Raw genomic sequence first — 57,671 nt, 5'->3', positions numbered from 1 at the left:
GATGGCGCCGTCTTCAATCCAGCGTTCCCGTGTATTTACATCAACAAGATAAAGTGTTTTTTTCTGTTTCGTCATCAGCAAAGTTTTCGTAATGGGTAACGCAATTTTTTGTCCTTCGAGTTCATCTGCTCTCAAAGAGATAATGTTGTGCTGCGTTCTTACGATATCCCCGGAAAAAACGTTAGATGAAGTTTGACCGGTTTTTTTATCATCAAACATCTCAACATAAGTTGCCGAATTGCCTTTGATGACGATAAAACTTCTTTCGGTGTGATCCTCAAAATCTTTGATCAAAACAAACTTGGTGTCATTAATATTAACATTTTTCATGTCTTTATTAATTCCTCTTCTTGCTTCTAACTGATCCAAAATATCATTGATGGATGCATATTGCGCCTTGATCGCGACGACAGAAATTAAAATTAAAGTGGCGCAAAATATTTTCTTCATTTGGTAATTTTTTTTGAATGTTCCACTCCGTTTATTAGTACCGGAACTTCAATTTTCATTAAATTTTATTATAGATTTCCTCTTCTTTCCTGTTCTTTTTCTAAAGCTTCGAATAAGGCTTTGAAATTTCCAGCACCGAAACTTTGAGCACCGTGTCTTTCGATGATCTCGTAGAAAAGAGTAGGGCGGTCTTCTACAGGTTTTGTAAAGATTTGTAAAAGGTAACCTTCTTCATCACAATCGATCAAAATTCCCAGATCAGATAATTTTTTAATATCTTCATCAATAGAACCTACGCGTTCCGGAACCATCTCGTAATAGGAGTTTGGCGGCGCTGGTAAGAATTCAATTCCTCTCGCCTTTAATTCGGTAACCGTTTTAATAATATCTCTTGTTGCCACTGCAATGTGCTGAACGCCTTCGCCTTCGTAGAAATCTAAATATTCCTCTATCTGTGATTTTTTTTTGCCTTCTGCAGGTTCATTGATCGGGAATTTAGCAAAACCATTTCCGTTGCTCATTACTTTAGACATTAAGGCGGAATACTCGGTATTGATCTGCTTGTCATCAAAACTAAGAATATTTACAAATCCCATCACTTCTTCATACCATTTTACCACAGGGATCATTCGGTTCCAGTCTACGTTTCCAACGCAGTGATCAACGTATAAAAGTCCAACGTCCGATGGATTGTAAGTGCTCTCCCATTTCTGGAAACCAGGCATAAAATCGCCTTTATAATTTTTTCTTTCGATGAACATATGAACCGTTTCGCCGTAGGTGTAAATTCCAGACATGCGAACTTCTCCTTGTTCATCGGTTAAAGTTGTGGGTTCTAAATAAGGTTTTGCACCACGTTTGGTGGTTTCTTCAAAAGCCGAATAAGCATCATCAACCCAAAGTGCTAAAACCTTTACGCCGTCGCCATGTTTTTTTTGATGTTCACAAATAGGAGAATCCGAAGACAAACCCGAAGTTAATACCAAACGAATTTTTCCCTGTTGTACAACATAGGAAGACCGATCCCGAACCCCAGTTTCCGGTCCCGCATAAGCAATGGACTGAAAGCCAAAAGCTGTTTTATAAAAATGGGCTGCCTGCTTGGCATTTCCCACGTAAAATTCGATATAATCTGTACCGTTGATCGGTAAAAAGTTCTCTGCCTGTGCAATTTTTTGAGCGAAAGTAAGTGTTGACATTTGGTAATTTTTTACTTAAAATTTATGTATGCAAATTACGAAAAATTAAATAATTAGTTGGTGATCAGAAATTGAACTTCAGTCCAACTGCTCCGTAATTATTATTTTGAACTGCAGTATTTGCAGGTATAATTCCCACCGCTGGGGAAAGTTTTACTAATTTCTTTTTATTTTGATGGGCGGAAATATAAAAAGGAATTGAAATAACAGAAGTTAGGGCGCCTAAGGTAAAAACTCCTAATCCCGCTAACCCATTATCACTGATATAACTACTCTGACCACCTGAATTTCCTACAATAAGTCCGGCCACCATTAATCCAGCACCAGTTATGAGCAGAATATTTGCGGTCTTTTTTTGATTGGTAGATTTTCTCAGATAGCGATTTAAATCATCCGTGTTGGATTTCTGTGCTTTGAATGTGAGGGGTAAAAGGAACAGCAGTGCTAGAAGTAAATGTTTCATAACTTTTTATTTAAATCAAATCTAAATCATTTAAATCAGATAAATCTTGATCAGAATCAAGATGTTATTTTTTTCTTGCAGCGGGAATAGGTTTCGGGTGTGATCTGCAGATAAGAGGCAATTACTTTGCTGGAAATTCTTTTTTCCAAAGCTGAATTTTCTGCTAAAAACTGTTCCACTTTTTCCTGAGGATTTAGGGTTGTTAAAAACTCCAATCGGGTAATTTGAAAATTTTGATATTCTTCTAAAATGTGAGTGTAGATATTTTTCGCGGTGGGAGATTCTGCGATCACTTTTTTGAAATTAGTGTGAGAAATGGAATAAATCGTGCTGTTTTCTAAAGCCTGAACTGTAGCCGGACTGGAAATTTTTTCCTGGAAACTCAAAAGGATCGTGCAAAATTTACCTTCGGGCACGAATAATCTGGTGAACTCACTGCCGTTTTTATTGATGTGAAAAGTGCGGAGCAATCCATCGGAAACAAAATATAAATGGGTACAGATCTCACCGCTGTTTAAGAGGATGTCTCCTTTTTTAATTTCTTTTTTTTCGAAATAATGGTTCGCAAAGTGTTCATCTTCTTTTGATAAGTCAAAAATTTCTTTTAGGTAATTTGTTAAGGAAGATTCGGACTTCATTCAGGAGTGGTTAGGTTAATAAGAAATTTTGAAAAGAAAAACATGATTTCATTCTAGCCCAGATGAAAGCGGCATCCTTTTTTATTTTTGGCAAAAGCCAAAGAGAAAGAAGATAAAGCGGACAGCGGGACCAGTTTTCAAAAGATACGAAAAACTTCTTGCTACAAATATTAAAGCACCATTTTGAAACGGTCGAAAGTTGCTTTCTCCAGCATTTCGCGATCATCTGGATGAGAAATTTCTATAAGGGCTCTGGCTCTTTGTTTCAAACTTTTACCATAAAGATACGCGGTCCCGAATTCGGTAACTACGTAATGAATATGACCTCTCGTCGTTACAACTCCGGCGCCCTGTTTTAAAAAGGGAACAATTCTCGGTACTCCTTTTTTAGTTCGGGAAGAAATAGCGATAATAGGTTTTCCACCTTCCGAAAGTGCAGCACCACGCATAAAATCCATTTGTCCACCAATTCCACTAAACTGAAAAGTTCCTATTGAATCTGCACAAACCTGTCCTGTTAGATCAATTTCAATGGCGGAATTAATCGCAACCATTTTTTTATTTTTCATAATGTTGATGGGATAATTCACGTGCTCAACATCCATAAAAGAAAAAGAAGGATTATTATCGATATAATCATATAATTTTCGGGTTCCGAACGCAAAACTTGTAATGGTTTTGTTCGTGTGCGTTCCCTTAAATTTATTGTTAACGATATCTTTCGCAACCAGATCTACAATGCCATCGCTGATCATTTCGGTATGAACACCTAGATCTTTGTGATTGTTAAGGCATTTTAAAACAGCATCAGGAATAGTTCCGATTCCCATTTGCAAAGTTGAGCGGTCATCAATTAATTCTGCGACATTTTTACCGATCAAAAGTTCACATTCCGTCACTTTTGCGCCATAATCAACGGTTAAAAGTTCCTCTTCATGCCAAACCATTTTATGAATTTTGGACTGATGGATCATACCATCGCCATGCGTTCTGGGCATTCTCGGATTCACCTGTGCGATAATCGTTTTTGCAGTATCTACGGCGCTTCTGGCGACATCAACAGAAGTTCCTAACGTACAGTAACCGTGCTCGTCGGGAGGTGTAACAGTAACCATCGCAACATCGATCGGCATAATTCCTTTTTTGAAAAGCAAAGGGATTTCACTTAAAAAAACAGGAACAAAATCGCCATGCTCGGAATTTACCGCTTCCCTAACCGGTGTAGAAACGAATAATGAGTTAATGTAAAAACTGTCTTTGTACTGCGGTTTTGCGATCTCGACATTTCCCTGTTGCGTGATGGAAACAAATTCTACATCTCGAAGTCTGGAAGATTGTCTCGCCAATTCATCGATCAAAAAGTTTGGTGTACATGCGCTTCCGTGTGAAAAAATCCGGTCGCCGCTTTTGATTAATGATACAGCTTCTTCGGCGCTTACATATTGACTCATGCTTTAGTATTTTAATTTAACTTGATCTCTATTTCTTTTCAAATTTACTTAATTCAAATCGAAATAAGAATGAGTAAAATCAGTTTTAGGCAAATGCTTTTAAATTTAAATTGCAGAATATGAAAAGATAATATATTGTCGTTTTCTACAAAAATAAAACTGACTCGAAAAGGAGTCAGCTTATTGGTTTTTATAAATTTATTCCTGCGAACGGTCTTTCAAAGTGTGATCTTCGCTTTCTAACCAGGATGTTTTGTAAGTGGGATCTTCAACTTTCATGGCTTCTTCGGTTAATTTTAAGGGCCGGAAAGGATCAACCATTACCGCATATTCTTCGGTGAATTTTTTGCCGATCGATCTTTCCATGGCACCGGGATGTGGTCCGTGAACAATTCCACCCGGATGAAGCGTGAAATCCATCAAGTCGATATGATTTCGACTCATAAAATCTCCTTCTGTATAAAACAGAACTTCGTCGGAATCGATGTTAGAGTGATTATAAGGCGCCGGAATTGCCTGCGGATGATAATCGTACATTCTCGCACAGAACGAGCAAACCACGAAATTATGGGCTTCAAAAGTTTGGTGAATTGGCGGCGGTTGATGAATTCTGCCCGTGATCGGCTCAAAATTTTTGATATTGAATTTGAAAGGATAAAAATAACCGTCCCACCCAACAACATCAAAAGGATGTGTTGCGTAAATAAAATCCCAGATCTGATTTTCTTTTTTTACTTTGATGAGAAAATCTCCTTTTTCATCGATCGGTTCAACATAAGTTGGAGTAATAACATCTCTTTCACAGAAAGGAGAATGCTCTAATAGTTGTCCAAATTCGTTCCTGTATCTTTTCGGCGTGTAAATCGGGGAATGACTTTCTACAATCAGAAATACGTTGTTTTCTGTATTAAACTGCATTTGATAAATCGTTCCACGCGGAACAATTAAATAATCACCTACTGAAAATTCCAGATTTCCCACAAATGTTTTCATAATTCCGCTTCCTTCATGAACGAAAAGAAGTTCGTCGCACTCCGCATTTTTGTAGAAATATTCGGTTGATTTCCGAGGTTTCGCCAAACCCATTTTCAGGTCGTTGTTGACCATCAGGATCTTTCGACTGTCCAGAAAATCGTCTTCCGCAGTAACATTCATGCCTTTGAACATTCTTGGAGTTACATTTTTTTCAACAGCGATTTTTGGCGTAACGTCTTTCGGTTCGCTGATCGATTTTATTTGCGTCGGGCGGTGAATATGATAAAGTAAGGAGGAAATTCCGTGGAAACCTTCAGTTCCGAAAAGTTGCTCGTAATAAAACCTATCGTCTTCCGATTTGAAAATCGTATGTCTTTTTGGTGGAATTTTTCCGGAGTGATGGTATCTCATTTTGTTACTTTTAGGGGTTAGGTAAAATTAATGAAATTTTCAGACTTTAAGAAAAATGATTTTTCGCAGGGAAAGTTTGCGCTAAAATTTTTAAAATAAATTAGGCGAAACTCATTACGGGTTCATAAAATTCTTCCTCCATCACGCCAAACTGCTGACAAAGTAATTTAATTCCCTCTAAGTTTTTGATCAGATTTTCATCAGTAGAAGAAAGAGGGATAGAACCCATTTCTGTCGATAAAATAATTTGATCATTGTCTTTCTTAAATTCAGAAATAGAAAAAGGGAGTTTTCGAAAGAAGTTGTTGGAGCTTTCGATGGTGTCTTCAAACTGAGACGAGTAGATCAGAACGCCGCCCGGAATTATATTCTTTAAAAGAGGAATTGATTTCTGCAGATCCATTTCAGAAGAAATAAATACGATATTTGGTTGAAATTGAGAAGCATTCTCCAGGTCAGAAGTTTCGAAAATCGCGAAATCATTATCTTCTATTTTAGATAAGCCGCTTTGAGGAAAAAAATCATATTCTTTGCCGTAAAAATTTAAAACCCCGCAAACCATTTTCGACACAGAAGGTTGTGAAGTGTAGAGTAGAACGCGTGTTTTATTTTTGGAATAGTCTAAAATTTCGGGAAGAGAAGTCGTCATGAAATACAATTATTTTTCGGAAGTTGCCATTTTAGCATTGGCATTAATGATTTTTTGAAAAGTGCTAACAACAGCATCCCAACGGGGCTTGTCTTTTTCCATAATAAAAGAAGCGTCGCTCTTACTGCTGGAATTATCGCCGTTTTTCACATTGATGGTAGTCGCCACATTGTCGTACATTTTTTTATAATCTTCCTGAATGGTGCGGAAATTATTTTGCGCAATTGCCGATTTTATATTCTGAAGATCTTCTGTTGAGATCCTGAAATCTTTTTTAATATTTTTTCCCTGACCTTCAAAGGAATAATGAGCCTTGTTCCCCTTGATCAAAAGATTTTCGTAGATCGGTGCGAAACCGCCGCTCCTGGAATAGCTATAGTCGAAATCGGAATATTTCTCCTGAGTACTGCAATTGGCTAAAATGAATAGTAAGAATACGAAAATTAGCTTTTTCATGAATAGATATTTTATCTCGTTAGTTCTGCGTTTCTGTTTTTTGAGCTTTCAACTCTTTATCGTAATCGTGTAAAATGTTAAATTCTTCCGACTGTTCAATTCCGACCATGATTTTATTTAGAATGGTTTGTGCATCATCTTTATCATAATCAATGTCCAGCGGTTTTTTAAATTCCATTGTTGGTTTAACACCCGTTACTTTTACGCGAAGCCCTTTCTTATCAAACGCTCTTCTAAAGCCGTTTATTTTGATGGGGATCACAATGGGTCTTTGATTTTTTACCAGTCTGGCAGTTCCTTTTCTTCCCTGTGCAAATGCGGAAGTGGTTCCCTGTGGAAAAGTGATCAGCCAGCCGTTGTCTAAAGCTTTCATTATATTGTCGACCTCTGTTAGATCCACCATTCTGTTCACATCTTTTCCTTCGGCACGCCAAGTTCTTTTAACGGTAACTGCACCTGCCAAAGCGAAAATTTTGGTCATAAAACCAGCTTTCATTGTTTCTTCCGCCGCAACATAATAGAAATCTACTTTTGGATTTAATAAATAAATAGGATTTTTAATCGAATTCAAATAGCCATTATTTACCGCGCAAAAAGCATGATACATTGCTGCAACATCGGCAAAATAGGTTTGATGATTTGACACGAATAACACGTTTGAATCTGGTAGATCTACCAAATTTTCGGTGCCCGTAATTTTGAGCTTGTTAAAACCGTTGAACCTTCTGTAGGAAATCATTCCTAAAACAAAAATAATCAGTCTTTTCAGGAAATAGAGATTACCGAAAGCGTCGGTAAATATATTTTTCTTCGCCATTATCTAATTTACAATTTCGCGAATTTACACATTTTTCAGCAAGTGGCTGAATTCGCTTAAAATCATTGAAGTCGCGCCCCAAATAATATAATTATTAAAGTTGATGACCGGAACTTCGGCACCGCGGGAACTTGGTAAAACCATCATCTCCGGCTCTACAGAGAGATTTAACAGTTCGGTAACCGGAAATTCTATCAGTTCTACTGCTTCCGTTTTCTGCAATATAAATTCGGGATTTTTTTTGGTGTAAGAAACGAAAGCCCGCACATAAAAGTTACTGGGAGGAATATACATAGGCGACATTTCCCGAATGATGCGATTATAGTGAATGTCGATTCCCATTTCTTCGGAAGTCTCTCTTTTTGCGGTTTGCTCGAAATTCTCGTCAGAGGCTTCTTTTTTTCCACCAGGTAAAGAAATCTGTCCGCTGTGGCGGTCACGCTCATTTGTCGTTCTCACCATCAACGGAAAATACCATTCGTTATTTTTAAGATAGAGCAGAATATTTACCGCGGCAAACTTTGGATTTTTAGTTAAAATTTCTTCGTAAGTAAAAATTGGTCTGTAAGGTGGTGAATAAATTCCGTGTGCATTTTCGCCCTCGAGTTTGGCGTTCTGTATTTTTTTGAGTAAGTCTCTTCCGAAAAGTTCCATATTTCAAAATTACGGAAACCAAAGATATATTTGTTTTAAGAAAAGGTTAAAATTTGAAAATAAGATTTTCATACTATTTTGAATTATGGAATTATATTTTGAAAAGTGGAATAATATTATTAACTTTACCATATAAAATTAAAAATGAGGATCGTAACTTTTGCACGAATAAAAGAATTTTCGACTAAAATTCCGGGTGCAGATGTTGCTTTGCGAGACTGGTATATAAAAACAAGCAATTCTTCCTGGAATAATTTTGCTGAAGTGAAACAAACTTTCAACAGTGCTGATTATGTAGGAAATAATCGATTTGTTTTCAACATAAAAGGAAATAATTACCGATTAGTGGCGATCATCATTTTTGCCTCGCAGAAAGTTTATATCCGGTTTATTGGAACACTTGTTCAATATGATAAAATTGACTGTTCAAAAATTTAAAACTAAAAAAAATGACAGAGAAACAATATAAAGTTACTTGCGAAAGAGTAGAGGAATTGCTAAAAATTGTAGGAAATGAAACCTCGGAAAATGACAGAAATTTTATCGAATTAGATTTTATTTCTGGCTTAGTAGCAGATTATGAAGAGAAACATTTCCCTGTAGAATCACCATCGCTAGAAGAGGTGATAAAGTTAAGAATGTATGAAATGGGAATTACACAAGCTAAACTTGCAGAGATTCTCGAAGTTAGCCCCTCAAGAATCAGCGAATATCTGAACGGAAAAAGTGAGCCAACCTTAAAAATTGCAAGAACGATCAGTAAAAAACTCAATATTGATGCTTCTGTAGTATTAGGAATCTAACTTTAATTTTAAACTATGGATTTTGCCTTAATGCAAAAAAACTCCCGAAAATACGGGAGTCATAAATTTTAGAAAAAGTGCCTTTATTTTTAATGGCTCTTTTTGCTTTTACCTTAAGTCTTAATTAGAATAACTCATCAACTCTACTTTTTTAGAATTAATCAGTTTATATTCCAAATATTTAAAGGAATCTCTTGGGATAATGGTTACCCATTTTTTGTATTTTAGAAACCATTTAACCTGAATACTCATCAAGCCTTTCGTTAGATAAGCTTCCACAAACGGATGAACGTGTAAAAATATCTTCCCCTTTTCGGTTTGAATGATGTTTCTGATCACTTCCTCCATGCGTTCAACCACAACAATTGGTGCGAGAATTTCGCCCGCAATATTGGGATTTTCTTCTTTGGTTTCAATTTGATTTTCAGGACGCGTTCTTTGTCGCGTCATTTGGATGAGCCCAAATTTGCTCGGTGGTAAAATTTTGTGGCGTGCTTTATCACGTTCCATTTCTACTTTCAGATGCTCGAATAGATCCCGGCGATGTTCTGCGTTTGTCATGTCGATAAAATCAACAACAATAATTCCGCCCATGTCCCGAAGTCTCAACTGACGTGCAATTTCTGTCGCGGCCATTTTATTAACATTCAATGCATGTTCGTTTTTCGCAGCAGTTCCGGAAGAAATATTATTTCCGGAGTTGACGTCGATCACGTGAAGTGCTTCTGTATGCTCAATAACAAGATAAGCACCTTTGGAACTTGGAATATTTACGTGTTTTCCGAAGCTTTGTTTCAGTTGCTTTTCTACATTATAGTATTCCATTAGCGGAATTGGTTTATCGTAGAACTGAACAATGTTCTTTCTTTCGGGCGCAATGACTTCAATATAATTTCTCATATCATCTACCATTTGCTCATCGTCACAGATAATCGAAACAAAATCTGCATTAAAATTATCACGTAAAATAGAAGAAGCTTTATCCTGTTCGCTCAGAACTTTACTCGGAACTTTATTTTTCTGAAGATTTTTGAACGTATTCTCCCATTTCTGAATCAGTTGATTCATGTCGTTATGCAGCTCGGCAACTTTTTTACCTTCAGCCACAGTTCGAATGATCACCCCAAAACCTTCCGGTTTAATACTTTCGATAAGCGTTCTTAAACGCTCTCTTTCTTCGGCATTGGCGATTTTTTTAGAGATCGAAACACTTTTGTCGAATGGAATAAGTACGAGGAATCTTCCGGTTAAAGAAATCTGGGTAGATATTCTTGGGCCTTTAGTCGAAATAGGTTCTTTCGTAATCTGTAGAATAACGCTATCCTCTTTGGCGAGAACTTTTTCGATGTTTCCATTTTTGTCGATCTCTTTTTGAACTTCAAAATTTTTCAGTGAAGAATTTTGTTGTTTTTTAGAGATCGTATCCTGTAGAAATTTTTTGTACGTGAGAAATTGAGGTCCCAGATCCTGATAATGCAAGAATGCATCTTTTTCATAACCAATGCTTACAAAAGCAGCATTAAGATTGGGAGCCAGTTTTTTTACCTTACCGATAAATAGATCACCTACTACAAAGTCGCTTTTGTCCTCCTGTTCATGGAGTTCAAAAAGTCGTCCGTCTTCGAGTAGTGCAATTTTGGATTGCGCATCTTCATGTGATATTATCAGTTCTTTCTTCATTGTAATAGTACGGAATTAAAAGATTTAGGATCAAGGAATTTAGAATTCGATTCCAAAACTCAATTTTAAAATTTTAATTATTTCTTTATTTATAGTGTTTTACTGATGAATAATTTCTGCGCAAGAATAGTTTAAATATTCACCTGGCTGAAAGTTATTTTATCGTTTTTGAATCTGGCGTAAAACAAAAATATAGTCGGTGAAATTTATACATATAAAAACACCAACTATATTGTTATATTGTAAATCGCGAAAAGATTATTTTTTCTTGTGTCTGTTCGCTCTTCTTCTTTTCTTTCTTTTGTGGGTCGCTACCTTGTGTCTCTTTCTTTTCTTTCCGCTTGGCATAATTTAAATTTTTTTGTTTGTAACTTATATTTTTCTTTTGTTAATTATTTAACTAAAACTTTGGTTTTTACTTTCTCTACAAATGTTTTCGATGGTTTGAAAGCTGGGATATTGTGAGCTGGAATTTCAATTGCTGTGTTCTTAGAAATGTTTCTTCCCGTTTTTGCTGCTCTAGTCTTGATTATAAATGAACCGAAGCCTCTTAAATAAACATTCTCACCGCTATACATTGAAGTTCTGATTTCCTGCATGAACGCTTCCACAACTTTCTGAGTTTCATTCTTTTCAGTTCCCAATTTGTTTGAGATTGTATTTACCAATTCTGCCTTTGTCATTTCCTTTTTTTATTTATATTTTTGGTGTGCAAATATAATAACTATTTTTGAAAACAAAAAAACAAAATGCTGATTTTCTTCACGTTGGTAGGAAATTGCTCAATTGGTACGAAATCCATGGCCGGGATTTACCCTTCCGGAAAACCAACGATCCGTATAAGATTTGGATTTGCGAAATTATTTTTCAGCAGACGCGCATCGAGCAAGGTCTTAATCATTACCGAAATTTTATCGAAAGATTTCCTGATGTCCAAACTTTAGCCAACGCCGAAACTGATGAAGTTTTATTGTACTGGAAAGGTTTAGGCTATTATTCCCGTGCTTTGAATCTTCATAAAGCCGCCTTACAGATCGCTAATGATTTTGAGGGAACTTTTCCTACAGAATATGATGATATTTTAAGTTTGAAAGGCGTCGGAAAATATACTGCTGCAGCCATTTCGAGCATTTGTTTTGGAAAAAGCATTGCAGCCGTTGATGGGAATTTCTACCGCGTTTTGTCCCGCGTTTTTGCCGATGATTTCGATATTTCCAATTCAAAAGCCTTTGATTACTTTTCTGAATTAGCTTTAAAGATGATGCCCGAAAATGAAGCCGGGCCTTTCAACGAAGCCATGATGGATCTGGGTTCCGAGATCTGTAAACCGCGAAATCCTGTCTGTTTATTTTGTCCTTTAAACGAAGATTGTTTGGCTTTTAATCTGGGTAGAATTCCTTTATTTCCAATGAAAACGAAAAAAGTGAAACCCACAGATCTGGAACTGACTTATTATTTTGTAGATTATAAAGATGAATTCTTGATCAAACAGCGGAAAGAAGATTTTATCTGGAAGAAATTATATGAATTCCCCATCTCAATTCCCGAAGATCTTCGGAAATATATGTCAGGACAAAAAACTGTATTGCATAAACTCACGCATAAAAATCTAACAATTCATATAAATAAGGTGACTTTAACTTCCAGAAAAATGTTTGTGGCTTTTGCACAGAAAGAAGATTTTATGATCACTAATTTTGAAGATTCTCACCAAAAATCATTTCCGAAACCACTGGAAAATTATCTCAATTCGAATTTTAATTGAAAGGATGAGGTAGAAAATGTTTAGCGTGAATTTTCACCATTAAGATATTTAGAGATTCCTGCATTCTAATTTCTTCGATAAAAAAGCTAAATGTCTTAATTGACATCGAATTTTTTTTCCTTTTAATTGCTTAAATCGTTGTAAATTATATACTAAAATATAATCGTGATAGAGAATTTCTAAATTTTAGCCAATCAATTTCTAATCTAAAACTAATTCGTATTTTTGCGCAATGTTTAAAAAACTCATTTTCATCTTTTTAGGTTTGGCCCTGTTTTCCTGTTCAGAAGAAACACAGCCAAAACCTTCCGGAGAGTTGCGGTTAGAGTATCCCGCGGCGAAATATCAGCAATTTTCTTCGCCCTGTAATTTCGATTTCGAATATTCTGACTTTGCGAAAATTGAGAATGCAAAAAACGCATGTTGGTATTATATCGATTACCCAAAAATGAAGGCCAAAGTTTTTATCACTTATTTTCCGGTGAAAAATGATCTCGGTCTTCATGTAAAAGAATCCGAAAAAATGGTTTACGAACACACCATCAAAGCGAGTTCTATCGACACTAAATCTTTCAGTTATCCGGATCGTAAAGTTTACGGCAATTTTTATGAACTGAAAGGGCCAACAGCTTCGAATCTTCAGTTTTTTGTCACCGATTCTACCAGACATTACGTAACGGCGAATCTCTATTTCAACTCCAGACCAAAACCAGATTCTTTAGCGCCGGCTGTTGATTATATTAAAAAAGATTTGCTCCATTTAATCGATACTTTTGAGTGGAAATAAAACAGTTTCTTCAGAAAATCAGATAGAGAATTCAATACAAAATATTAAATAAAAAATTATAAATGAAATTATTAGTCGTAGGTTCAGTTGCATTTGACGCCATTGAAACTCCTTTCGGAAAAACAGATAAAATTTTAGGTGGAGCGGCAACTTATATCACTTTAGCTTCCTCCGTTCTTAATGTAGAATCCGGCATTGTATCGATCGTGGGCGGAGATTTTCCGCAGTCGGATCTGGATATGCTTTCAAACAGAGGCATCAACATCGAAGGAATCGAGATCGTGAAAGAGGGTAAAACTTTTTTCTGGAGTGGCAAATACCACAATGATTTAAATTCCAGAGACACATTGGTAACCGAAGTTAATGTTTTGGAACATTTTGATCCTAAAATTCCAGAATCAATGCAAGACGCAGAGATTCTGTTGTTAGGAAATCTTCATCCCGGTGTTCAACTTTCTGTTTTAGAAAAAATGAGAAACCGTCCGAAATTGGTTATTCTTGACACCATGAATTTCTGGATGGATTCTGCAATGGATATTCTAGTTCAGATGATCGCGAAAACCGACGTTATTAGTATTAACGACGAAGAAGCGCGACAACTTTCCGGAGAATATTCTCTGGTTAAAGCAGCTAAGAAAATTCATGAAATGGGTCCGGAATTCGTCATCATTAAAAAAGGAGAACACGGCGCATTGCTTTTTCACGAAGGAAAAATATTTGCAATTCCTGCACTTCCGTTAGAAGAAGTTTACGATCCAACCGGAGCCGGAGATACTTTCGCCGGAGGTTTCGCATCTTATCTCGCGAAAAAAGAAGATTTCAGTTTTGAAAATATGAAATCTGCCTTGATCGTAGGTTCTGCAATGGCATCTTTTACTGTAGAAAAATTTGGAACCGAGAGATTACAGGAAATCACGGAGGCAGAAATGATTGCCCGAATCCAGAGCTTTAAGGAATTAACAAGTTTCGAGGTTCAGGTTTAACTTCCGGGTCTTACATTCATCTCACTATTCTTAATCAAAGAAATTAAACTTCATCTTATAAAGAAGACTGAATTATGAAAAAATTATTCGCTATTGTTATGGTAGCCACTTTGGGCAGTACATTGTCTGCTCAGTACATGATCATCGGCAAAGACAGTATTTCTCTGGCCGATTTTAAAAAAGAATACGTATACGGTTTAGAGAATAACGGTATTAATAAAGCGATCAGCGCGACTCAGGATTTTATTTTACTTCAGCAATTTGCGGCGCAGAAAAAAGTTGATACTACTTCTGCTTTCCGGGAAAAATTGGGGGAGAAAGAAGGTGAACTTCGCGCCAAGTTTTTTTATCCGAAACAGGTCATTGATCCTGTTTTAAATGGTTACATGAAAGATAATCAGACGGAAAAAGAAGTTCAGGTCTTTATGATTGAAAAATCTGCAGACGATAAAAATAATTATCTGCAAATTTATAATGACGTGAAATCGGGGAAGATCACGATGGATGAGGCTATTACAAAATATACAAAGGGAAACGCAAAACCAATATACATTAAGCCCGGAAGTATTGATAATGATCTGTATTCGGAAGTAAAAGTATTGCCTAACAATACCTACACAAAATTTCTTGATAATTCGGGATATGTTGCTTTTGCGAAAGTTTTAAACTCGAGACCAAGTTTGGGATATATGATCTTCGGAACCATTTCTTATCCAAAAGATGCCAACTCCGAAACGACTAAAGCCAAGATCTACGCGGATCTAAAAGCCGGAAAAACTTTTCAGGAAGTTGCCAAATTATACGGAGCCAACGATCACGAAAAACAGAATGGTGGAGTGGTGATGGGTTCGCCAACGCTTCCAGACGATGTTTATGCGTTGTTTCGAGGTAAAAAATCGAGCTATTATACGCCGGAACCTGTTATGTATGGGGAAAATTATTTTGTATTCAACATCTATAATGTAGAACCTTATGCTTTGACGGACTCAAACAGAGAATTTTTCCTCAGAGATATGAACAATACTTTGTATGCTGAAATTCTTCGGGATAAAATGATCGCTTACATCAAGTCGGATCCAACATATAAAGAATTCCCGGAATATTTAACGGTGAAGAAATCGTATCAGAATTTTGCTCAGGCAAATGATAATGCTGTGCTTTATCAATATAAAAAACACAAAACAACGGTTGGAGATCTCAAAAAGATCGTCGGTGATAAAAAAGCCGAAGCCGAAAAATTAACGCCAGCTTTTTGGAGTGATGCGATTTCTGGAGTGAATACTCAGGATCTATTGAATTTTTACAGTCAGGATTTTACGAGTCTGAAAGACATCAATAAAGAAATGACGGAGTTTAAAAAAGGATTGTATTCCGACTTCGTGTTTTCGAAATTTCTTACGGAGGAAATAACAAAACATCCAGAGTGGGCAACCGAATATTACAACAAAAATAAAGCAAAATATTTCTGGGGTAACAGAGCCGACGGAAGAGTTGCCATTATTGCCGACGACAGTCTAAACAAAGAAATCGAAAAAGGCATAAAAGATCCTAAAAACTGGGACGCTTTAAAAGCAAAATATTACGGTAAACTGAACGAGAAAAAACAAGTAATTGTTAATTTCGAAAAAGGCGAAATGTCGGAAGATGCAGATGTATTCACGAAATATAAAGTTCCTTTTAAACCAGGTGTTCATCAAACAAAAATGGAATCAAGATCTTTGATCATCGCCATTGATAAAATTCTGCCACCAATGCAGATGACGCAGGAAGAAGCTTCTGATCTTCTAAAAGATGCCGTAACGGAGGAAAAACTTCAGGAAATTATTGCGCAGCAGAAAGCCATCACCAAAATCACAGTTCAGCCCCAGTTCATCAAAGATCTGGAGAAGAATTTTAAGAAATAATTATAATAAAAAATGCATGTTATTTCACTGAGAATGATAATTTTGCAGATCGTTAAAAAATCAATATGAATAAGAATATAAAATTCGCGCTACTCTTTACATTTATTTTTGCCTTTTTTGGTGTTAAAATGAATGCACAGCTGAAAACGGGAGACTTGATAGACGGAATTGCTGTTGTAGTAGGAGACGAAATTATCTTGGAATCAGACATTGAGGATCAGGCGAATTTTTCTAAACAACAGGGTGCAGATGTTACGAATAGATGTGAGTTTATTGAAGGCATAATTAGCAACAAACTTTTAATTTACGAAGCCAAGAGAGATACGCTCATCGAAAACCGTTCTGCGGCGATCAAAGACAATGCGAATCAAAAATATGCGCAGATCCTTGGGCAGTTTCCCGACGAAAAAACGATGCTTACCACTTATAAGTTCCGTACCTCTTTCGAAATGAAAAATGCCATCGAGAAAATTGATAACGACAACTATTACGGGCAGAGTAAATTTGGAAGAATTACAGAGAAAGCAGATGTAACGCCAAACGAGGTGACAGATTTTTTCAACACCTTTAAAACGCAGCTTCCAGAAGTAAAAGATGAGGTAAGTCTATCGCAGATCTCTATGTTTCCGAAGTTGACCGATGCGCACAAGGACGAAATTATCGCAAGACTTAATAAAATTAAACAGGATATTATTGGCGGAGAAACTTTTGAAAGTCAGGCCAGAATTTATTCCGAAGATCCGGGTTCCGCTTCAAACGGTGGTTTATATGCCAATATTTCTAAAGGGAAAATGGTAAAACCTTTCGAAGCTGCAGCGCTTAATCTTCAGGAAGGCGAAATGTCTGATCCTGTAGAATCAGATTTTGGTTACCACTTAATTCAGCTGGTAAAGAAGAGCGGTAAAAATTATGATGCGCGGCACATTCTTTTAAAAGCCGAACCTAACGATGCCGAAATTGCGACTGCAAAAAAAGAGCTCGACAGTATCAGAACTTTAATTATCGACGCAAAAATGACGTTTAAAGAAGCGGCTTTCCGTTTCTCCGATGACAAAAAAACGAAATTTAATGCCGGGATTTTAACTTCCGATGATGGCAGCGATAAACTCGAAAAACTGAACCTTCAGCCGACCGTAGCTTATCAAATTGCAGGTCTCAACAAAGGCGATATTACCGAAGTTTTTCAGGATAAAGTTCAGGACAGAAAAGTAGTGACGCTGATCAAGATCGATGACGTTATTGCAGCACACCAATTGGATATTACTACGGATTACGACCGCATTAAGCAAATGGCATTGAACAAGAAGAAAAACGAAATGGTAGAGAAATGGGTAAAAGAAAAATTACCAAATATCTTCATTTCGATCAATGACCGTTACAAAGACTGTACTTTTAAAACCGACTGGCGAAAAAATACCGAAACGAAATAAACTTAATCTCTGCAATTTGCAGAGATTTTTTTTTGTCTATTTCACTATGTGGAATTATCGTTGCGCGAAACTGTGGAATCCTTTAATCAGGACATTTTTTTCAGAAGTAAGCGTTTTTCGCTTCGGCGTCATCTCCAACCTGCTTAGAGTTGATCCTGCGCTTGTCGAAGGACTTATATTTCCTCGTGGTTCCTCCTAAAAAAGGAATGCCGCTTCAATCAGGAATAGAATCTAATTCTTTTTCCACCGCGAATATTTTCCTTTTTCTAATGAACTGCTTCTTCCTAAAGTTCTTTTAAAATCGAATGCGAATGCAAATTTATAGTTGGGTAATCTTCCATATATTTACGTGTTCACTCTTTTTAAAATGAACCAAAACGTATAATGAGAATATCGCTTTTACTTTTAATTGTTCTTCTGCTTTCCTGTGATAAAAAGTCAGAAAATATGGGGTCAATTCCCCCGGTCACAGATTCTAAAACTTTAATTGTAAGAGATGAAACTAAGAAAGAGATTCTTCAAAAAGACACTTTAACCTTTGTAAGCTACAATGATGATGGCGATTATCTTTTGCTGAACGCTAAAAATGATCGATCAAACTTTTCCTTCATTAATGATAAAAATAAAGACCGAACTTTATTGAAAGGTGACCTTGTAGAAATCACCTGGAAAAACGACACTATTTATGTTTCCGGAGATGGAGAAACTCCCGAACTTGCAGAATGGCTGATCTCTGTAAAAAAGCTGAAAAACGGCAATGTTTCTGTTTTTAGAAAAAATTATAAGAAGCAACTCAAATATCATTGGTCGACTGAAGAAACTTACAGTAAAGATTATTTAGATAAACTCTACTTACTTGCAGAATACTACATTGCAAACTCGAAAAATGAAATGGTACAATATGCCGTCTCAAACAAAGAACAATTGGAATATTCCATAGAAGAACAAGCAAGAGATAATTAAAAATATACCGTAATCGGCATTGCAATCGTTTTTGAACATCGGGTAAATACGTTGCAATGGTTATATATAGAAAACGGTGATTTAAATCACTTATACGAATATGACTTACCAAATGACCGATTAATTAAGTTTGAATGAGAAGATTATTGCCTTTCTGCGCTGTGAAATCCGTTTTTAAATATTTAATACAAAGTATATCTAGAATTTTTTTAAGTTCTTAAAATTAGAAGAGTAAATATTATCCATCTTTTTATTACTTGCACCATGAACAATATTTTTAAAATAACTTTAATTTCCGCCTTCGCTTTTGTGACTGTCATCTCTTGTTCCGAAAAGAAAAAGATTGTAAAAATTGAACCGGTAAAGACGGTCACTAAAACCGTTACTTCAAAAAAAATAGCTTCAAAAGAAATTGTAGATGCAATTAAAAATGAAAATTTAGGCCTTGTTAAAAAATTACTCGAAAATGGAGAAGATCCAAATGGGATTACTGCAGGATATTTTAGAGGCGGAAGAGAAAACGGTGTTGCCGACCATTCAAATCAAGACTGGCCGTTATTGATGCACGCTGTTTATCAAAATAATATAAAAATGGTACAGCTTCTTTTAGATCATAATGCTGATATTAACGCCGTAAATGCTGCGGGACATTCCGCATTATTTCTAGCCTGTGCAAACCGTAGTGAAGAAATAGCGAAATTTTTACTGGAAAATAATGCAGATGTTAAAAACGCAGGAGTTGATAAAAGTGGCATGTCTGCTTTGCAATGGGCACTAACTTATGAATGGAATGAAGTAGCTTCGAAAATGATTCTGTTGGGTGCTGATCTAAATACCAGCAGTTCTGAAACAGGAAGAACCGTTTTACTCGAGGCAATGGATGAAGAGAATATTAAACCAGAAATAATTCACTTGCTCATCGATTCTGGTGCAGATGTAAGTTTTGTGAATTCAAAATATAAAACTTCACCATTAATGTTTGCTGCACAGAGAAATGATATCGTTAGTGTAAAAAAAATACTCGCAAAAAAAGTAGATATTAACCAGGAAGATGACGGAAAAAGCACGGCTTTATGTTATGCGTCCCGAAATGATACAGATGACACAGAGCTTCTGAAACTTCTAATAAGTCAAGGTGCAAAAGTTAATATTGAAAATAGTTATGGCAGAAACGCACTCATCGAAGCGGTAAGCAGTGGAAGTTTAAAAAAAGTAAATTTTCTCTTGAAAAACGGAGCTTTGATCAACAGAAAAAGTGAGGGTTTTGGCGGAGTAAGTCCAATGAGCGTTGCAGCTTTTGATGTGAATTTAGAAATGATTCAACTTCTTATTGATAACGGTGCGGATGTCTCAACGACGGATTCTACAGGAGATCCGGTGCTTTTAGAAGCAGTATTGTCTGAAAAAAGTTACGATATAGTGAAACTTCTTATTGAAAAAGGAGCAGATGTAAACCGATCAAATAACGATAAACAAACGCCTTTAATGAAAGCGGCTCAATATAATTTACCCAAAATAGTTGAACTCCTTCTGGATTCGGGAGCTAAAAATGAGGGTCGGGATTTTTATGGTAAAACTGCCATTAATTATGCCGAAGAAACCGAGGAAAGAACAGGTGATAAAGGAATTTTAAATTTATTGCAAAAATAATGTCAGACTTACAACAGAATAATTGAACAGCACAAACAACTGAATGAAATATACCGTATTGATGGTTTTGAGGCAGCTTGCATTAGCAGGAATAATTGTTTCTTTGATAATAATGATAAGCCAAAATAGAATGGACTAGAGGTTACAGGATTTGGTCAACTTATTTTGGATACCATTACCGATTGCAATATTTATTATCGACAGGATTTTTATAAAAAAGTACGACGCAAGAAAAGTTACTTAAGTAGAAGTTTATATTTTAGGTTTGATTTTCCATTGAGTTGGACGCTAAGAATTATGCTGGATTATGAAAAATATTCAGAATTTTACAGTCATCTTTTCCATATTTAGTTTCTCGAGATTACTTAAATTTACATGATCTCTTTTGCAGATAAAAAAAATCTTTCTGCATTACTCAAAATTTTTTAAACGATGGAACAACTCAACGATCTCGAATCAACTCTTTTAAACGGTTTAATCCAAAAATATCCCGCCTTAACATCGCATCTTTCCTTTTTGAAAGTGCAGGAACGCGTCATCACGAAAGGCGGAATGCAGGTGAATCTGGAATATACCAGTTCCGAGGAATTAAAATTTGAAGATATTAATGCGCTTTTTAGCGGCGAAGAAAATATCGAAATCAAAGGTTTAAAAAACGGCTTAGGTTATGTGATTGATGTTACTGATGGTCATGTTTTATATATCGAATTCGTCACTTACGACGAAAACTGGAATGGAAAACTGGGTGATTTTAAAATTGTTAGTGAGTAGTTCTCTTAAGGGCAAATGAAATTTAGTTACTTCAATAATGGTAAATGATTTAGAGTTGATCCTGAGCCTGTCGAAGGGCTAACTTTTTATTTCCGCTTTGTACCGCAACAAGGATGCTGTTTCAACCTGAGCTCAATTAAAAAGTGTTTTGTGAAATATTAAGAAGATTTTAAAACATTAAAAGTTCAGCATAGATCACCAGAAATTAAGACGCTTATTTATATTAACTTAGTAAAAAGAACTACAGCATGAAACTGATTTTTTCTTTATTACTTATTTCGCTGTTAACTCCGAACTTTAGTTTTGCGCAAACAGAAAAGAAACTAATCAATGGACAGGAATTTAAATTAGTAACTGTTGCAGATGATTCGTCGATTGAAAAAGAATATGTGGAAATATTTCGTGATGATATAAAAATTCTCCAGCATACTTTATCAGAAACCGATGGAGACTGCAGCAGTGAAAATATCGAGTTAGGAACTTACGAAATTAAAAATTCTACGATCACATTCTACACTTATTGGGCAAGTGGAGACCGACAGATGATCAACCAATTTCCATTCGGATTTCGAAAACAAATCTATGAAGTTGATATTAATGGGAAGGTCAAGATGAAAAGTTCTGCGCTTTACATAGAATCTTACGTAGACGATCTGGTGCGGCATAAAGGATTGAAATATTTGAAAACAGTACCCAAAATGGCGCAAGAAATAAAATTGAGAAACGATTATATTTTAAAAGTTGAAACAATGTACTCCAGCAAATTCGTTCTTGGAAAAGAAAAAATTCTGTTGGAAAGAGAAGTCCGTAAAAAATTGGCAAAAAATATTGCAGAAAAGACCAAAAGCTGGAATGATTATTTTGGTAAAAATTGTAATTTTTAAACAAATTTCAGCTCAGACTAAGTTTCCCTCAATCTCTAATAAATCTTAGCTGCGCAAAGTCTCCCGACTTTGAGAATATATTAATGTTTTGTAGCGGATTAGTAAAACTCAATTTATCCCATTTACATTTTCCTTTATTCCGGAATTTATTTAAATTTACGCAATGAGCAATTTTTTAGATTTTGGTGTTGCCAAAAAGATGAAAGAGATGAATGAGAACCAAAACAGGATCGCCAAACTTTTCAATATCAAATATCCTGTAATTCAGGGTGGAATGATTTGGCATTCCGGTTGGCGACTGGCTTCTGCGGTTTCAAATAATGGCGGTTTAGGATTAATCGGTTCCGCAAGTATGTATCCCGATATTCTGCGCGAAAATATTCAGAAATGTAAAGCTGCAACCGATAAACCGTTCGGTGTCAATATCGCCTTGCTTTATCCAAATCTGGAAGAGATCATCAATATTATTCTGGAAGAAAAAGTAAAGATCGTTTTCACTTCCGCCGGAAGTCCAAAAGCCTACACCGAAATTTTACAAAAGGAAGGGATCAAAGTCGCTCACGTCGTTTCTTCCACGAAGTTTGCCATCAAATGTGAAGAAGCCGGCGTTGATGCCATTGTCGCAGAAGGATTCGAAGCAGGTGGTCACAATGGAAGAGATGAAACCACCACTTTTTGTTTAATTCCAAATGTGAAAAAACATATTTCAAAACCTTTGATTGCAGCGGGTGGAATTGCGCTCGGTTCTCAAATGAAAGCAGCCATGATCCTCGGTGCAGATGGCGTTCAGATCGGTTCCCGTTTTGCCGCAACGGTTGAAGCAAGTTCCCACAACAATTGGAAAAATAAAATAGTCGAACTTAATGAAGGCGACACGTATTTGACATTAAAGGAACTCGCGCCTGTCAGAATGGTGAAAAATAAATTTTTCAATGACTTAGAAGACCTTTATAATTCCGGTCGAAATACTGACGCCTTGAAAGAAATCCTCGGAAGAGCCCGGGCAAAACTCGGAATGTTCGAAGGTGACCTTGACGAAGGTGAACTCGAGATCGGACAGGTTTCCGCTTTGATCGATGAAATTATTCCCGTAGAAAAAGTATTTGAAAATTTGCTGAAAGAGTATCGGGAATCCAGTGTCGAAGATTTATAAAAAAGAAAACGATAATCATAACCATCAGCGAAGATTTCAAGCCATCAAAGCATCTATTTCAAAATAATATTAATAAAAACGTTCACTGTCATTCTGAGCCTGTCGAAGAATCTCAATGTCAAAATGTCTTTCTAGTAAAATCGTTCACTTTAATTCTGAGCTTGTCGAGGAATATCATTTTCTAAAATTATTACCAATAAAATCAATAGGAACGGGCTTTAGCCCGTTTTTTATAGGTCAATGGAATTGGCTTTAGCCAAAACCTACAAAACCTACAAATTCTGCGCAATCAGCGAAATCTGCGGGAACATAAATTCACACAATCTCCATCTCATTTTAACCATTTGCGAATCTTCACATCAAAGGTGCAAATAATTTCGATGAGCGTTTCTCAGCTTCAAAAAAACAAACATCTGCTTTTGCGAGCAGGTTTCTGCGCAAATCTTTCCCAAATCAAAAATTTAGATCAAATTTCACTTACCGATGTCTGGAAGAATCTGTCTGCTAAATATCCTTTCAAACCAATTGAACTCAATGAAACTGCCGAAAATTTCGATTTTCAGAAAGTAGCCAAATTGGATGCAGACATGAAGAAAGAAGTTCAGAAAAAAAACCCAAAAAGCAATCTGGAGATCAATCTTAAATTCCTGAATCAAATGGTTCATTCCGAAGATCAGTTGCGGGAGAAAATGGCTTTTTTCTGGAATGGTCATTTTGCGACGCGAGTCGTGAATTCTAAATTTAATCTGCAATTGCTTAACACGATCAGGGAAAAATCTTTAGGGAATTTCGGAGATTTATTGAAGGCGGTTTCTCAAAGCCCTGCGATGTTGCAGTTCCTCAACAATCAACAAAATAAAAAAGGCCATCCGAACGAAAATTTTGCGCGCGAAGTCATGGAACTTTTTACGCTCGGACGAGGAAATTATACCGAAAAAGATATTCAGGAAGGAGCAAGAGCTTTTACAGGCTGGAGTTTTTTACCGGACGGAAGTTTTTTCGAAAGACCAAAACAACATGATTTCGGATCTAAAACATTTCTCGGAAAAACCGGAGATTTTGATGGCAATGATGCTTTAGATTTAATTTTAGAGCAGAAAGCCACTTCTAAATTTATCGTTACCAAGATCTATAAGTTCTTCGTCAACGAAAAAATAAATGCAAATATCATCAATTATTTGAGTGATCAGTTTTATACTTCCAAATATGATATTAAAGATTTGATGACCGAAATCTTTACGGCGAAATGGTTTTATAGCGAAGAGAATATTGGATCAAAAATTAAATCTCCCATTGAATTGATGGTGGGAATTATGCGAACACTTCCCATGGAAATGGAAAAACCAGAGAATCTAATTGTCTATCAAAAATTGTTAGGTCAAATGCTTTTGTATCCACCTAATGTCGCAGGTTGGCCTTCTGGAAAATCCTGGATCGACAGTTCAACTTTAATGCTAAGATTGCAAATGCCGCAGATATGGTCTGGTTTAAAACCTTTGGATGTTGCGCCGAAAGCTGATGACGATGTTGATATGGGATTGAAGAAATCACAGAATTACGCAAAAGGTCTCAAAAACCCTGGAATCGTCATCGACTGGAAAACAGTGGAAGAAACCCTTAAATCAAAAGATATTTCAAATTATATTCTCCAGAAAAATTCTGCGGCACTGGATAAAAACCTTGCACAATATTCCGGATCATCTGTCAAATCTAAAGTAATCAATACGATGTCAACTCCAGAATACCAACTCTGTTAATCATCCCACATCCCACATCCATCGTCATACATCCCACATCCAACACCTCTCGCTAATACAAAAATTATGTTAATCAAAAGACGCGACTTCCTCAAAGTTTCCTCCCTCGCAACTGCCTCGCTCCTGGTTCCGAACTTTCTAAAATCAATGACTTTCCCGGAAGCTTTGGATAAAGAAAACAGGATTTTGGTTGTGCTTCAATTGAGTGGTGGAAACGATGGTTTAAACACGATCATTCCTACAAAAAATGATATTTATTTTAGGGAAAGACAAATGATCGCCATTAAAGATTCTCTGAAATTAACCGATGAAGCCGGAATAAATCCAGCACTCAGTTATTTTAAAGAACTTTTTGATAATGGAGAATTAGCCGTTTTAAATAATGTCGGATATCCAAATCCTGATAAATCCCACTTCCGAAGTATGGATATCTGGCAATCTGCAAGCAGAAGCGAAGAGTTTTTAGAAACCGGTTGGGTCGGAAGATATTTGGATGAAGCGTGCTATAACTGCGAACATCCAACCCAGGCTTTAGAAATTGATGACATGTTGAGTCTGGCTTTGAAAGGGCAAAACAAGAAAGCATTTGCCTTTAAAGATCCGCAAAGGTTGTATCAAACTTCTCAGGAAAAATATTTTAAAAACCTTTATGAAACCCACGATCATGAAGATGAAACTGTAGAATATTTATACCAGACGATGGGTTCAACCATCAATAACGCGGGATATATTTTCGAAAAAAGTAAAGCAAAGGCAAGCACAGGAATTTATCCAAATTCAGTTCTGGGAAAAGACTTTCAAAATATTGCCTCGCTTGTTAATTCTGACATCAATACAAAAGTCTATTACCTTTCTGTCGGAAGTTTTGATACGCACGTGAACCAAAATCAGCGTCAGACGCTGCTTTTTTCAGAGATCAATGAAGCTGTAAAAGCCTTCGTAAAAGATTTAAAATTAAATGGAAGATTTGAAGATGTTTTGTTAATGACCTTCTCCGAATTCGGAAGGCGAGTTGCCCAAAATGCGAGCAAGGGAACCGATCACGGCACGGCGAATCAAATGTTTTTTGTTTCGGGCGGCTTAAAAAAGAAAGGAATTCTAAATGCTTTACCCGATCTGGAAAAACTGAACGACGGTGATTTAATTTACACCGAAGATTTCCGAAAAGTCTACGCGACCGTCTTGAAAAACTGGCTCAATGCAGATTCTTCAAAAATCCTCGGCTGGAAAAACGGAATTTATGATTTTGTCTAAAATAAGAAAAACCTCATTTTAAGATGAGGTTTTGTGTTTTAAGCTTTTCTTGTTGGTACAGAAGTTTGCTTTTTAGATTGCAGCTTTTTCATAACATAACCTATTGCAATTGGCGCTACAAAAACCAATAATCTTCTGAGAAGTGATTTTTTCATATTGTTTGTTTTTATTTGAAAGTTGATTTGCAATAATTTTGCCAAAAAGAGTTCAAAGAATTTTCTAAGTAATAAAATTGATTTGAGAAGTCTCTAAAATGAAGAGACCTTCCACCTCCTCCCGATTTTACATCGGAATCCTTTCAAGTCGAGCTGCGAAAGATATCAGAAAACCTTGTCAAGGTTCAGAACCTTGACAAGGTTAATAACTACTTTATGCTTAAAGCTTCCCCGTCAAACGAAATTCCGTCCCAACCGAACTCCCTAAAATTGCGGATATTTTGATGGTTGGTTCCATCAGAATTTTGCAGCACCTCTTCTCTGTAAAAGGCTCCAAAAAGTGCAAGCGTTTCCTCTTTTGATAAATCATTCAACTTCGCGAAACTGAAAATTTTGCAAGAACCATTATTGTCGTTCGCTTCATTGACAATATTCCCGTTTTTGAATTTTGTTGGGGTGAAATCGAAGTGTTCATCGATGTAAGCAATGACTTCTTTGAAATCGATATCTTCTGGTTTGTTTTTTAACTGGTCTAAGATCATCCTAATTTTTTTACTATTTTTTGTATTTCCGAATCTAAGTTTTGCCAGCAATTCTGACTCCAGATCCGCACATATTCAAACCCGGAATTTTGCAGGATTTTTGCTTTGTGAAGATCTTCCAGATAACCGAGCTCACCATCGTATTTTTCCTTACTCATGCATTCTACAATAATTGATGGGTGATCAGCTTTTTTAATAAGCAGATCTAAAATATAGCCGCCAAAGTGATGGTTCTTAGAAATTTTAAGGTCAGGAAATTTCTCTTTTAAATGCTCTTCAATCTGGTTGATGAATGAAGTGGTTTCAGCATTTTTTTCTGTTGAAGCTTTATGTCCGTAAATATCCAGAACATTAAGAACTTCGGTTCTTTGCGTTTCATTTTGATCACTCACCGCTTTGCAATAAGCCAGATACGCATAGAAAACTGCTTTTCTATTATTTGCGCCTTCCTGTTCGATCGCATCTTTATAATTCATGAAAAATTCTTCGGGAATAGAATTGCAGATGTAAATTTTCTCCTTCGCTCTCGTAATGATGACATTCAATAATTTGTATCCTTTGGAATGATTCACGGGACCAAAACTCTGCACAAATTTCCCGCTGGGTTTTCGTCCGTAAGTCGTAGAAATAATGATGATGTCTCTTTCGTCGCCTTGAATATTTTCCAGATTTTTAATGAAAAGTCCAGCTTCCTCTAACCCTGTAATTTTCTCTTTAAAAGTTTCATTGTCCGGCAGATTAATTTGGTGAACAATCTTTCGTTTAATGTAATTTCTTTGCGTAATATTAAAAGTCGCAATTCCGACAGACGGATATTTCCCATTTTTGTCAGGTTCAATCGTTGCCAATATTTCAAGCACTTTATCTGCTTCTTCCGTATTAATGTGGTCATTAAAAATACCATCGACTTGGAAAAATTCAATCGGTTTATTTTGCGTTTGGGTTGGAAGCGGTTTCAGTCTTGAATTATAGAAAGCATGGTTAGAAAAATCAATGAGATAAGGATGTCTGGACCGATAGTGGAAATCCAAATGGTTTTTTTCAAAATTATTTTCCATAGCGAAATCCAGCAAAGATTCGATATTCAGCATCGCATTTTTGTAGGTGATAATTTCGTTTTCGCCTTCTAATTCATCCTCATCATCGATAGAACCGTCAAATACTTTACTGAAATAATTCGACGGCGGCATTTGATGTTCGTCTCCCGCGATGATGATATTTTTTCCTTTCAGCAAAGCCGGCAGATTGTCTTCCAGTTTCAACTGGCTCGCTTCATCAAAAACAACGTAATCGAAGTATAGATTCTTGTTCTGAAAGAGATTGCTGCAAACATCGGGCGTCGTCAAAATTATAGGAAAAAAAGTGGTGAACAGATCGGTATCTTTCTGGGCAATTTGGCGCAAAGTTAATCGCGTGTGATTAATGCTGCTGCGTTTGTTATAAAGATTCGCAACCGTAATATCTTTGTTGTTTTGCTCGAAAGTTTTCACCGCTTCCTGTTGCGCCGTATTCCAGAATTGTTCAATGAAACTTTTCTGGGTAAAACCAAATACTTTCAGTTTTTTGATAATTTCTGCGTATTGCTGCTCATTGAAATTGAGTTTCTCATCGCTGTGATATTTCAGCAAAAGAGAAAAATAAGCAGAAAGAAAAGAAGATTTCCAGTTTTGAAGTGGATATAATTTTTCCAGCAGATCTTTCTGAAAAGTAGATAAATTATGATGAAATGAAAACCAATTGTATTCCGCTAATAAAGGATTCGAGGGATGATTGCGAAGTGCAGAATACTTTGAGAAGAAAGTGTTTAACCGTTCTTTAGCTTGCAGATACGTATTTCCAAAATCAGTATTTTTAATCCAGCGGTCATTTAAAATGGACTTTTTTAAATTCTGAATTTTTTGTGAAATCGTTTCCGTTTCTCGTCCTGAAATTGCTGGGTCAAAAAGGTTCAGAAAATCCAGCGACTCATAATTTTTTTCGATATTAAATAAAAACTGAGTTTGGGCTAATTCTGATTTCTGACGGTAATTGAGGATCTCATTTTTGTTGTTCCAAAGATTCCCGGAAATCTCAATGCCCGGGAAAAGCGGATTTAAACTGATCTCTTTAATGGAAGAAGAAATTGCCGTTAATCTTTTCTGATTCTGAATTTTTCTCTTCTTCGTGGAGGAAAATAATGCGCCCAATTTATAAAAGAAACCGCCCGTGACTTCTGGTAAAAACTCATCTGAATTAGAGTTTAAGGTTGAAGTCATAATTTCTGTTTCATTAATTAAAGAAGTCAGTTTTTGTAAATTTTGCCCAAATTCCTGTTTTTTCTTTTCGAGATAAATGGGTTGAAAATCCCGTATCAACAGTTGAACTTCCTCCCAGGATTTTTGGTAGCCTTGGAACGATTGATCTACGTTTTGCAAACTGCTGAGGAAATTTTCCTGAATTAATTTTTCTGTATTCAGAAAAGACGCAGCAATAAAAGGCTCATATTCTTTATAAAGGGATTCTCCTGCATTGAGCAAGGTTTCAATTTCAGTAAACTCTTCTTTTGAAAATGAAAAAATGGAATCCTGCAGATCCAGCGTTTCCTTAGAATCTTTAAATTCCAAAAGATTACCCACAATTTCTGACCAGTTTTTCTCCGGTAGTAATTCGGTATTTAACAAGCGGTGAACGGCGTTGACGTTCTTTTGATGGCCAGTTATTTCCGAAATCTGATCGTTTAAAGATTGTGCAGAATAGAGTTGCATCGGTTTTTTAAAATCTGCAGGATCAATCAGATTTCGTACAGAATTCACGACGAGTTTTCGATCAGAAATACTGTCTTTGATCATCGTGCAATACCGCGCATAACCCATTTTATGAAGTGCGTTATATAACACTTCAAGGGCAGTTTGTTTCTCGCAAACCACGATCGTCTTTTGTTTATTTTCTAAAGCATTCACCAAAACTGCTGTCAAAGTCTGACTTTTCCCGGTTCCGGGCGGACCTTGAATCAGAATTTTATTTTGAGACTTCAGCGCTTCCAGAATTCCCTGTTGCGAAGGATCGGTTTCGATGGACGTGATGGATTGAAAAGGAAGTTTTGCAGGATCTTCTAAAGGTTTAAAGTTGCTTTTTAAAACCTCATAATCATTAATAATATTTTGTTTCTGAACTTCAAAAATAGAAAAGATTCCTGATTTTATAATGAAAGCGTCGCCTTTCTTCGGCAGCAACGTTTCGTAAACAGCTTTCGTTTTAATCGCCGGGATTTCAGCATAATTATTCATGATGAAATCCAGATTCTGCGTTACTTTTAACTGACTTAAAATGGTTTCGCAAATATTGAAAAGTTCGGGCTTATCGATCTTTCCATCCGACAGCATTTCTTCCGACAGTTGGTCTAAAATAACTCCGGAATCACTTTGTAAATGGTTGATGAGAACTTCGTTCAGATAAATCGGATCATCTTCCGCGCGACTGATTTCCCACGTGTTCATTTCGTTCGTCGGCTTGATGTTGAGGGACCAGATCAAAAGGGGAGACGCCGAAATTTGTCCGTCAGAAACATCTTTCCGGATCAATATCGGAAAACCAAATCCCAATGAATTCACGCCTTTTTCGGAGTAGATCACCTCATTCTGAAAAATCAGATTTTCTAAACTCCGCGAAAGTTTCTCTTTGTTCTTGTCTTTTTTTTCGTCTTTCGAAAGTTCAGCCGATGCAGGATTTTCTCCATTTTCAACTTCCTCCGTTTCCGCCTTTTCATCTTCGAAAGAAAGAGTCCTGCGTAAAGAATCAACAGAATCTTCCTCCACGATTTGGTCGTGAATAGAAAATTTAAAGGAAACATTTTTTTGCGTCAGAAGATCAACAATAAAATGTTCCGGTAAGCTTTTATGGATTTCCGAAAGCTGCGCGAGATCCAGTTTATACCGCGAATTCCCCGGAATCGCATTGAGATGAACGCCGCGACGGTTACCGGTTTTTAGTTTATTTTGAAAAGCTTCGAATATTTCTGGAGTGAGGTTGAGCATTGGATTTTGAAAGAAAATTGTTCTGGATTAAAAGTAGGAAATTTTAGCTGGAACGCAATGAAATTAATATTTTGCAGCAATCTTTATTTTAATTCACTTCCTTGGTCACTTTTTGCTCATTAATTTAATTAACCACAGAATTTGAAATGATCTTTCCTTTCAATTCTACCGGTCGCAAAGTTATTAAGGCGATGGTTTTCATTTCTTTCGTCTCCAGTTCCAGCTCGTATTTTTTATAAAACATTCGTAAAAAAAGGATCATTTCCATGTAGGCAAAATGTTCGCCGATACAGTGTCTTGCTCCATTTCCGAACGGAAAATAAGGTTTACTTTTAATGTCTTTATCTTCAAATCTTTCTGGAAGAAAAGAATTCGGTTGCTCCCAGTGATCTGGATTTTTGTGGATATCTGGAATTAAAAATTCTACGATCGTCCCTTTTTCCCAGGAGAAGTCTTTAAAAGTATCATCTTCCAACGCCACTCTGTCAATGATCCAAGCGGGTGGATACAATCGCAAAGATTCTTTAATGATGGTCATTGTTTTAGAATTACCGAAAAGTGTTTTTAAAGATAAAAAATCGTCACCCAGATCGTTGATTTCCTTGACTAATAATTGCTTTTCACGCTCATTGTTTTCAATTAAGAACAAGGTAAAAGCCAGCGCATTGGCCGAAGTTTCATGTCCGGCTACGAAGAGAATGATGATTTCGTCGATCAATTGGTCCATCGTCATGGGTTCGCCGGTGTCTTCGTATCTGGACTCCAGTAGATTTTGCAGAATATCGTTATATTCTCCCGTTTCACTTTGCCTTTTCAGGATAATTTCCCGGAAAACATCACGCATTTCATCCGAAAGTTGAAGGTGTTTCTTCAGTTGTCCGGAGACTTTATACCAAGACATCAAAAATGGTTTGCGCACTTCTTTGATGAACATTTTCTGAATCTCCGTAATGGAATCAGAAATTTTCAGGATCTGATTGTAGTCGATTGAATTTCCGAATAAAGTTTTCGCGATAATATTAAAAGTGAGCGTATTGGTCATCTTATAAAGATCGATCGTTTCATTTTTAAGCTGATCTTCAATCACGGCGTTTATTTCATCCATCATCGTTTGATGCAGCAATTCTATATTTTTATTACTGAAATTGGGTTGAATAAGCCGGCGTTGTTTCAGCCAGTCTTTGCCGGTATTCGTCAGTAAACCTTTACCCAGATATTTGCCTAAAACATGCGTTTGAATGGCAGATTTCTCATAATTTTTTTGATTTTTTCGCAACACAAAATCAAACAGTTCGGGATCGCGACTAAAGACAAAACGCTTTTTCACTAAAAAAGAACTTAAGGTGTACGTATTTCCGAGTTCCTGAAAATTTTGAGAAATAATCGCAATCGGATCGCTGTTCAACTTCAGTAAAGTTTTCCAGATACTTTTTTCGCTGACTTTTGGCGGGTAATTGTACACAGTTCTATTTTGTATTTGTAGCGAAATTACGGCTAAATTTTAAGTATATTTGAACATTGCCACCTTAAGACAAATCTTTTCTACATGACATTACACCAGAAACTAAAACTTGCAAAAAGCGAAGAAGATGTAAAGGATGCTTATATAAAAGCACTCGGTTTAAAAGGATATTCTAAAAATCTCATCGACATTCAAACGAAAGAAATTTGGTTTGAAGCAAAAGATTCCGGCAAAAATTCCACGTACGCCATGTTCACGCAATTAATGCATTATGTACAGGATGCTTTGAACAAAGGTCATTATATTCCGCCCTTTTTGTGTGTGATTGATACGCACAAAGCCGCCATCATGAAAACTGCAGATGTGCTTCCGTTTCTGGAAAAGAAAACCATCAAATGGGGAAAATCTGCGAGCGGTTATACACCTGAAGCTTTGGATGCGGTTTCCGCCTATATTGGGACTTATTTTGTTTCCTTTAAAATAGAAACGCATGAAGAAGAATTTATTTCTACCATCAAAAATGCCATTATTAATGGTGATATTATTCGGACGCAAATTACGCCCGATAATTTAAAACAGGTTTTTGATAAATGGGTTCTCATGATTGGGCGAGAAATAAATGGCGTTGCCGAAGAAGATTATGCCCTTTTATTTTTTGCAGATATTATGAGTGATGGTACTATTTCCACGCACGAAAATTTACCCGCAGAACTCTTACACAAAAACAATGCGCCCGTTTTTTCTCTGGGTGGTAAAAATTATGAACTCGGAAACAAAGATGGATACAGACAATTCTGGGCAATTTATCACCGACCGCCAAAAGCAGAATACCGCAATTATTTATTAGAAAGACGAGACAGTTTAATTCCTTTGGATGAACGCAGTTTCAAAGGAGCTTTTTACACGCCTTTGGCGGTTGTAGATAAAGCTTATGATAAATTGACGGAAACCTTGGGCAACAATTGGCAAAAAGACTATATCGTTTGGGACATGTGTTGTGGCGTAGGAAATCTGGAAGTGAAACACAGCAACCACCGAAATATTTACATGAGCACGCTGGATGAAGCTGATATTGATGTGATGAAAGCCACCAAAACCTGCGTTGCCGCCCAAAGATTTCAATACGATTATTTGAATGATGATATTGCCGATGATGGAACAATTGATTATTCCTTGACCAATAAAATCCCCGAAGATTTACGAAAAGCCATTGCCGATAAAAAGAAAATTTTGGTATTGATTAATCCGCCTTATGCGGAATCTGGAAGTGGCGTTGAAAGTGGAAATAAAGAAGGTGTTGCAACTACGAAATTCGCGTCATTTATGGATGATTATGGATTTGCAAAAAGAGAATTATTCACTCAGTTCCTAGCAAGAATTAAAAAAGAAATTCCAATAGCCACAGTTGCAATATTTAGCAAATTAAAATATGTTTCAGCACCAAATTTTGAGGAATTTAGAACAATTTGGCATTCAAAGTATTTGGGTGGATTTGTTGTAGACAGTAAAGTATTTGACGGTCTAAAAGGAAAATTTCCAATTGGTTTTCTCATATGGAAAACATCGCTAAATCCGAAGGATATTATTACTGAAATTATTACTGAAGTGCTTGACAAAAAAGTAAACCCTATTGGTGAGAAGACTTTTTTTAGTTCTAACACAAATGTCCTTTTGACAAAATGGGTTTTAAGACCTAAGTCAAATAAAATAGAATCTTTACCTCTTAAAAACGCGATATCTCCAGCAACGAAAACACGTGATATTAGAGGAAGATTTTGGTCTGACAATGCGATTGGCTCTCTATATGCGCATGCTAGCGATCTTCAAAATGCAAATCTTACAGCACTTTTATCATCTGGGTATAGTAGTCCAGGAGCATTTTATGTTAATGTAGAAAATATTGAAAAAGTTGCAGTTATTTTTACAGTTCGTCTTATTATCAAACAGACTTGGCTCAACGACCGCGACCAATTTCTACAACCCACCGAAGAACTCACCGAAGAATTTAAAACCGACTGTTTAATATGGATGCTTTTTAATGGAAGCAATCTTACCGCAAGTGCAAATGATTTAGAATGGAACGATAAAAAGTGGAGCATCGTGAATCACTTTATTCCTTTCACCGAAGAGGAAGTCAACGCACCCGATCGTTTCGAATCAGATTTCATGGTGCAATATATGAGTGATAAAACTTTTTCTGCGGAAGCAAAAGCAGTTTTAGAAGAAGGAAAAATATTGTGGAAAGCCTACTTTGATCACACCGATGTACGAAGCGTAAGAGATGAATTGAAACTAAACCGCCCCGATGTTGGTTGGTATCAAATAAGAAAAGCCATCCAAGCCAGAAATTCAAGCGGCGATTTCCCTCCCGTGAGTTTTAAAAACTTTGAAACGGCGTATAAATCTTTAAGTGAAAAACTTCAACCTATGGTTTATGAATTGGGATTTTTGAAAGCATAAAGAAAATAGTTTACAGGGTACAAAATATAATTGCGGTAGAGGATAAAATATTCAACTATCACTTTACGCATTAAGAAATAGTACTAGTTTAATTTTAAAATGTGCAAAAACTTGAGAAAAAAAATATCAAAAAATACTTTAGCAAAATATGGGGAATATTGCAACAACTGTCGAAGATCAATTAAAAATTCTAAAAGAAAGGGGTTTAGTCATAAATGATGACGAAAAAGCAATGGAAATTTTGCTGGATATTGGCTATTACAGGTTGGGCTTCTATTTTTATTATTTTCAGGATCCTCTTACTCATAATTTTGAAGAAGATATCAGTTTAGATGACATTATAGATCTTTATTATTTTGATTTTGATATCAAAATGTTGCTTTTGCGGTATATCTATAGAATCGAAGTTCATTTCCGCACGCAATTGGTCTATCACGCTTCTAATCTTTATAAAGCAAATAATACTTGGTATTCAGATCCCACAATTGTGAAAGATAATATACTTTTAAAATTTAATAATATTTATGATAAATTAAAAACGAATAATAACACACTGTTCAAACATCACACGAAATATCCAAAAGACGCATTTGCGCCAGCATGGAAAGTGTTTGAGTTTTTTACTTTTGGACAAACATTTACATTCTACAATAATTTAAAAAATGAAGAATTAAAGAAAAAAATTGCAAGTATTTATGGTTCTCGCGATGTTTCCTTAATCTACAACTACTTTATTTCATTAATAAATATTAGAAATATTTGTTCTCACAATGCAGTGTTGTTTGACTTCAATCAACCAGTTGAATTAAAGGAATTTGGAGTGAAAAATATAAAATTAAAAATCGAAATTCAACAAACCTTAATGCTTCTATTCGATTGTTGCTTTTTATTTTAAGCAAAGTATCCACAAATAGAGCAGACGAATTAGGGGACGATTTGAAAGCAATATTTGAAGAAGGGAAATCTAAAGTTTTGGTTAATAGAATGATAAAAGATAAAATAAAGTTTGATTTATAACGATTTTTTTTTAAATTTGCAGTAGAAAGTGCCCCGTCATATATAAAACTATTTCCGAGCACTCTAAAATAAGGATATCTGAACCCGAACATTGCAAAATGCTTCGGGTTTTTTATGGAGGTGAAAATAAAATTGCTTCTAAACAAACGCACTAAAACCCGTAATACTTCTACCAACAATCAAAGAATTAATTTCCTTCGTGCCTTCGTAGGAATAAATGGCTTCGGCATCGGCGACAAATCTGGCGACGTCGTATTCCAGTAAAATACCGTTGCCACCCAGAACTTCGCGGGCGCGGGAAACAATATCGCGGGTTCGCATGGTGCAGAACACTTTGGCGAGAGACGCGTGTTCGTCTTTTAAAATCCCTTCGTCCTGCATTTCGGAGAGACGAAAAACCATGGTTTGCATCGCCGTCAAATTAGAAAGCATTTCTACCAAATGTCCCTGTATCATCTGGAAAGACGCAATGGGTTTACCAAACTGTTCGCGCGTTTTGGTGTAGGCTAAAGCACTTTCGTACGCACCTCTCGCACAACCCGTCGCCATCCAAGCCACGCCGGCTCTGGTCATGCGCAGAACATTTCCGGTGTCTTTGAAAGAATTGGCGTGTTCCAATTTGTTTTCGTCAGAAATAAAACAGTCGGTTAAAGTGATCAAACCGTTTTGAACAATTCGAAGCGCCATTTTTCCTTTAATTTTTTCGACCTTAAAGCCGGGATTGTCTTTTTCTAAGATAAAACCTTTTACTTCGCCATCATCCAAACTTCTGGCCCAGATAATAATGACATCCGCGAACGTGGCGTTGCCGATCCATTTTTTCTGACCGTTCAGAATATATCCTTCCGGTGTTTTTTTACAAGTCGTGGTTAAACCTCCTGCTGCGCCGGAACCGACTTCCGGTTCTGTTAAACCAAAGGCGCCGATCTTATCAAAATTCTGCATTGCAGGCAACCATTTTTGTTTTTGTGCTTCTGATCCACACAGATAAATGGAGCCCATGGAAAGTCCGGATTGTACGCCAAAGAACGTCGCGATTGATGCATCAACTCGTGCCATTTCCATGGCTAAAACACCTTCCATTAAAAAGGGTAGGCCAGGACAACCGTAACCTTCGTAAGTCACGCCGCAGACATTCAGTTTTTTAAACTTTTCAATAATTTCAAAAGGAAAGGAATCGTGCAGCCAATGATCATTCACCAAAGGTTTGACTTCGGTTTCCATAAAAGTGCGAACTTTGAGTTGAATCTCTTTCTGTTCCGGCGTCAACGTTTCGAAAACATCGTAGAAATCGCCATCAACGGGTGGAAGATCTTTTTTCTTTTTTTCAGGATCGATCGCACGCATGAGCATTTTGATCTGCTTATCATTCATTTTAGAAAAACCTTCCATCATTTTTGGAAGGTCTACTTTCCCGGATATTTTGGAGAGTTCATCCAAATCAATTGATTTGAATATTTCAATAGCGTTTCTGACTTTGGAAAATAGGTTTGACATCGATTTTAATTTTAAAAAAAGATACAAAAAAAGTTCGGAAGAAAACTCCTGAAACTTCAATTCATAAAGAGTTTAAACAAAGCCGATCTGTCTTCCTCAATAATGTTGCGTAAAGTATTTTGACCATAAACCGTAAAAACACCCTGACGAAATGCTGCGTAAAAAACGATATTTGCGGAGCCGACCTTAAACAAATCTCCATGGAAATTCCTACTGTTAAAGAATTAAGAACTGAAAGAAATGATTCAACCACGATTTCTTATTTCTTACTGAGGCAATTAATTGGCATCCTCGGAATTCTATTGCCCTTTGCTTTGATTCTGTTCGGAGGGCGACTTCAACCTTCGCTCAGTCATTATTACTACAGTTTTTCCCATACCATTTTTATAGGAACGTTAGCGGCGCTATCAACATTTCTAATTACGTATAAAGGGAACTTTCGACTAGAGAACTGGTTGGCCAATATTGCGGGATTTTGTGCAGCAGGAGTTGCTCTATTTCCGACGAACGCAAAAGGTTTCATCGGTTCAAAATTTATCAGTATTCCGATTTCAGCGGAGACTTCGGAAATAAGTAAAATCCTTCACTATAGTTTTGCGACCGTACTTTTTATTTGCTTTGCGATATTTTGCTATGTAGTATTTCCCCGGCCTGAAAGAAATGAAGGATTCAATGAAAAGAGTAGGAGACGCAATCGAATCTATCGAATATGTGCTTACGTTATGATTTTCAGCATTCTGGCAATTGCCTTTCTTTCGATTTTTAAGGAATTAGATTTTCCTTATTCTACCTTACTTTTTGAATCCACCACTTTACTGCCGTTTGGGATTTCGTGGTTGTTAAAAGGTTCGTACAATTGGCCTCACTCGAGATATGATATCTTAAAGATTTTAATTAAACGTTGGCGATGATCTGACCGCGATTTACTTTTAATAAAAACTATTTGAAAAATTTGCAGCAGCTTGCAGAACATAAAAAAACCACCTCAAATTGAGGTGGTTCTATTTTTATCCCTGATTATTTTCAGGATTTTGACCTTCATTATTTTGAGGTCGGTCTTCTCTATTTTGTTGAGGTCTGTCGTTTCCATGCTGCGGACGATCATCTCTTCTCTGAGGTCTGTCGCCTTGTGGACGATCTTCTCTCGGTCTGTCATTATTGTATTGCGGACGATCACCTTGTGGTCTTTCTTCACGAGCCGGTCGATCTAAAAGAACTTTTCTTGAAAGTTTCATTTTCTTACGGTCATCGTAACCCATGAATTTCACTTCTACCATATCGCCTTCGTTGTAAGGAACTTTGTCCAAACGTGCCCATTCTATTTCTGAGATGTGAAGTAAACCTTCAGTTCCTTTTGCAATCGCTACGAACGCGCCGAAATCCATTACTTTCACGACTTTTCCGTTGTAAACTTCGCCTACAACAGGTACGAAACAAATTTCGTTGATCGCTGCAATAGTTCTGTTGATATTTTCTCTGGAAACACCGGAAATTTCGATTCTTCCAATTTCACCAATTTCTTCGATCGCGATAACGGTTTCGAAATCTTTCTGCATTTGCTGAATGATTTTTCCACCAGGTCCAATAATCGCGCCGATAAAGTCTTTGGAGATCTCCAATACTTCCATTTTCGGTGCGTGAGGTTTTACGTCTGTTCTTGGTGCATCTAATGTTTTCATCATTTCTCCAAGTATATGCAATCTTCCTTCTTTCGATTGAAGTAAAGCAGATTCCATAATATCCATGGTTAATCCTTCAACTTTGATGTCCATTTGACAAGCAGTAATTCCTCTTTCGGTTCCAGTTACTTTGAAATCCATATCACCTAAGTGATCTTCATCTCCTAAGATATCAGAAAGAACCGTGAATTTTCCAGATTTTGGATCTGTAATTAATCCCATTGCAATTCCGGAAACCGGTCTTGTAATTTGAACACCTGCATCCATCAATGCTAAAGTTCCGGCGCAAACCGTTGCCATAGATGATGAACCATTAGATTCTAAAATATCAGAAACGATACGGATGGTGTAAGGATTTTCTGTTGGTATCATATTTGCCAAAGCTCTTTGCGCTAAGTTTCCGTGACCAACTTCTCTTCTTGAAGTTCCTCTCAAAGGTCTTGCTTCACCTGTAGAGAATGGTGGGAAATTGTAGTGTAAAAAGAATTTTTGATCATAATTGATTGCAACGGTATCAACCATGTTTGCATCTTTTACAGAACCTAAAGTCACTGCGGTCAACGATTGAGTTTCCCCTCTTGTAAACACTGCAGAACCGTGAGCTCCCGGAAGATAATCAACTTCTGACCAGATCGGACGGATCGTAGAAGGAGTTCTTCCATCTAAACGAACGCCTTCATTCAAGACCATTTGACGCATTGCTTCTTTTTCTACATCGTGGTAGTAAACTTTTGCAAATGGTTTTACAGTTTCTAATTCTTCTTCAGAATATTGGGCTAAAAAGTCAACCAAAACGGCTTTGAAGTTTTCGCTTCTTTCTTCTTTTGCAGAAGGTGAAGTTGCTACTGCATATACTTTATCATAAGTTTCTTCCCAAACTTTCTTGCGAATATCTTCGTCGTGATTTTCGTGGGAATATTCTCTTTTAATTTTGCTTGATTCTACTCTTGCTGCTAAACGTTCCTGAGCTTCTACCTGAACTTTAATTTCTTCGTGCGCATATTTAATGGCTTCGATCATTTCCTGCTCAGAAATTTCTTTCATTTCGCCTTCTACCATTACGATAGAATCTTTAGTTCCTCCAACCATCATGTCAAGATCAGCTTTCGCTGCGTTTTCCATGCTTGGATTGGTAGATAATTGTCCGTCGATTCTTACGACTCTTACTTCCGACATTGGTCCGTTAAAAGGAATATCTGAAATTGCGATCGCTGCAGATGCTGCTAAACCTGCAAGAGTTTCCGGCATTACTTCTTTATCATAAGAGATCAAAGAGATCATCACCTGAACTTCTGCGTGAAAATCTGCAGGGAAAAGTGGACGCAAAACGCGGTCAACCAATCTCATTGTTAGGATTTCTTCGTCTGAAGGTCTTGCTTCTCTTCTAAAAAAGTTCCCGGGGATTTTTCCGCCTGCGTAGAATTTTTCTCTGTAATCTACTGTTAAGGGTAGAAAATCTACACCTTCTTTGGCTTCTTTGCTGGCTACAACAGTTGCTAAAAGCATTGTTCCGCCACATGTTACTACTACAGAACCATCGGCTTGTTTTGCCAATTTTCCTGTTTCAAGCGTGATTTCACGCCCGTCTTTTAATTGAAATTTTTCAATAATTGCTTGTGGAGCATTCATAAATTGTTTGTTTCTTCTGTGCAATCCGTATTGATTGCGGTTAATGTATAAACTTGTTTTACGGGTGTAAAGATAAGGAATTTTGTGTAGAGCGAAATTCGCTGTTTAATGGAAGAAATAAAGAGGAGCAGATTTAGATTTTCAGCGATAGTCTGTTAGATATCGTTTATTTTAGTATTAAAATGAAAACCATCCACCTAAAAAATGGCTAAACAGATTTGAAACTTAAATAGTTCTTTTTCAAAACTTTAAAAACTTGTATATACGATATGTTTAAGGAAAAAGATTTATCTGCACATTTTCGGCACAAAATTGGATTCCAAAAATAATATTAAAAATTTACTAACTTAAAAATTTAACATTATGGGAATTTTATGGACATTAATTATCGGTGCAATTGCAGGTTACTTAGGATCACTAATTTTTAAAGGCGGAAGTCTTGGATTGATCGGAAACATTGTAGTTGGTATCGTCGGTGGTTTTATTGGTTACTGGTTATTAGGTGGAAGACTGGGCGAAGGCGTTTTGGGAGAGATTTTAACCGGAACAATTGGTGCAATCGTTTTACTGGCGATCATTAATCTGTTTACCAGGGGGAAAGTATAATTAGAGCTTTACTCTTTAACTATTAAAAGGCAATTCATTTTGAGTTGCCTTTTTTCTTTTTCCAAAAATGAGAGATTAGAAATTAACCATCAATATAAACGTAAATGATTTTAAAAACTATTTTAAAAATTTAGATTACTAGTCTGAATTCATTCTAATTTCTCCCGAAACTAATTACATTTTATACTGGTGTTCTTCTTTAATGTAGAAACGAAAAAACCGCTCCAAATGAAGCGGTTTTAATTTTTCTATCGCGAAAAAGATTATTTTCTTAATCCTAATTCTGCAATAATAGCTCTGTAACGATTAATATCTTTCTTTTTAAGATAATCTAAAAGTGCTTTTCTTTTACCTACCAAAAGTACCAGTGATCTCTCAGTTGCGTAATCTTTGTGGTTTTTCTTCAGGTGACCTGAAAGGTGGTTGATTCTGAAAGTGAAAAGGGCTACTTGTCCTTCTGCGCTTCCTGTGTCTGCGTTAGACTTTCCATGTTTTGCGAAGATCTCTTTCTTCGTGTCAGTTGTTAGGTACATTCCAATATTATTTTAATGATTATTATGTAATGGGTGCAAAAGTACAACTATTTTCTCTATCTAAAAAGCAATAATCAAACACAGTTAAAAAGGGAACGAGTTAAATGTTAATTATTTCTTAAAATTATCATTGCGGATCCGCAGAATGGCAGTATTTTTGCAACAACACAAAATAATGAAAAATTTCTATTTTTTGGGCTTTACTTTACTAACTTTCGTATTTCTAACTGCTTGTCAGTCAGCAAGTGCTCAAAATTCACCTTTAACCAAAGATTCTAAAAATCGCAATATCCTCTATTTTAATCCAGAGGTTTTTCCTGATATTGAAGAAATCAAAGAACCAACGTACTCTGCTTTTTATGCCGCAGTTTCCCAGAAAAATAATCACTTTCGCAACTACAAAATGCTTCGCGTAGATTCTAATATTTCTTTTGATTCTGTAGATGTTGAATCAATCAAGGAATTTTGCAGAAACAATAATGCGCAGTTTGCCATTGTACCAAAAGTAAAATATTTTAAAGTAGGGTTGGGTAAGTATATTTTCTCAAATCAGGTCATTGTAAGTTTAAAAATGTTCGATTCTACCGGCGAAATGGTTACTCGAAGTGATTATGATACATTCCGTAAAAATGCCCGGATTTTAGGTTCTGCAGAAAATTCCATAAAAATTGGGACGGAAGGTGCCATGAATAATATGGCAAAAGCACTCGCCAAATCTAAAATGATCCTCTAAATTTTCTGATTCCATTATCAGTCCAATCTAAATTTCTCCTATTTCTTCGTTACTCTTGAGTTTTTGAGTTAATTTTGCAATTCTTAAAAAAGGAGTTAATGCATAGTAAAGAACTGGTTTTTAATCCCGCAGATATTGCAGAAACGCTCAGCGATCTTCACGCTGATGAGCGTCTTTTGGCGTTTTTGAAAGTTCCGAAACAATACAAAGCTGATGTTTTTTCGCATCTTGATCCTGATTTTCAGGAGGAAACGATAAGAAGTATTGGCAGCGAAGAAGTCTCGGAGATTCTAAATGCCATGACTCCCGATGATAGAACAGCTTTGTTCGAGGATTTTCCGGATGAATTGATCAAATCTTCTATCAACCTTCTAAATCCGAAAGAAAGGCGAATTGCGCTGAAACTTTTGGGTTACGACGTGGATTCGATTGCCCGTTTAATGACTCCGTATTATATTCAGATTCGAAAAGAGTGGACGGTTCAAAAATGTCTGCAGCAAATAAAGAAAGTGGGTAAAAAGATGGAGACCATGAACCATCTTTATGTGGTTGATGAACGAAATAAACTCATCGATGATATTGCGCTTGGATCCTTGCTTTTGGCAGAAGAAGATACCTTGATCTCTGAATTGACCGACAATCATTTTGTTGCGATTACTACTACAACTTCCAAAGAAGACGCTGTGCAGTTTTTTGAAAAATATGACAGAACCGCAATTCCAATTATTACAGAAGCTGGAGTTTTGGTCGGAATTGTCACCATTGATGATATTTTAGATCAAATTGAATCCCAGAATACGGAAGATATTCAGAAATTCGGGGGATTGGATGCCCTGGATCTTCCTTATATTCAAACTTCCTGGACAGAAATGATCAAAAAGCGCGCAACCTGGCTGGTGATCCTTTTCTTTTCTGAAATGTTAACCGCTTCTGCAATGGCTTTTTTCGAGCATGAAATTGAGAAAGCTGTCGTTCTCGCCTTATTTGTTCCTTTAATTATTTCGAGTGGCGGAAATTCCGGATCTCAGGCAGCAACCTTAATTATTCGCGCCATGGCTTTACAGGAAATCACGCTGAAAGACTGGTGGTACGTGATGCGTAAAGAGATTGTGTCGGGATTATGTCTGGGTGGAATATTAGGAGCAATCGGCTTTGTAAGAATTATGGTGTGGCAAAAAACCGGTTTATTCAATTATGGCGAATATTGGATGTATATTGCTTTAAGTATTTCATTTTCTTTGGTGTTGATCGTACTTTGGGGTACGCTTTCTGGGTCGATGATTCCGTTTGTATTAAAACGTCTGAAACTGGATCCGGCAACTTCTTCCGCGCCATTTGTAGCGACTTTGGTCGATGTTACCGGATTGATCATTTACTTTACCATTGCAGGTTTTTTCCTGAGTGGAAGACTGCTGTAACTTATCTTTAAATTGAATTCACTGATTTAAAATTCTTTCTTAAATTCATGAAAATTATCTCTCTAGTTCCAAGTATTACCGAAACACTGTTCGACTTTGGTTTGACAGATAAAGAGGTGATCGGCAGAACTAAATTCTGTATTCATCCGCAAGATCTGGTCAAAAATGTTGAAGTTATCGGCGGAACAAAAAATCTGAATCTTTCTAAAATAAAAGCTTTAAAGCCGGATTTAATTATTGCGAACAAGGAAGAGAACGATAAATCTCAAGTTGAAGAATTAATGAGGGATTTTAAAGTTTGGGTAACAGATATAGAAACGTTAGAAGACAATAAAAGTTTTCTCACAGAACTGGGAGCGCTTTTAAATAAGGAAGAACTTGCTGAAAAATTTAATAATCAAATTAGTACGATTTTCAATTTTAAAGAAACAAATGAACCAAAAAAAGTCGCCTATTTAATCTGGAAAAACCCTTACATGACCGTCGGCTCCGATACCTTTATTCATGAAATTATTATGAAATTAGGTTTCCAAAATCTGTTTGAAGATCAAAGAAGATATCCCGAAATCTCTGTTGATGAAATGAAAAAAGCAGATTATATTTTCTTGTCTACGGAACCTTTTCCTTTCCAGCAAAAACATATTGAGGAACTTCAAAAAGAACTTCCGAATCAAAAAATAATGTTGGTTGATGGTGAGGCTTTTTCCTGGTATGGAACGCATCTGGTGAAAGTACAGGAGTATTTGAGTAGTTTTTTGAGGTAGTTCAGGACTTAATTGTAATGAAATCTACACTTTGCAATTTGAATTTCGCCTTCTGAAAATTTGTAGATTAACCGATGTTCATCATCTATTCTTCTAGACCAAAATCCCGAATATTTGTGTTTTAAAGGTTCTGGCTTCCCAATTACATCAAATGGATTTCTTGAGATATCTTTCAATAAATCATTAATTCTCTTCAATTTTTTTTATCGGTTTTTTGCCAGTATAAATAATCTTCCCAAGATTCATCCACAAAAATATATTTCATCTTAATCTTCGATTAAATCTTTCGGGAAAGTATTGTTATTTTTTAGTTTCAAAATTGCTGAATCTAACCTCAATTCGTTAGTTCGAGAAGATAATTCCTGATTTGTTGCCATTAAAGAATTATACTCCTGCAGAGACATTACTACAATCCCAGCATCTTTTCCCCGATTGATCACTAAAGTTTCGAAATTTTTTGATACGCGATCTAAATAAGATTTTATATCTTTTCTGAAATCGGAAATACTTGCAACAACCATCTTTTTTGTACTTTAATTTGTACAGATAAACGTACAATGTAAATTCAAAGTCTAATTTTATTTTTAAAATGGTTTGAAACGCAAAAAAAGGATTTTCATATGAAAATCCTTTTGTCTTAAGAGAATTAGAAGATTTATATTTTCTTCATTTCTGACCTGATTTTCTCCTGCAATCCTTCACTGGCTACAACTAAAGGTAATCGTAAATAATTTTTCAGAATCCCTCTTTCAGCTAAAATTGTTTTAATTCCGGCCGGATTTCCTTCTGCAAAAATCATACGCGTAATTTCTACTAATTTATTGTGAATTTCGTAGGCTTCTTTAACTTTCCCTTCAAAAGCCAGTTGAACCATTGTCGAAAATTCTTTAGGATAACCTTGTCCAATCACCGAAATAACACCGTTTCCACCAGCTAAAGTTACTGGAAGTGTAAATTCATCGTCACCGGAAACTAAATTAAAATGCTCCGGTTTCTGACGTAAAATATCGAAATATTGCAGAATGTTTGGCGCTGCTTCCTTGATCATCATCAAATTCGGAAATTCACTCGCCAATCTTAAAGTGGTTGAAGCTTCAATGTTTTGTCCAGTTCGCGAAGGAACATTGTAAATAATAATTTTTTTACCGGTTCCGGCCAAGACTTTATAATGTTGGTAGAGCCCTTCCTGATTGGGTCTGTTGTAATATGGCGACACGGAAAGAATTGCTTCAAAAGCTGAAAGATCGGTTTCTTCGATCTGTTTTTTAACTTCCATCGTGTTGTTGCCACCAATTCCTAAAACCAAGGGAACACGATTGTTATTAACCTTTACAATATGATCAACGACCTGTGATTTTTCTTCTGCAGAAAGGGTTGCAACTTCTGCTGTAGTCCCTAAAACCACCAAATAATTAGTTCCGTTTTCAATATTGTAATCGACCAGTTTGGTTAATGAATCAAAATCAACGGATAGATCTTCGTTAAACGGCGTTACTAAAGCGACACCAACTCCTTTTAAAATGCTCATTCTTATAAAATTAATGTTTCAAAATTACAAAATTTAAAGTAAGAATTTGTTAAAAAAAAACCTAAGTTTATATTCATATCTTTATATTTGCAACACTACATTTTACCTCAATGAAAATAAAATTTCTATTAATCGGCTTCGCAGCACTATCGCTTTCGGCGTGTAAAACATCGCTCAATATTGCGAAAGTTCATACCGAGAAAAACATTTCAATTGCCCAGGATTTACCGGAAGATCAAAACTTTAATACGATTATTGAACCTTATAAACAAGAACTGGAAGGTAAAATGAATACCAAAATTTCTTACACTTCCGTTGATTTAAATAAATCAGGAGACAACAGTAATTTAGGAAATCTTTTGGCTGATTATACTTTTGAAGGCGCTGATGCATGGGCGAAAAAGAACGGAATCCCCGGCGGTGTCGACTGTGCTTTAATCAATATTGGCGGAATTCGATCTTCTATTGGAGCCGGCGACATTATTACAAAAAGCATTTATGAAGTGATGCCCTTCGAAAATGAAGTCCTTATCGTAAAAATGAAAGGTTCTGATCTGAAAGGACTTTTTGATTATTATTTAACGACCCAAAAAAATAATCCAATTTCCCATTTGTACATTGAAACGGATAATGGAATGACCATAAAAGAACTCATTAATGGAAAGGAAGTAGAGCCAACCAAAGATTATTACATTGCAACGTCTGATTATTTGGCGATGGGCGGTGATAATATGACTTTTTTCGCTAAGGGCCAATTGATTTCCACAGGAATTAAACTTCGGGATTTGTTCTTAGAAAAATTTAAGGCTAACCCGCAAATTGTAGCACCAACCGATATTCGGTTAAATTTTAAAAACAAAAAAATCAAGACCAATGAATAGAAAGGAGTTTTTGAAAACGATTGGTGGTGGGACTCTAGCACTTACTTTAGCACCGAATTTATTGCTGGCAGAAAATTTTAAGTTTTTAGAAAAGCAGTCGGAATATAAATTAACGATCCTTCATACTAACGATCAGCACAGCAGAATTGAACCTTTTGACGCGAGTTACACCAGAAATCCAAATCAGGGTGGTTTTGCAAGGAGAGCAGCCTTAATTGAGCAAATTAGAAAGGAAGACAAAAATGTGCTTTTACTTGATTCGGGAGATACTTTTCAGGGAACGCCGTATTTTAATTTTTTTGGTGGAGAAATCGAATTTCGATTAATGTCGATGATGGGTTATGACGCATCCACCATGGGAAATCATGATTTCGATAACGGTTTAGCGGGTTTTAAAAAAGTGCAGCCCAATGCGAAATTCCCTTTCATTTGTTCCAACTATGACTTTAAAAACACGATTCTGGACGGACAAACAATTCCGTACAAAATCTTCAATAAAAACGGAATAAAAGTGGGAATTTTTGCGGTAGGAATTGAGCTGGCAGGTTTAGTTGGCAAGAAAGATTATGGCGAAACTGTCTATCAGGATCCTATAGAGGTTGCACAACATTATTCCGATTTCTTGAGAAACGATAAAAAATGCGACATGGTCATCTGTCTTTCGCATATTGGCTACGAATACAAAGACAATCCAAATAAAATTTCAGATAAGATCTTCGCCGCAAAAACGGATGGGATCGATTTGATTTTAGGCGGTCACACGCATACTTTTTTACCCGAGCCGCAAAGTTTTCTGAATAAAAAAGGCAAGAATGTTTTGGTTAATCAAGTCGGTTGGGCCGGATTGCTTTTAGGAAAAGTCGATTTTTATTTTGACAAAAATAAAATTGTGAAAAATATTTCATGGAACAATCAAGTTATAGATGATACTATTCTAGTTTAAAATAATGAAAAAACTAATACCTTTTTTACTTCTTTTTATATCTCTGAGCGTTTCTGCGCAGGTCATTTCATCAACAAAATGGACCGATCTATTTTCTTACAATAATGTTCTGGCAATTCGCGAGGATAATGGAAAACTGATCGCAGCAACCGAAAACGGAATTTTTTTTTATACGCCAGCATCGGGAGAACTTAAAAAACTCTCCAAAGCAAACGGATTACATGAAGTAAAAATTTCAGCTTTTGATTATAATCCCGAAACAAAAATTGGTTTGGTTGGCTATAAAAACGGCTCCATGGACGTGATTACGCCGGAAGGAGTAACCTATGTTGTAGATATTCCTATCGCGACCGGTTATAACGGGGATAAAAAAATTAATCATATTTCGATTACGGACGATATGGCTGTAATTTCTGTGGGTTACGGCGTTTCTATTTTTAAATTAGGTAAAAAAGAATTTGGCGATTCTTCGTTCTTTACGAATGCGGGCAACTACGAAACCGCGAGGGAAGCGACTATTAAAGGCAATATCGTTTATGTAGCAACTGCAACAGGTCTAAAATACCACGAAATGGATGTGACCTTTCCCATCTATTCAACTTGGGGAACAGTTGAAGCAGGAAGTTTTAATCAAATTGCTGGTGGTTCTGTTTTAGCTTATGCGAATGCTAATACTGTGAAATACGGTATTGGAACCACATTTTCGACACTCCCACAAACTTTTTCAAATATTCAGGATGTTACGGTGACTGATCAAAATATTATTGTGGCAGATTTAAATTCAGTTTCAGTCTTTGGAACTTCCGGTAATTTTGTGAAATCTTATGCTGCAAATGAGCAACTCAACACTGGGTTTTTTTTTAATTCACAAATTTATGCAGGCTCCAAATTGTCGGGTATGCTCAATGAATCAGGAGAACTATTGAAGCCAGATGGGCCTTATAATAATACTTCGTATAAAATTACAACATTAAATGAGAAACTTTATATTTCTAGCGGTAACAGAACAAATAGATATAATGACCCACTTCCGGCCGATGGTAATTTAGGATTTTATTATTTCACCGGATCTGAATGGATCTATCCCAATTTTTTTAAAAACAGCACGTTAGGATTTAACGTCTTGGATGTTGTAGTGAATCCTTCAGATATGAATGAAGTTTTTTTTACGAATTATATTTTTCAAAATAGTCAGGGCGTTTACAAAATGAAATTTAATCCGGGCAGTAAGGATTTTGATTTTATGAAAGTTTATAAAACAGGAAAAGATGTATTTCATGGCAGACCCGTTGGTCTTTCCTTTGACAAGGATAGTAATCTTTTTGGAACTGTTGCCTTTTTAGATATAGAAAATAATGCAGGAAATTCTGGTTTGATGGCGTATAATCGATCTGCGGATTCATTTTCCTATAAAAGTTTTAAGATCGGGAGTGCGGTTCAGAAGCCTCTAATTAATGACGGTTTTATTTGGGTTCCTCTACCACGAGATAATATTTTGGCTGCATTAGATTACAAAAACACAGTTAGTTTTTCTGATGATGAAGCCTATTTTGTAAAAAAAACCGATGGTTTGCCCACTAATGCAGAAGGAGTAATTTCGGTCGCAATTGATAAAAGTGGTGATGCGTGGATTGGAACAGACAGTGGACTAAGAATCTTATCATCTGCAAATTCGAGTATTAAAACTGATCCAGGTGTAAATCCAATTATAATCGAGGAAAACGGAGTAGGAGAAGAGCTTTTTCGAGACAGCAGTATTTTACAGATCGAAGTTGATTCTGGAAACCAAAAGTGGATCTCAATAAATGAAGGTGGTGTGTTCTACTTAAGTTCAAATGGGGAACAAACCCTAAAACATTTTACTAAAGAGAATTCCCCTCTACCAAGTAATAACGTAACGGATATTAAGGTTGATAACAAAAATGGAAAAGTCTATTTTGTGACCATCGATGGAGTGATGATTTTTCAGGGAGATGTACTGGAAGTAACTGAAAACTTTGGTGATGTTTTGGTCTATCCAAACCCGGTCGTCTATTCAAAATATAAAGGAAATGTGAGCATTCGCGGTTTAGCTGAAAAAACGAATATCCGTATCACAGATGCAGCCGGTAATTTGGTGCATCAGGCAGTTTCCAGAGGTGGATATTATGAATGGAATCTTAATAACCATCGTGGCGTGCGTGTTGCATCTGGAATCTATTTTGTTTTAATGACCAATGCAGATGGTACCGACACTGCTACCGCTAAAATCGCCGTTGTGAATTAATGCAAAACCAAACATGCTTTCTTCTTTCTTATGTGAAATATGGCGACAACGATGCTTTTCTACATTGTTTTTCCGCCGAAGAAGGATATCAAAGTTTTTTTGCGAAAGGAATTTATTCTGCGAAAAATAAAAAGAAGCCTTACCTTTTTCCATTAAATCTTTTGGATATTTCTATATCAAAATACGGGAAGCAAAGAAATGTTCAGACAGTTTCTAAAATGGAATTAGCCGCTGAGTTTTATGATTTCAACGACGTTAAAACGAATTGTATCTTGTTTTTTATTGCTGAATTTTTGCAGCAGATTTTACGGGAAGAAGATCAGAATAAAATGGCATTCAGCTTCATACAAGATTTTCGGGAGGATATTAAATTAAATCATTACGATTCTTACATCACTTTGATGTTTCGCTTTTTAACAATCTGCGGAATTGCGCCTTTATTGAATAACAAAATTTATTTAGATCCAGAATCCGGAACTTTTGGGGATGAAATATCTCATTCAAACTTTACGGAGGAAATTTCTACCGTTTGGAAAGTTTTTCTAGAACCTGAAAATGAAACGCAAAAAAGTTTAAAACGTAGTCAAAGGAATGATGTTGTTGATTCTCTCATGTCCTACTATCACATGCATTTTAATGGATTTTACATACCTAATTCTCTAGCTGTTTTACGCCAGATCTTTGAGTGAAAGTACATACCTGTTATTTATTTATCGCAAAAAAAAGTTCCTGTATGAGGAACTTTTTAATTTTTGATCGGTGACAAAATTATCTTGGTACTGCCGAGTAAATGCTTTTATAAACCTGAAAGTTAAATATAAAACTTCTGTTTCTGTATGAAATGGTAGCAAAATTAACATGAGGATCGCGGGCGTAGGCTGCTCTTGATGGAACGATAATAACTCCCTGCATATTGTAGTTAGTTGCATCGGGAATGTCGAATGCTTTAAATTTTTTCAAGCCCTCCTGAAAACCCTCAATTTCATAAAAACTTCTTTTCTTTGCCTCGTCGAAAGTCGCCTTCTCTAAAACTGATTTTTTCACATAATAAAATTCGGGATCAATATCAGGAACTCCAGACTGGCCAACATTATCTGTATACGGAGCGCCAGCGAAATAGCTGACTTTATCATCAACTTTAGATGCTACGTACGTTACCGCTGTACTCATTAAATGCAGAGTGTCATATTCTCCGATAGTAGTTCCCGGATCAGGTTGTGCTCCTGGTCTAATAATATAAATTACCCCAGATGGTAAAGTAACAGGCGCCGGAATAAGACTGGCTAATTTTACGTGAGTGGTATCAGTCGCCACATAATCCATCAAATTTCCTTTTTCATCTAAATAATGCGTTTGTAAAAAGCTCTGTGCAGCTTCATCATCGTAACTATTTTGGGTTTCTATGCTAACTTCTTCTACGTATTGTAACTCATCTTTTCTACAAGATACCAAAGCAACAGTTGCTAAAGCAAGATATAAGAATCTTTTTTTCATTTTTATAATTATCATTAAATTGCTGAAATTTTTAATTCAGCAAAAGTATAAATAAAATATGAGAATCGATAAGTTTTTATGGTGCGTGCGTTTTTACAAGACCAGAACTGTTTCGGCAGATGAAATAAAGAAGAACAGAGTCTCTCTCGGAAATCAGCCTGTAAAAAGTTCCCGAGAAGTGAGAGAGGGCGACATGATTAAGATCAGGAAAAATCAAATAGATTATCAGATCAAAGTTTTGCAAATACCCAAAAGTAGAATGGCGGCAAAATTAGTTCCTTTATACATTGTAGATAAGACTGAAAAAGAACAGTATGAGACGCTAAAACAAAGAAAACTCACGCAGGATTACTACCGTATCAAAGGCGAGGGCAGACCTACGAAAAAAGACCGTCGAGCTATGGATGAGTATGTAGAAAATGACACCACAACAGATATGGATGGTGGCGCATGGGATTTATTCTTCAGCGATGTTGAAGAGACGTCGAAAGATTAAAGAAGCGTTTTGATTTCCTTTACAATTTCTTCTACTTCCTTCGAATCGGTATCGATGGTGTATTTTGCTTTGGAGTAATAAAAATTTCTCTCAAATAAATGTTTTGCGATAAATTCTGGCAGATCTTCATCGGGAATATTTGCGATTAAAGGTCTCTTGCTTTTCTGCTTAAGAAGTCTTTGAGTGAGTGTTCCGACTGAAGTTCGAAGAAAAATACTTTCGGTGTATTGGTTAATTACTTCGATATTATTATAATATGCGGGCGTTCCACCGCCCACACTTAAAATTAAATCTTTTTTAGTGGCTAAAATTTCTTCTAAAAGTTCCCGTTCTTGCTTTCGAAAATAGATTTCGCCCCTTTTTTCGAAGATTTGAGGGATTGTCATTTTATTTTTCAAAGAAATATGGTGATCGAGATCAATTAATTTTAAGTTCAAATCTTGACTCAAAACTTTGGAAATGTGAGATTTGCCGCTTCCCATGTAGCCGATCAAAGAAATTATCATGTTTTTATTTTTCACAAAGTACCAGAAAAATTTTGAGATTTTAAAAAAAGACTTATCTTTGCACCACTTTAAAAGGAGATACAAATCTAAATTTAAAGGTGACCGACTCGGTAGCTCAGCTGGTAGAGCAATACACTTTTAATGTATGGGTCCTGGGTTCGAATCCCAGCCGGGTCACAAGCAAAAAATTTCGTCTCGTTCTCAATATTCGAGACGAATTTTTTTTGCCTGCGTGGTGAAATTGGTAGACACGCCATCTTGAGGGGGTGGTTTCCTATGGATGTGCTGGTTCGAGTCCAGTCGCAGGCACAACGCACATGAGCAATGAGTAATGTTCTTATGAGTAATGTAAAATTGCTTATTACCAATCACTCATTACTTATTTTTAAAACAGACCGACTCGGTAGCTCAGCTGGTAGAGCAATACACTTTTAATGTATGGGTCCTGGGTTCGAATCCCAGCCGGGTCACAAAATTACTTCTTCGGAAGTAATTTTTTTTTCATATTAATATTTTGTGATTTGGTGTTCGAAAATCTTCCCATAAAGAAGATTTTTGACGTTTTAAATGGAGAAATTAGTCATATTAATTTTCATCCATGATTTAAGAATTGTGCGAAAGCGATTGCAAAAATTTATTTCTGTGGAAATTTAAAACTCACGCAAGTGAAATATATTCATGTGTTTTTAATCTTTTTCTTTTTGAATAAATGATATAGATTTATAAATGTCTATTTCTTCATTATTTTTCTACCAATTATTTTGGCTCGGTTTTTTTTGGAGAGAACATCAATTTCTGTAGATATTTCGACTGTAGGATTTTACCTTTATATTTTAGCGATTTTATCATTTAACCGCAGGTGAAAAGCTTAACGTCATGAAAAATTTGGAATCAGTCTAAATGAATATTATCAATTAAACGAACATCATTTACCACAACTACGATAAACGCGCGATAATAATGACCTTTATAAAAGAAATCGGTTTTCTTTAAAGTAGCTTCATCGGCAATTTCGAAATATTCTAAAATCATTCCTCGCTGATCGTCGAAAATATCTTTCACGCGTTTGTTGATCTCCGGAACGGTAATAATTCTAAACCAATCATTAACTTTAACCAGAGTTTCATAAATTACTTTAGAAGCTTCGCGTTGATCAGGACTTAGTCTTTCGTTACGCGAACTCATCGCTAACCCACTTTCTTCCCGATAAATTTCGACCCCATGAATTTTTACAGGCAAATTTAATTTCTCTACTAATTTCTCAATAATAGCAAGCTGCTGAAAATCCTTTTTCCCGAAATAAGCATTGTCGGGTTTTACCTGGTGCAACAATTCTTCAACTACCGTTCCGACGCCATCAAAATGTCCGGCCCTGAATTTTCCTTCCATTTCATTTTCTAAACCATCAAAATCATAAGTCTTGCTTTTTAAACCATCCGGATATAAATCTGATACTTCCGGGATATAAACAGCATCAACAGATTCTGAATTTTCCAGAATATTAAGATCGTTTTCGATGTTGCGTGGATATTTTTTTAGGTCGGATGCATTATTAAACTGCGTAGGATTTACAAATATTGAAGAGATGACAAGGTCGTTTTCTTTCCGCGCTGCTTCATATAGGGAGATATGACCTTGATGAAGGGCACCCATTGTTGGTGCGAAGCCAATTTTCTTGCCCATTTCCTTCTGCCTTTCGATATAATCGAGTAAAGTCTTTTTTGTTTTAAAAATTTTCATAGCATATTATTATCTAGGTAAAAATAGGAATTTCTGGGAAAAAATTAACCACCTGAAAAGAAAATCTTTTGCCGAAAAATCAAGTGTTTGAAATAATAATTATTAAAATATGTTAATTAAAAATTATTCGTTTAAAATTTTGTAATTTTGCACGGTAGAATTTTCTGCTTTAAAATACGAACAACGATAGAATTTATGCCGAACCAAAAAGTATTATACGTCACCACCGAAATGTTTCCATACCAGGAAGATAGCAATATCGCAACCATGGTGAGTAAAATGGCGCTCAAAATGCACCAAGATGGTAATGATGTAAGAGTGTTTATGCCAAGATTTGGGCAAATTAGCGAACGTAAGTTTCAGCTTCACGAGGTGATCCGCCTTTCTGGAATGAACATTATTATTAATGATCTGGATCAACCTTTAATTATTAAAGTAGCCTCTCTACCGGGAGAACGGCTCCAGGTTTATTTCATCGATAACGATGAGTATTTCAAGAGAAAGCAATTTTACATTGATGATGAGGGAAAACCATTCACCGATAATGATGAGCGCGCTATATTCTTTGCGAGAGGAGTTATAGAAACGATTAAAAAGTTGAACTGGGTTCCGGATGTTATTCACTTAAACGGCTGGATGGCTTCGTTTATCCCTGTTTATTTAAAAACTTTTTACAAAAACGACTCTTATTTCAACGATTCCAAAATTGTTCTTTCTGTTTATAATGAAGAAGACTATGTTCTTTCTGATACCATAGAAGAAAAAATGAAATTCGACAATATTACAGCTCTAAATGCGTTTAAAAAACCAAGTTTTCAGAAATTCGTGATCGAAAGTATGGATTTGGTTGATGTAGTTATAAAAGGCGACGAGTTCTTACAAGATGAACTAAGTGCAGCTTTCGACAAGACCAAAACTACAAAGTCCGAGTATGTAAACGCTGATTCCATCGATAAGTTATACTAATCAATTTAAATTTTAATGATAAATAATATTCAAAAATTATTCAAAATTACCGCAACATTGGTAATTGGGAGTGTAATTTTATGGAGTTGCGAGCCGGATGCTGATCAGCTTGGTTCACAATTTTTTCAAAACGGTGCACAGGGCACAGAAACACCATATCCGATAATTGCCTATAATTCTGTAAACGGTCTGGGAGATACCATTCGTACAGATGCTGTTAGGCTGCAGAGTGCAACTTTAGGAGCATTTAATGAGCCCCAATTTGGATTGCAAAAATCTGCTTATGTAACGCAGGCGCGTTTAAGTATTTATGGGCCTGATTTTGGAGTTAATCCGGTTTTAGATTCTGCCGTTTTGGTCATTAAACCTTTATATGCTACAGATTCTTTAACCACTACAACTGTTGAGGATTATATTTACCCAGATGGAGCAGTAGCTGCGAAAAAAGTAGTTTCTAATTATCCTGTTATTAAATATGGTAAGGCAAAAATAAACGGTAAAACAATCCTTAATATTAAAATTAATGAAGTTCTCGATTTTCTTGGATCAGGAAGTGATCAGGTAAGATCTAATAAAACTGTAAATACGGGATCTTTGGTGGGTTCAAAAATTTTTAATGGTAGTGTAAGCGCTGTTAAAATTACGGGTGACGCAGATAATAAAACACTTTACGAAAGAGGTCCAACCATTCGAATCCCTATGGATTCAACCTTTTTTCAGAATAAAATTATTAAAAGTCCTGCCACCAATCTAACAGATGCAGCTTCTTTTATCAGATATTTTAAAGGACTGAAAATATCGGTTGACGAAAACGACGGCTATATCTTTAATTTCGATCCTAATGCGATCGTGGTAAACTTATACTATAAGAATGGTGATGCAGCGACTCGGGAAGATGCTACTTTTATATTGAATTTAGGACCGGATAATGTTCATTTTAGTCAGATTGATTTTGATAGAACAGGAACTCCTTCTGAAACAGCAATTACAAATCGAAATGAAGTTAGCGGAGATCCTAAAATATTTGCGCAGGGAATGGGCGGACCTGGAATTGGACTTCGTGTTCCCGCTGCTACGGTGGCCACGATTAAAGATCTATATAATAATGATAAGATAGGAATAATTTCTGCAAAAATTCGAATTTTTACCGATGTAACCAGCTGGGATAACAGCTATAAAAAACCTGATTATTTTGTAGTAAGACAACGTGATTTAACGAAGCCAGTAGGTGAGCAGTATTTAAATGATTATCTTACAGATATGAACTTATTAGCTTACACAGGACTTTACAATTTGGTAAAAGCCTTTGATCTCGAAAAAAATCCGGCTTATTATGATATAGGAATTACGCAAACCTTTAAAGATATCATCGAAAAAGAAGCGAAAAATAATGATCTTATTTTAAATGTAGGTAATTACACTACAGATGACAAGGGGAATTTGGCAGGATTGGGCTTATCTTATTTGGGTCAGCAGAATTTTAATACAAGATCTTTCACACCCTTTAGAGCAGTGTTTGTAGGTACAGATGCAGGAAATGAGAGAAGCGCTAAGTTGATTTTAACTTACGGAAAGAAATAATAATAAATAAAGAGGAATATATATGTGTGGTATTGTAGGATATACGGGCTTTCAAGATGCTTATGAAGTAGTAATAAATGGTCTTCGCAGATTAGAATATAGAGGATATGACAGCGCAGGGATCGTTTTAGAGGAAGGAACAAGTTTTGATGTTGCGAAAACTAAAGGCAAAGTTGAAGATTTAGTAGCAATTTCGAAAAATCTTGCAGGTAAATCACATGTTGGTATGGGTCACACGAGATGGGCGACTCACGGAGTGCCAAGTGATCGGAATTCGCATCCACATCTTTCAAACAACAGTAAAATAGCTTTAGTACATAATGGGATCATCGAAAATTACGATACCATTAAAACAATGCTTACCGAAAAAGGATTTACTTTTCAATCTGAGACCGATACTGAAGTTTTAGTAAATCTTATTCAGTATTTTATGGATATTAATGTTGATATTGATTTTCCAACTGCAGTTAGATATGCATTGAATGAAGTTTACGGAGCTTATGCAATTACGGTAATGCATGATGATTATCCAGGATTATTGGTAGTTGCGAGATTAGGTTCTCCGCTGGCAATTGGTTTAGGAACTAACGAATATTTTATAGCTTCAGACGCTTCTCCTTTCGTTGAATTTACGAAAGAAGCTGTTTATCTGGAAGAAGGCCACATGGCAACGATTTCATTAGAAAATGGAGTGGATATTCGAAACATTAAAGACAACGCGAAAATAATTCCCGAAATTCAACAGCTTAAATTAAGCTTAGAACAAATTGAAAAAGGAGGTTACGAGCATTTCATGTTGAAAGAAATTTTCGAGC

General features: G+C 36.1%; 52 protein-coding genes, 3 tRNA genes and 1 pseudogene (2 of these 56 cut by a window edge). 32 read left to right on the top strand and 24 right to left on the bottom strand.

The window, feature by feature from the left end; genetic code table 11:
- From ACZ9HT_RS09895 to ACZ9HT_RS09850, 10 genes are all read right to left on the bottom strand, one after another.
- Positions 1-450 carry the 5' portion of a hypothetical protein gene (locus ACZ9HT_RS09895; RefSeq protein WP_476040324.1) on the bottom strand. 12 nt of this gene lie to the left of the window's left edge, so 450 of the gene's 462 nt are visible here — the first part of the coding sequence; the start codon lies at positions 448-450; its stop codon lies beyond the left edge, outside the window.
- Positions 451-518: 68 nt separating this feature from the next.
- The gene (hppD, locus tag ACZ9HT_RS09890) at positions 519-1,649 is read right to left on the bottom strand and encodes a 4-hydroxyphenylpyruvate dioxygenase (RefSeq protein ID WP_476040323.1); all 1,131 of its coding nucleotides are present in this window, start codon (positions 1,647-1,649) and stop codon (positions 519-521) included.
- 64 nt (positions 1,650-1,713) lie between these two features.
- Positions 1,714-2,112, bottom strand: a complete 399-nt coding sequence (locus ACZ9HT_RS09885; protein WP_476040322.1) for a hypothetical protein — start codon at positions 2,110-2,112, stop codon at positions 1,714-1,716.
- Between the two features lie 56 nt (positions 2,113-2,168).
- Positions 2,169-2,750 (bottom strand): Crp/Fnr family transcriptional regulator, encoded by a 582-nt coding sequence (locus ACZ9HT_RS09880; RefSeq protein WP_476040321.1) that lies wholly within the window; start codon positions 2,748-2,750, stop codon positions 2,169-2,171.
- Positions 2,751-2,920: 170 nt separating this feature from the next.
- On the bottom strand, positions 2,921-4,201 hold the full coding sequence (locus ACZ9HT_RS09875; RefSeq protein WP_476040320.1) for an acetyl-CoA hydrolase/transferase family protein: 1,281 nt from the start codon (positions 4,199-4,201) through the stop codon (positions 2,921-2,923).
- Positions 4,202-4,399: 198 nt separating this feature from the next.
- Positions 4,400-5,587, bottom strand: a complete 1,188-nt coding sequence (locus tag ACZ9HT_RS09870; RefSeq protein WP_476040319.1) for a homogentisate 1,2-dioxygenase — start codon at positions 5,585-5,587, stop codon at positions 4,400-4,402.
- Between the two features lie 100 nt (positions 5,588-5,687).
- A complete protein-coding gene (locus tag ACZ9HT_RS09865) occupies positions 5,688-6,236 on the bottom strand; it encodes a hypothetical protein (RefSeq protein WP_476040318.1) in 549 nt (182 codons plus the stop codon).
- A gap of 9 nt (positions 6,237-6,245) precedes the next feature.
- Entirely contained in the window at positions 6,246-6,692 is a 447-nt protein-coding gene (locus ACZ9HT_RS09860) for a hypothetical protein (protein WP_476040317.1), read from the bottom strand.
- A gap of 19 nt (positions 6,693-6,711) precedes the next feature.
- Entirely contained in the window at positions 6,712-7,509 is a 798-nt protein-coding gene (locus ACZ9HT_RS09855) for a lysophospholipid acyltransferase family protein (RefSeq protein WP_476040316.1), read from the bottom strand.
- 24 nt (positions 7,510-7,533) lie between these two features.
- Positions 7,534-8,163, bottom strand: coding sequence for an NUDIX hydrolase (locus ACZ9HT_RS09850; protein WP_476040315.1), 630 nt, complete (start codon positions 8,161-8,163; stop codon positions 7,534-7,536).
- A gap of 144 nt (positions 8,164-8,307) precedes the next feature.
- Here ACZ9HT_RS09850 and ACZ9HT_RS09845 point away from each other — a divergent pair, with 144 nt between their 5' ends.
- Both ACZ9HT_RS09845 and ACZ9HT_RS09840 read left to right on the top strand, forming a co-directional pair.
- Complete coding sequence (locus ACZ9HT_RS09845) at positions 8,308-8,601, top strand: type II toxin-antitoxin system HigB family toxin (protein WP_476040314.1); 294 nt, start codon at positions 8,308-8,310, stop codon at positions 8,599-8,601.
- Between the two features lie 11 nt (positions 8,602-8,612).
- Positions 8,613-8,966 (top strand): helix-turn-helix domain-containing protein, encoded by a 354-nt coding sequence (locus ACZ9HT_RS09840; RefSeq protein WP_476040313.1) that lies wholly within the window; start codon positions 8,613-8,615, stop codon positions 8,964-8,966.
- Between the two features lie 120 nt (positions 8,967-9,086).
- Here the strand turns inward: ACZ9HT_RS09840 and ACZ9HT_RS09835 are convergent, their stop codons facing one another.
- Together ACZ9HT_RS09835 and ACZ9HT_RS09830 are read right to left on the bottom strand one after the other, a co-directional pair.
- Entirely contained in the window at positions 9,087-10,646 is a 1,560-nt protein-coding gene (locus tag ACZ9HT_RS09835; protein WP_476040312.1) for an Rne/Rng family ribonuclease, read from the bottom strand.
- A 392-nt stretch (positions 10,647-11,038) separates the two neighbouring features.
- Positions 11,039-11,329: an HU family DNA-binding protein gene (locus ACZ9HT_RS09830; RefSeq protein WP_196079560.1), complete on the bottom strand. Its 291-nt coding sequence runs from the start codon at positions 11,327-11,329 to the stop codon at positions 11,039-11,041.
- A 47-nt stretch (positions 11,330-11,376) separates the two neighbouring features.
- On the opposite strand from ACZ9HT_RS09830, the gene mutY reads away from it, so the two are divergent.
- The 12 genes from mutY (at position 11,377) to ACZ9HT_RS09770 (ending at position 25,947) form a co-directional block, all read left to right on the top strand.
- Positions 11,377-12,411: an A/G-specific adenine glycosylase gene (mutY, locus tag ACZ9HT_RS09825; RefSeq protein WP_476040311.1), complete on the top strand. Its 1,035-nt coding sequence runs from the start codon at positions 11,377-11,379 to the stop codon at positions 12,409-12,411.
- A gap of 232 nt (positions 12,412-12,643) precedes the next feature.
- A complete protein-coding gene (gldD, locus tag ACZ9HT_RS09820; protein WP_476040310.1) occupies positions 12,644-13,198 on the top strand; it encodes a gliding motility lipoprotein GldD in 555 nt (184 codons plus the stop codon).
- Positions 13,199-13,260: 62 nt separating this feature from the next.
- Entirely contained in the window at positions 13,261-14,181 is a 921-nt protein-coding gene (locus ACZ9HT_RS09815) for a PfkB family carbohydrate kinase (protein ID WP_476040309.1), read from the top strand.
- 74 nt (positions 14,182-14,255) lie between these two features.
- Positions 14,256-16,085: a peptidylprolyl isomerase gene (locus ACZ9HT_RS09810; protein WP_476040308.1), complete on the top strand. Its 1,830-nt coding sequence runs from the start codon at positions 14,256-14,258 to the stop codon at positions 16,083-16,085.
- Between the two features lie 65 nt (positions 16,086-16,150).
- Positions 16,151-17,515 (top strand): peptidylprolyl isomerase, encoded by a 1,365-nt coding sequence (locus tag ACZ9HT_RS09805; protein ID WP_476040307.1) that lies wholly within the window; start codon positions 16,151-16,153, stop codon positions 17,513-17,515.
- Positions 17,516-17,962: 447 nt separating this feature from the next.
- The gene (locus ACZ9HT_RS09800) at positions 17,963-18,478 is read left to right on the top strand and encodes a hypothetical protein (RefSeq protein ID WP_476040306.1); all 516 of its coding nucleotides are present in this window, start codon (positions 17,963-17,965) and stop codon (positions 18,476-18,478) included.
- A gap of 264 nt (positions 18,479-18,742) precedes the next feature.
- Positions 18,743-20,128: an ankyrin repeat domain-containing protein gene (locus ACZ9HT_RS09795; RefSeq protein WP_476040305.1), complete on the top strand. Its 1,386-nt coding sequence runs from the start codon at positions 18,743-18,745 to the stop codon at positions 20,126-20,128.
- A 432-nt stretch (positions 20,129-20,560) separates the two neighbouring features.
- Positions 20,561-20,899 (top strand): hypothetical protein, encoded by a 339-nt coding sequence (locus ACZ9HT_RS09790; protein WP_476040304.1) that lies wholly within the window; start codon positions 20,561-20,563, stop codon positions 20,897-20,899.
- 248 nt (positions 20,900-21,147) lie between these two features.
- Complete coding sequence (locus tag ACZ9HT_RS09785; RefSeq protein WP_476040303.1) at positions 21,148-21,783, top strand: hypothetical protein; 636 nt, start codon at positions 21,148-21,150, stop codon at positions 21,781-21,783.
- A 163-nt stretch (positions 21,784-21,946) separates the two neighbouring features.
- Complete coding sequence (locus tag ACZ9HT_RS09780) at positions 21,947-22,936, top strand: NAD(P)H-dependent flavin oxidoreductase (protein WP_476040302.1); 990 nt, start codon at positions 21,947-21,949, stop codon at positions 22,934-22,936.
- A gap of 380 nt (positions 22,937-23,316) precedes the next feature.
- On the top strand, positions 23,317-24,693 hold the full coding sequence (locus tag ACZ9HT_RS09775; RefSeq protein WP_476040301.1) for a DUF1800 domain-containing protein: 1,377 nt from the start codon (positions 23,317-23,319) through the stop codon (positions 24,691-24,693).
- A gap of 66 nt (positions 24,694-24,759) precedes the next feature.
- Positions 24,760-25,947 carry a DUF1501 domain-containing protein gene (locus ACZ9HT_RS09770; protein ID WP_476040300.1) on the top strand — a complete coding sequence of 396 codons (1,188 nt, stop codon included), beginning with the start codon at positions 24,760-24,762 and terminating at the stop codon, positions 25,945-25,947.
- A 364-nt stretch (positions 25,948-26,311) separates the two neighbouring features.
- Here the strand turns inward: ACZ9HT_RS09770 and ACZ9HT_RS09765 are convergent, their stop codons facing one another.
- The 3 genes from ACZ9HT_RS09765 to ACZ9HT_RS09755 all read right to left on the bottom strand — a co-directional run bounded on the left by ACZ9HT_RS09765 (position 26,312) and on the right by ACZ9HT_RS09755 (position 32,119).
- The gene (locus tag ACZ9HT_RS09765) at positions 26,312-26,644 is read right to left on the bottom strand and encodes a HopJ type III effector protein (protein WP_476040299.1); all 333 of its coding nucleotides are present in this window, start codon (positions 26,642-26,644) and stop codon (positions 26,312-26,314) included.
- Positions 26,641-30,657: an AAA domain-containing protein gene (locus ACZ9HT_RS09760; protein WP_476040298.1), complete on the bottom strand. Its 4,017-nt coding sequence runs from the start codon at positions 30,655-30,657 to the stop codon at positions 26,641-26,643. Before ACZ9HT_RS09760 ends, ACZ9HT_RS09765 begins: the two co-directional genes overlap by 4 nt.
- Before the next feature lie 124 nt (positions 30,658-30,781).
- A complete protein-coding gene (locus ACZ9HT_RS09755) occupies positions 30,782-32,119 on the bottom strand; it encodes a cytochrome P450 (protein WP_476040297.1) in 1,338 nt (445 codons plus the stop codon).
- Positions 32,120-32,203: 84 nt separating this feature from the next.
- On the opposite strand from ACZ9HT_RS09755, the gene ACZ9HT_RS09750 reads away from it, so the two are divergent.
- The gene (locus ACZ9HT_RS09750) at positions 32,204-34,579 is read left to right on the top strand and encodes a hypothetical protein (RefSeq protein WP_476040296.1); all 2,376 of its coding nucleotides are present in this window, start codon (positions 32,204-32,206) and stop codon (positions 34,577-34,579) included.
- A 148-nt stretch (positions 34,580-34,727) separates the two neighbouring features.
- On the top strand, positions 34,728-35,474 hold the full coding sequence (locus ACZ9HT_RS09745) for an Abi family protein (RefSeq protein WP_476040295.1): 747 nt from the start codon (positions 34,728-34,730) through the stop codon (positions 35,472-35,474).
- A 260-nt stretch (positions 35,475-35,734) separates the two neighbouring features.
- Here ACZ9HT_RS09745 and ACZ9HT_RS09740 read toward each other — a convergent pair whose 3' ends face one another.
- Positions 35,735-37,093: an acyl-CoA dehydrogenase family protein gene (locus tag ACZ9HT_RS09740; RefSeq protein ID WP_476040294.1), complete on the bottom strand. Its 1,359-nt coding sequence runs from the start codon at positions 37,091-37,093 to the stop codon at positions 35,735-35,737.
- 200 nt (positions 37,094-37,293) lie between these two features.
- Here ACZ9HT_RS09740 and ACZ9HT_RS09735 point away from each other — a divergent pair, with 200 nt between their 5' ends.
- Complete coding sequence (locus tag ACZ9HT_RS09735; protein WP_476040293.1) at positions 37,294-38,004, top strand: hypothetical protein; 711 nt, start codon at positions 37,294-37,296, stop codon at positions 38,002-38,004.
- Between the two features lie 96 nt (positions 38,005-38,100).
- Here the strand turns inward: ACZ9HT_RS09735 and ACZ9HT_RS09730 are convergent, their stop codons facing one another.
- On the bottom strand, positions 38,101-40,401 hold the full coding sequence (locus ACZ9HT_RS09730) for a polyribonucleotide nucleotidyltransferase (protein ID WP_476040292.1): 2,301 nt from the start codon (positions 40,399-40,401) through the stop codon (positions 38,101-38,103).
- Between the two features lie 363 nt (positions 40,402-40,764).
- On the opposite strand from ACZ9HT_RS09730, the gene ACZ9HT_RS09725 reads away from it, so the two are divergent.
- Complete coding sequence (locus ACZ9HT_RS09725) at positions 40,765-41,007, top strand: GlsB/YeaQ/YmgE family stress response membrane protein (protein ID WP_476040291.1); 243 nt, start codon at positions 40,765-40,767, stop codon at positions 41,005-41,007.
- Positions 41,008-41,270: 263 nt separating this feature from the next.
- On the opposite strand, the gene rpsO is transcribed toward ACZ9HT_RS09725, so the two are convergent.
- Positions 41,271-41,540, bottom strand: a complete 270-nt coding sequence (gene rpsO / locus ACZ9HT_RS09720) for a 30S ribosomal protein S15 (protein WP_476040290.1) — start codon at positions 41,538-41,540, stop codon at positions 41,271-41,273.
- Positions 41,541-41,715: 175 nt separating this feature from the next.
- Between rpsO and ACZ9HT_RS09715 the strand changes: the two genes are divergently transcribed.
- The 3 genes from ACZ9HT_RS09715 (at position 41,716) to ACZ9HT_RS09705 (ending at position 44,455) form a co-directional block, all read left to right on the top strand.
- A complete protein-coding gene (locus ACZ9HT_RS09715) occupies positions 41,716-42,273 on the top strand; it encodes a pyruvate decarboxylase (RefSeq protein WP_476040289.1) in 558 nt (185 codons plus the stop codon).
- 98 nt (positions 42,274-42,371) lie between these two features.
- On the top strand, positions 42,372-43,691 hold the full coding sequence (gene mgtE, locus ACZ9HT_RS09710) for a magnesium transporter (RefSeq protein ID WP_476040288.1): 1,320 nt from the start codon (positions 42,372-42,374) through the stop codon (positions 43,689-43,691).
- Positions 43,692-43,738: 47 nt separating this feature from the next.
- The gene (locus ACZ9HT_RS09705; RefSeq protein ID WP_476040287.1) at positions 43,739-44,455 is read left to right on the top strand and encodes an ABC transporter substrate-binding protein; all 717 of its coding nucleotides are present in this window, start codon (positions 43,739-43,741) and stop codon (positions 44,453-44,455) included.
- A gap of 8 nt (positions 44,456-44,463) precedes the next feature.
- Here ACZ9HT_RS09705 and ACZ9HT_RS09700 read toward each other — a convergent pair.
- The 3 genes and pseudogenes from ACZ9HT_RS09700 to dapA all read right to left on the bottom strand — a co-directional run bounded on the left by ACZ9HT_RS09700 (position 44,464) and on the right by dapA (position 45,983).
- Positions 44,464-44,720, bottom strand: a pseudogene (locus ACZ9HT_RS09700) (Txe/YoeB family addiction module toxin).
- 1 nt (position 44,721) lies between these two features.
- Complete coding sequence (locus ACZ9HT_RS09695) at positions 44,722-44,976, bottom strand: type II toxin-antitoxin system Phd/YefM family antitoxin (RefSeq protein ID WP_476040286.1); 255 nt, start codon at positions 44,974-44,976, stop codon at positions 44,722-44,724.
- 134 nt (positions 44,977-45,110) lie between these two features.
- On the bottom strand, positions 45,111-45,983 hold the full coding sequence (gene dapA / locus ACZ9HT_RS09690) for a 4-hydroxy-tetrahydrodipicolinate synthase (protein ID WP_476040285.1): 873 nt from the start codon (positions 45,981-45,983) through the stop codon (positions 45,111-45,113).
- 110 nt (positions 45,984-46,093) lie between these two features.
- Here dapA and ACZ9HT_RS09685 point away from each other — a divergent pair, with 110 nt between their 5' ends.
- From ACZ9HT_RS09685 to recO, 4 genes are read left to right on the top strand one after another with little or no spacing between them, the layout of a single operon-like run.
- On the top strand, positions 46,094-46,864 hold the full coding sequence (locus tag ACZ9HT_RS09685; RefSeq protein WP_476040284.1) for a 5'-nucleotidase C-terminal domain-containing protein: 771 nt from the start codon (positions 46,094-46,096) through the stop codon (positions 46,862-46,864).
- Complete coding sequence (locus ACZ9HT_RS09680; protein WP_476040283.1) at positions 46,857-47,807, top strand: bifunctional metallophosphatase/5'-nucleotidase; 951 nt, start codon at positions 46,857-46,859, stop codon at positions 47,805-47,807. Before ACZ9HT_RS09685 ends, ACZ9HT_RS09680 begins: the two co-directional genes overlap by 8 nt.
- Before the next feature lie 4 nt (positions 47,808-47,811).
- The gene (gene porZ / locus ACZ9HT_RS09675) at positions 47,812-50,073 is read left to right on the top strand and encodes a type IX secretion system anionic LPS delivery protein PorZ (protein WP_476040282.1); all 2,262 of its coding nucleotides are present in this window, start codon (positions 47,812-47,814) and stop codon (positions 50,071-50,073) included.
- On the top strand, positions 50,073-50,762 hold the full coding sequence (gene recO, locus ACZ9HT_RS09670; RefSeq protein ID WP_476040281.1) for a DNA repair protein RecO: 690 nt from the start codon (positions 50,073-50,075) through the stop codon (positions 50,760-50,762). Before porZ ends, recO begins: the two co-directional genes overlap by 1 nt.
- A 79-nt stretch (positions 50,763-50,841) precedes the next feature.
- Here recO and ACZ9HT_RS09665 read toward each other — a convergent pair whose 3' ends face one another.
- The gene (locus ACZ9HT_RS09665) at positions 50,842-51,567 is read right to left on the bottom strand and encodes a hypothetical protein (RefSeq protein WP_476040280.1); all 726 of its coding nucleotides are present in this window, start codon (positions 51,565-51,567) and stop codon (positions 50,842-50,844) included.
- A 58-nt stretch (positions 51,568-51,625) separates the two neighbouring features.
- On the opposite strand from ACZ9HT_RS09665, the gene ACZ9HT_RS09660 reads away from it, so the two are divergent.
- Positions 51,626-52,063, top strand: coding sequence for an RNA-binding S4 domain-containing protein (locus tag ACZ9HT_RS09660; protein ID WP_476040279.1), 438 nt, complete (start codon positions 51,626-51,628; stop codon positions 52,061-52,063).
- On the opposite strand, the gene ACZ9HT_RS09655 is transcribed toward ACZ9HT_RS09660, so the two are convergent.
- Positions 52,060-52,569, bottom strand: a complete 510-nt coding sequence (locus ACZ9HT_RS09655) for a shikimate kinase (RefSeq protein WP_476040278.1) — start codon at positions 52,567-52,569, stop codon at positions 52,060-52,062. The two genes, ACZ9HT_RS09660 and ACZ9HT_RS09655, sit on opposite strands and share 4 nt — an antisense overlap.
- A gap of 104 nt (positions 52,570-52,673) precedes the next feature.
- Between ACZ9HT_RS09655 and ACZ9HT_RS09650 the strand changes: the two genes are divergently transcribed.
- From ACZ9HT_RS09650 to ACZ9HT_RS09640, 3 genes are all read left to right on the top strand, one after another.
- Positions 52,674-52,746: transfer RNA gene (locus ACZ9HT_RS09650), tRNA-Lys, on the top strand.
- Between the two features lie 49 nt (positions 52,747-52,795).
- Positions 52,796-52,878, top strand: a tRNA-Leu gene (locus ACZ9HT_RS09645).
- Positions 52,879-52,966: 88 nt separating this feature from the next.
- A tRNA-Lys gene (locus ACZ9HT_RS09640) sits at positions 52,967-53,039 on the top strand.
- A gap of 421 nt (positions 53,040-53,460) precedes the next feature.
- Here the strand turns inward: ACZ9HT_RS09640 and panC are convergent.
- Complete coding sequence (panC, locus tag ACZ9HT_RS09635; protein ID WP_476040277.1) at positions 53,461-54,309, bottom strand: pantoate--beta-alanine ligase; 849 nt, start codon at positions 54,307-54,309, stop codon at positions 53,461-53,463.
- A 195-nt stretch (positions 54,310-54,504) separates the two neighbouring features.
- Here panC and ACZ9HT_RS09630 point away from each other — a divergent pair, with 195 nt between their 5' ends.
- The 3 genes in view from ACZ9HT_RS09630 to glmS are tightly spaced (at most 22 nt apart) and all read left to right on the top strand, a layout consistent with a single transcriptional unit that may run on beyond the window.
- The gene (locus tag ACZ9HT_RS09630; RefSeq protein WP_476040276.1) at positions 54,505-55,275 is read left to right on the top strand and encodes a glycogen/starch synthase; all 771 of its coding nucleotides are present in this window, start codon (positions 54,505-54,507) and stop codon (positions 55,273-55,275) included.
- A gap of 15 nt (positions 55,276-55,290) precedes the next feature.
- Positions 55,291-56,856 carry a DUF4270 family protein gene (locus tag ACZ9HT_RS09625; protein WP_476040275.1) on the top strand — a complete coding sequence of 522 codons (1,566 nt, stop codon included), beginning with the start codon at positions 55,291-55,293 and terminating at the stop codon, positions 56,854-56,856.
- A gap of 22 nt (positions 56,857-56,878) precedes the next feature.
- Positions 56,879-57,671, top strand: the 5' portion of a protein-coding gene (gene glmS / locus ACZ9HT_RS09620) for a glutamine--fructose-6-phosphate transaminase (isomerizing) (protein ID WP_476040274.1). Its footprint extends 1,058 nt past the window's final position; 793 of the gene's 1,851 nt are visible here — the first part of the coding sequence; its start codon is at positions 56,879-56,881; its stop codon lies off the right edge, out of view.

It is taken from the genome of Chryseobacterium sp. UYP7, assembly GCF_056279225.1.
This window is presented reverse-complemented; position numbering and strand designations above follow the sequence as displayed.

Excerpts from the sequence above, each read along its gene's own strand:
- ACZ9HT_RS09845 (WP_476040314.1), top strand. The coding sequence starts at position 8,308 with ATGAGGATCGTAACTTTTGCACGAATAAAAGAATTTTCGACTAAAATT.
- ACZ9HT_RS09785 (WP_476040303.1), top strand. The coding sequence starts at position 21,148 with ATGAAACTGATTTTTTCTTTATTACTTATTTCGCTGTTAACTCCGAAC.
- gldD (WP_476040310.1), top strand. The coding sequence starts at position 12,644 with ATGTTTAAAAAACTCATTTTCATCTTTTTAGGTTTGGCCCTGTTTTCC.
- ACZ9HT_RS09885 (WP_476040322.1), bottom strand. The coding sequence starts at position 2,112 with ATGAAACATTTACTTCTAGCACTGCTGTTCCTTTTACCCCTCACATTC.
- ACZ9HT_RS09735 (WP_476040293.1), top strand. The coding sequence starts at position 37,294 with ATGGAAATTCCTACTGTTAAAGAATTAAGAACTGAAAGAAATGATTCA.
- ACZ9HT_RS09830 (WP_196079560.1), bottom strand. The coding sequence starts at position 11,329 with ATGACAAAGGCAGAATTGGTAAATACAATCTCAAACAAATTGGGAACT.
- ACZ9HT_RS09870 (WP_476040319.1), bottom strand. The coding sequence starts at position 5,587 with ATGAGATACCATCACTCCGGAAAAATTCCACCAAAAAGACATACGATT.
- ACZ9HT_RS09680 (WP_476040283.1), top strand. The coding sequence starts at position 46,857 with ATGAATAGAAAGGAGTTTTTGAAAACGATTGGTGGTGGGACTCTAGCA.
- ACZ9HT_RS09780 (WP_476040302.1), top strand. The coding sequence starts at position 21,947 with ATGAGCAATTTTTTAGATTTTGGTGTTGCCAAAAAGATGAAAGAGATG.
- recO (WP_476040281.1), top strand. The coding sequence starts at position 50,073 with ATGCAAAACCAAACATGCTTTCTTCTTTCTTATGTGAAATATGGCGAC.
- ACZ9HT_RS09860 (WP_476040317.1), bottom strand. The coding sequence starts at position 6,692 with ATGAAAAAGCTAATTTTCGTATTCTTACTATTCATTTTAGCCAATTGC.
- ACZ9HT_RS09750 (WP_476040296.1), top strand. The coding sequence starts at position 32,204 with ATGACATTACACCAGAAACTAAAACTTGCAAAAAGCGAAGAAGATGTA.
- panC (WP_476040277.1), bottom strand. The coding sequence starts at position 54,309 with ATGAAAATTTTTAAAACAAAAAAGACTTTACTCGATTATATCGAAAGG.
- ACZ9HT_RS09865 (WP_476040318.1), bottom strand. The coding sequence starts at position 6,236 with ATGACGACTTCTCTTCCCGAAATTTTAGACTATTCCAAAAATAAAACA.
- rpsO (WP_476040290.1), bottom strand. The coding sequence starts at position 41,540 with ATGTACCTAACAACTGACACGAAGAAAGAGATCTTCGCAAAACATGGA.
- hppD (WP_476040323.1), bottom strand. The coding sequence starts at position 1,649 with ATGTCAACACTTACTTTCGCTCAAAAAATTGCACAGGCAGAGAACTTT.
- ACZ9HT_RS09745 (WP_476040295.1), top strand. The coding sequence starts at position 34,728 with ATGGGGAATATTGCAACAACTGTCGAAGATCAATTAAAAATTCTAAAA.
- mgtE (WP_476040288.1), top strand. The coding sequence starts at position 42,372 with ATGCATAGTAAAGAACTGGTTTTTAATCCCGCAGATATTGCAGAAACG.
- ACZ9HT_RS09795 (WP_476040305.1), top strand. The coding sequence starts at position 18,743 with ATGAACAATATTTTTAAAATAACTTTAATTTCCGCCTTCGCTTTTGTG.
- ACZ9HT_RS09740 (WP_476040294.1), bottom strand. The coding sequence starts at position 37,093 with ATGTCAAACCTATTTTCCAAAGTCAGAAACGCTATTGAAATATTCAAA.
- ACZ9HT_RS09770 (WP_476040300.1), top strand. The coding sequence starts at position 24,760 with ATGTTAATCAAAAGACGCGACTTCCTCAAAGTTTCCTCCCTCGCAACT.
- ACZ9HT_RS09655 (WP_476040278.1), bottom strand. The coding sequence starts at position 52,569 with ATGATAATTTCTTTGATCGGCTACATGGGAAGCGGCAAATCTCACATT.
- ACZ9HT_RS09660 (WP_476040279.1), top strand. The coding sequence starts at position 51,626 with ATGAGAATCGATAAGTTTTTATGGTGCGTGCGTTTTTACAAGACCAGA.
- ACZ9HT_RS09730 (WP_476040292.1), bottom strand. The coding sequence starts at position 40,401 with ATGAATGCTCCACAAGCAATTATTGAAAAATTTCAATTAAAAGACGGG.
- ACZ9HT_RS09875 (WP_476040320.1), bottom strand. The coding sequence starts at position 4,201 with ATGAGTCAATATGTAAGCGCCGAAGAAGCTGTATCATTAATCAAAAGC.
- ACZ9HT_RS09835 (WP_476040312.1), bottom strand. The coding sequence starts at position 10,646 with ATGAAGAAAGAACTGATAATATCACATGAAGATGCGCAATCCAAAATT.
- ACZ9HT_RS09625 (WP_476040275.1), top strand. The coding sequence starts at position 55,291 with ATGATAAATAATATTCAAAAATTATTCAAAATTACCGCAACATTGGTA.
- ACZ9HT_RS09760 (WP_476040298.1), bottom strand. The coding sequence starts at position 30,657 with ATGCTCAACCTCACTCCAGAAATATTCGAAGCTTTTCAAAATAAACTA.
- ACZ9HT_RS09695 (WP_476040286.1), bottom strand. The coding sequence starts at position 44,976 with ATGGTTGTTGCAAGTATTTCCGATTTCAGAAAAGATATAAAATCTTAT.
- porZ (WP_476040282.1), top strand. The coding sequence starts at position 47,812 with ATGAAAAAACTAATACCTTTTTTACTTCTTTTTATATCTCTGAGCGTT.
- ACZ9HT_RS09685 (WP_476040284.1), top strand. The coding sequence starts at position 46,094 with ATGAAAATAAAATTTCTATTAATCGGCTTCGCAGCACTATCGCTTTCG.
- ACZ9HT_RS09850 (WP_476040315.1), bottom strand. The coding sequence starts at position 8,163 with ATGGAACTTTTCGGAAGAGACTTACTCAAAAAAATACAGAACGCCAAA.
- ACZ9HT_RS09775 (WP_476040301.1), top strand. The coding sequence starts at position 23,317 with ATGAGCGTTTCTCAGCTTCAAAAAAACAAACATCTGCTTTTGCGAGCA.
- ACZ9HT_RS09790 (WP_476040304.1), top strand. The coding sequence starts at position 20,561 with ATGGAACAACTCAACGATCTCGAATCAACTCTTTTAAACGGTTTAATC.
- ACZ9HT_RS09715 (WP_476040289.1), top strand. The coding sequence starts at position 41,716 with ATGAAAAATTTCTATTTTTTGGGCTTTACTTTACTAACTTTCGTATTT.
- ACZ9HT_RS09880 (WP_476040321.1), bottom strand. The coding sequence starts at position 2,750 with ATGAAGTCCGAATCTTCCTTAACAAATTACCTAAAAGAAATTTTTGAC.
- dapA (WP_476040285.1), bottom strand. The coding sequence starts at position 45,983 with ATGAGCATTTTAAAAGGAGTTGGTGTCGCTTTAGTAACGCCGTTTAAC.
- ACZ9HT_RS09705 (WP_476040287.1), top strand. The coding sequence starts at position 43,739 with ATGAAAATTATCTCTCTAGTTCCAAGTATTACCGAAACACTGTTCGAC.
- ACZ9HT_RS09840 (WP_476040313.1), top strand. The coding sequence starts at position 8,613 with ATGACAGAGAAACAATATAAAGTTACTTGCGAAAGAGTAGAGGAATTG.
- ACZ9HT_RS09805 (WP_476040307.1), top strand. The coding sequence starts at position 16,151 with ATGAATAAGAATATAAAATTCGCGCTACTCTTTACATTTATTTTTGCC.
- ACZ9HT_RS09765 (WP_476040299.1), bottom strand. The coding sequence starts at position 26,644 with ATGATCTTAGACCAGTTAAAAAACAAACCAGAAGATATCGATTTCAAA.
- ACZ9HT_RS09725 (WP_476040291.1), top strand. The coding sequence starts at position 40,765 with ATGGGAATTTTATGGACATTAATTATCGGTGCAATTGCAGGTTACTTA.
- ACZ9HT_RS09855 (WP_476040316.1), bottom strand. The coding sequence starts at position 7,509 with ATGGCGAAGAAAAATATATTTACCGACGCTTTCGGTAATCTCTATTTC.
- ACZ9HT_RS09630 (WP_476040276.1), top strand. The coding sequence starts at position 54,505 with ATGCCGAACCAAAAAGTATTATACGTCACCACCGAAATGTTTCCATAC.
- ACZ9HT_RS09800 (WP_476040306.1), top strand. The coding sequence starts at position 17,963 with ATGGGGTCAATTCCCCCGGTCACAGATTCTAAAACTTTAATTGTAAGA.
- ACZ9HT_RS09810 (WP_476040308.1), top strand. The coding sequence starts at position 14,256 with ATGAAAAAATTATTCGCTATTGTTATGGTAGCCACTTTGGGCAGTACA.
- ACZ9HT_RS09665 (WP_476040280.1), bottom strand. The coding sequence starts at position 51,567 with ATGAAAAAAAGATTCTTATATCTTGCTTTAGCAACTGTTGCTTTGGTA.
- ACZ9HT_RS09815 (WP_476040309.1), top strand. The coding sequence starts at position 13,261 with ATGAAATTATTAGTCGTAGGTTCAGTTGCATTTGACGCCATTGAAACT.